We start from the raw sequence: 57,671 nt of genomic DNA on the forward strand, positions 1-57,671 counted from the left end.
AAAGATCTTCCCTCCCCCTGCATAGCAGGGGGTTTATTTTTACTGTCACACAATCAGAACAGGCCGGAAAGACAATCATCAGTCTTTCCGGCCTGTTTTTCTGAAATATTTTGTAATATAATCTGGATGAAAAAATATAAGGTGCGTGATATAATTTCTGTAATATATAACAGTTATTTTTGCTGAAATAAAAGGAAACATATCTGGGGGAAATTATGCTGAAAGTAATCATTGCAGATGATGAGCCGAAGGTAAATCTTTTGTTGCAGAAGATTGTGGACTGGGAAAAACTGGGGTACCAGATCGCGGGAACTGCCAATGACGGGGAAAGAGCACTTCAGCTTATTGAGGAAGAAAAGCCGGATGTTCTGATGACAGATATCCGGATGCCGGGAGTGGATGGAATGGAGCTCATCCGGCGGGCAAAGGAACTGCGGCCGGATCTGGTTTTTATCGTGGTAAGCGGGTACCGGCAGTTTGAGTACGCACAGACTGCGCTGAAATACGGAGTGACCGATTATCTTCTGAAACCGGTAAATGCGGAAGAACTGACGCAGCTTCTCATCCGAATCCGTGAGGAAGAGGAGAAAAAGAGACGTCTGGATAACTGGACAGCGTCTGTGGACCGGCAGCTTCGTGAAAACGAGTGGAAGAAACGGGAACAGCTGGTAGATAATCTGCGGGAATACGCACAGGAAAACAGGGAGCTGAACGGTTATGAAAGCCTGAATCAGGAATATGGCTGTGATTTTCATGAAGGCACTTATCAGGTGATCATTATAAAACCGGATATTCCTTCTGCGGAAGAACATGGGGATGCATACAGGATCATGATGAAACGGTCGCTGTCTGTAGTTCAGAAAGCGCTGGAACAGTTTGCGGATGAATCTGCGGCGGCTGTTCATGCGGAGGGGATCATGGTTGTGATCTATAAGGAAAAGTATGATCCGGTACAGCTGCGCCAGTTTCTTACACGAGTCCGCAGAGAGATTGAAAATCAGAGAGATCTTTTCTGGGGAATCATTGTCACCATGGCAATGGGTGGCGAAAAACACAGGATCCAGGAGCTTCCACAGTCCATGAAAGAAGCCGTACAGCTCTGCAAGAATCGCATCACCGGTGGAAAAGGCGGCTGGCTTTCCTGGGATGCCGGCGACAATGAGACAAGGGAAGATTATGAGATGCTTCCGGAGGAACGGAAATATTTCCAGGAGATCGGAGAATATCTGGACAGCAAAAAAATCTCCATGGAGGTTGCCAGAACAGAAGGGATCATGACAGCTCGCAGGGCATCCGGAAGTCAGATCTATGACTGCTATATGGAAATTTCCGATGCAGTCCTCACAGGAATCCGTCAGAATGAAAAACTGGATATCGACAAAATCCGAAAAGATCTGATCTATGGATTTTACAGGTGTACCACAACCTCCGAGGCGTTTGGTTTCCTGAGAGAATATATTTCCGATCTGATCGAAAACTTTGAGAAGAAAAAAGAAACAAAAGAGCAGAAACCCATCACAGAAGCCAGAAAATATATCCAGGAGCATTACCTGGAGCCTCTGAAGCTGGAAGATGTAAGTAAACACATCGGATTTAACGCTACATATTTTTCTTCGGTTTTCAAGAAGGAAACAGGGAAGAACTTTCTGGACTATGTGACAGAGCTTCGCATGAACAAGGCAAAACAGCTCCTCTGCAGTGGTGAGATGTCTGTGAATGATGTGGCAGAGGCTGTTGGCTATCAGGACCTGAAATATTTTTCCAGATTGTTCAAAAAGAATGCCGGGATCAGCCCGTCCGATTATAAGAAAATGTATCAATAGGAGGAGGCCTGTGAGAGTGCAATGAGCCGTTTTATGACATACATTCGTTTTATTAAAAAACTGAAGCAGTTTCATAAAAATCGAAATTTGGAAAATGTGCTTCGGGAGGACTGGTCGTCATGCAGAGAGCTGGAAGAATTCTGCAGGGATATCACAAGCATCACGGAGGCCGGACCGGAAATGCGTTTTCAACAGAAGCAGGCGGAGTATCTGGCACTGCAGAACCAGATCAATCCTCATTTTCTTTATAATACCCTGGAAGCCATACGTGCGGATGCCCTGATCGCAGGTGTGGATCAGATTGCAGATACCACAGAAGCGCTGGCTACCTTTTTCCGTTATACCATCACGGATGTGGAACGGCTTGTGACCTTGTCTGATGAGCTGGAAAATGTGGAAGATTATTTTACCATTCAGAAATTCCGCTTCGGTGATCGGATGAATCTGGAACTGGAACTGAACGATGAGGAGCTCTTAAGCGCCAGGATGCCAAGGCTTGTGCTGCAGCCTCTTGTGGAAAATGCGGTTGCCCATGGCCTGGAAGAAAAGACAGGAGAGGGAACCGTGAAGGTGGTAGTGGAAAGCAGCCGAAATGTTCTTTATATTTATGTAAAGGATGATGGTGTAGGTATGGATACCGAACAGATGGAGAAACTCAACGAAATCTTTTCTGCGCAGAACCGTACCAGGAAACGCTTTGGAGATGGCAGGAACCGAAAGGGTGGTATTGCACTTCCCAATGTAAACAGCCGCATTAAGCTGCTGTTTGGAGAAGATTACGGACTGCATGTGTTCAGTTCGGAAGGAATGGGAACCGAGATCCGCATGCTTCTCCCGCTGATCTACGATGACGGAGAAATCAATCTGAGGTAGCGTAAATGAAAGAAGAACTTCTTAGAATTGAAAATGGCCTTCTGCCTGTAAAAAATAAAAAGATCATTCTGGATCTGGAAATTTCCAGAGGAGAATGCGTGGGAATTTTTCCGGACAGTATCTCGGACTCGGATATGATCCTGAATTTTTTTCGCGGGACTATGGATCTGAAAACGGGAAAAACATTTATCTGTGAGGAACAGGCGGACAGTATGTCCATACACAGGGAGATTTCCAACCGGGTTGCGGTTCTGGAGAGAAAAACCAATTATTCGCCGGAACTGACAGTAGGAGATTATCTTTTTTCCCTGAAAGGAAATCTTGGGATCAGGGACCGCAGGGAAATGAAGAAAAGGTTCAAAAGCCAGGAGGCTTTGGAAATGAAGGAGCTGCTGTGTGGGGAAATTGACTGGAAGGACCGCATCCGGGATCTAAGCCCCATTGATTATGGAAGGGTATTTTTGTTCCAGTCCTGGCTGTATGATGTGGATATCCTGGTTTTCAGTTTCCTGACAGAGTATCTCCGGCCTGATGATATCGAACGTTTTATGGAATACAGCGAGCTTCTTCTCCAGAGAGGAAAGGCTGTTTATATTCAGGATCAGAGTTATGAATTTCTGTTCCGCTACGCCGGAAGGATCGATATCCTGAAAAAAGGTCTGATCTGTTACCGGCTTAGTGTGGATGAGTATGAAAAAGAAAAACTGTATACAGCAGCTTCTGGTGTATGGAAAGGCGCTGTACCGGTCACGGCAGGAAAAGGAAGGATCATTCTGGAAATGGATCATATAAAATTTCATGATCAGGAAGAGGAACCTTTTTCACTGAAGGTCAGAAGCGGAGAGATCGCGGTGATCCGTGACAACGATTACAAAACAGCCAGCAGATTGGTAAACACGCTGGCCGGCAAACAGAGATGGAGAGAAGGAGAAATCCGCATTAACGGAGAAAAAGCAACCCCCGGAATTCTGAAAAATTACCTTGGAAAAAAGATCGGCATCCAGACCTCTGTTACCAGCAGAAAGGAAAGCACCCTGTTTAAAAATCTCACAGGCCTGGAAAATTTAAGCCTGGTCCTTGCACCGAAAGCAGGAAAACGCATTGTGAGAAAAAAACTGGAGCAGAATATCCTTCAGGAGAGCAGCCGGTGGTTTTCAGAAGAACAGATGCTGAAAAAAACAGGTGAGTGGTCCCAGAAGGATTACCTGATCCTTTCTTATCTGAAGTGGTATATGCTGAATCCGGGAATCCTGATCTGTTTTTTTCCTTTTAACGGACTGGAATATTATCTGTATGACCAGGTTGTGGAAATGATGCTGATGTGCCTTGGAAAAAGCATGGGAATCCTTCTTCTCACCGGAGAAGCAGGCGGGATTTCCAGCAGATGTAACAACAAAGAGTTCTTAAATCGCCTGCGTATTGTGTGAAAAATATAAAAATCCAAAAATCATCCCCCCTGATATGAAAAATGTCGGTTGGAAAGTGAGCATAAATTGTTTAATATATGCTCATAAACAAACCAAAACATTATCAGGAGGGATTTTTAATTCCCCTGTATGGTTATTAAGCGAGGAAAAAGGAGAGGAAGGGAGAAAATCTATGGAATATGTTCTTGAGCTGAAAAACATCTATAAGTCATTTCCGGGTGTGAAGGTTCTCGAGGATGTTACCCTTCAGGTCAGACCAGGTGAGGTACACGCCCTGATGGGTGAAAATGGTGCCGGTAAATCCACACTGATGAAGATTCTAATGGGAATTTACAAGGCAGACCAGGGAAGTATCTTTCTGGAAGGTAAAGAAACTGTCATACACGGGCCGAAGGATGCCATGAGCAAAGGAATTTCCATGATCCATCAGGAGCTGAACACAGTGCTGGACATGGAAGTGGCAGAGAATGTTTTTGTTGGAAGAGAGCTTCTTAAAAAAGGATTTGAGAAGCTGAAGATCGTGGATATCGCCAGAATGAGAGAGGAGACCGGCAAATATTTCCGGGAAATGAATATCGATATTGATCCCCGGGCAAAGATGCGTACCTTAAGTGTAGCGGAAATGCAGCTGGTAGAGATTGTAAAGGCAATCTCACTGAATTCCAGGATCATTGTTATGGACGAGCCTACATCCGCCATCACAGAGAAAGAAGCAACTGTACTTTTTGCACAGATCGAAAGACTGAAAAAACAGGGTGTTGCCATTATCTATATTTCTCATAAGATGGATGAGATCTTCCGGATCTCAGATACCATCACAGTTTTAAGAGATGGTCAGTGGATTGGAACCAAACCGGCAAAAGAGCTGGATAACGATATGTTGATCAAGATGATGGTAGGTCGTGAGCTGACTGACATCTATCCAAAGGATCCGGTAGAGATCGGAGATGTGATTCTGGAAGTAAAAAATCTTTCCAGAGGAAAGAAAGTACGCGATGCAAGTTTTTCACTGAGAAAGGGAGAAGTTCTTGGAATTGCAGGTCTGGTGGGAGCCGGCCGGAGCGAGCTGGTGGAGACGATCTTTGGATTATATCCGAAAACCGGCGGACAGATTTTCCTTCATGGAAAAGAAGTACATATAAAAAGTGCGGCAGATGCCATTAAAAACAAAATGGCCCTGATCACAGAAGACAGAAAGCAGACAGGACTGAACCTGATCGTTTCTGTAAAAGAAAATATCGCTTCTGTATCCATTGGAAAACTTTCCAATCACGGAATTGTAAATGATAAGAAGATCAATGAAGTATCTGAGAAATATATCAAAGAGCTGAAGATCAAAACTCCTGACGGAAACGCCATTGTAGGAAACTTAAGTGGTGGTAATCAGCAGAAGGTAGTACTTGCCAAGTGGCTTCTGGATGAGCCGGATATCATAATCTTTGATGAACCAACCAGAGGAATTGATATCGGAGCAAAAAGAGATATTTACCTTCTGATCAACAATCTGGCAAAAGAAGGAAAAGCGGTGATCGTAATATCTTCAGAGATGGCAGAGGTTATGGGAATCTGTGACAGGATCCTGGTCATGGCAGAAGGAAGGATCAACGGCGAGGTCCGGAGAGAGGAGTTTTCTCAGGAAGTGATCATGGGATATGCCTCTAATATAACAGGAGGGAAACAGGAATGAAAGCAGCAGTGACTACAAAGAAAAAGATAAATTTTAAAGAATTTGGTATTTTTATAGCGTTTTTTGCACTGGTAATCGTATTGATGATCATTTCACCGGATGCATTCGCAAAACCACGAAACCTGATCAACATTATCAAGCAGGCATCGGTTAACGGCATTCTTTCCTGTGGAATGATGTTCGTGATAATTTCCGGAGGAATCGACCTGTCAGCTGGTTCTACCATTGCTTTTGCAGGTGTTGCAGCTGCCTATTGTGCACAGAATCCGGACGGAGGGATCCTTGTTCCGATCCTGGCAGCTCTGGCAGCAGGCGCTGTGGTAGGTCTGATCAACGGTTTTGGTGTTGCATACCTGAATCTTCCGCCATTTGTCATCACACTGGCAACTATGACGGGAATCCGGGGCCTGGCACTGATCTTAAGTAACGGTTCTCCGGTTTACGGACTGAACAAACCGTTTGAGCACATGACAAGCTTTTTCCTTTTCGGAAAGATCCCGCTTCTGGCAGTTTACTTTATACTGATCGTTCTTTTCTGCGGATTCATTCTTACAAAAACGGTTTTCGGAAGAAGAGTATATGCGATCGGTGGAAGTGAGACAACCGCAAAGGTTTCCGGAATCAATGTAAAACGTTATAAACTGGCTGTTTATACTATCTGCGGTGTACTTGCAGGTATTGCCGGACTTCTGGTTGCATCCAGAACCGTTCAGGGTTCTCCGACAGCCGGTGAGGGATATGAGATGGATGCCATCGCAGCTGTTGTTATCGGTGGAATCAGTATGTCAGGCGGTGCCGGAAAATGGTACGGAACCATCATTGGTGCTCTGTTCCTGGCAGTTATCGGAAACGGACTTGATATCCTGGGTGTATCATCCAACTATCAGAAGATCATCAAAGGTGTGATCATTGCAGTTGCCGTATATGTAGACTTACGAGGCAAAGCAAAACAGGAATAAAAAATAATAATGTAAATATTAAAAACTAAATGTATAACGGAGGGAAAAGGTATGTTTAAAAAATTACTCGTAGCAGGACTGGGGCTGGCAATGACAGTATCCATGATGACAGGATGCTCTTTGGTATCCGACGGAAGCTCTTCTTCTGACACAAAGACAGAGGAGAGTGCGGCAGCAGACAGCTCTGAGGACAGTTCCGAGGCAGACAGCACAGCAGATGCTTCCAAAGAGGAATCCGAGGATGCAGGAAGCGGAGATCTTATCGAAAAGAAAATGGCTCTTTTTATGACACATATGTCAAATGAGTTTACCGTTACTCTTTCCAATGCAGCAAAGGATGAGGCTGCAGAGAGAGGCTATGCGCTGAATATCTACGATGCAAATCAGGATGCACAGAATCAGGCAGATCAGATCGAGCAGGCTATCACCCTTGGCGTGGAAGGTATCATCATCGAGCCGGTATCTGTTGACGGTGTCGTACCATCTGTTAAAGCTGCAAAAGAGGCAGGCGTTAATGTCGTTATCGTAAACCAGAGAATCAGTGATCCGGAAGCTGCTGACTGCTATGTAGGTGCAGATGCGGCAACCACAGGTTCCAAGCTCATGGAAGAGGTTATGAAGGACATCGGCGGAAAAGGTAATGTAGCTCTTCTCCTTGGACCTATGGGTTCTGACGGACAGGTTGGACGTTCTGAAGGTTTTGACCAGGTACTTGCAGATTACCCGGATGTAACCGTAGCATTCCAGGATACTGCAGAGTGGCAGACAGAGCCGGCACTTACCATTGTTGAGAACTGGCTGAACGCAGGAAAAGAGATCAGCGCAGTAGTTGCACAGAATGACAGTATGGCTGTAGGTGCTGCAAAAGCCATCGCAGATGCACAGAAGACAGGTGAGATCAAAGTATATGGAATCGATGCTACATCTGAAGGACTTCAGGCAGTTCTGGATGGAAAGCTTCAGGGAACCATGGCACAGGGTACTTCTGACCAGGGTAAATTTGCAGCAGATGCATGCGCAGACCTTCTGGATGGCAAGGAAGTTGATTCCGAGACGATCGTAGATAACGTATACTACACAGCAGACAATGCTCAGGAAGCATTGGATGCCATTGCAAAATAAGTAAAACAGAGATATGCGAAATATATGAAAACGGGCGGAAGGCGGGAAGGTAAATTTCCCGCCTTCTGTTTTAACTGAGAAATTGGGAGGGTTTTAACATGAAAATTGCATTTGATGTAGATGTTCTGGCAAAACAGATGGATATCAACCGTATGGTCCACCAGGTTGCTGACTGGGGTTACAAATATATTGAACAGTCTCCGCACCCCAGGATCAATCCTTTTTACAAGCATCCGCTTTTTTCGAAGGAATGTGAAATGGAATACCGGGATGCGCTGCGTGAGACCGGCGTGGAGATTTCTTCCTTCATCTGTGTCTACCGCTGGTCCGGCCCTACAGAGGAGGAGCGTCAGTTTGCAGTTGCCAATTGGAAAAAAATGATCGAGATCGCAGTAAACATGGGAGTTCCTGTGATCAATACCGAGCTTTCCGGTGATCCGAACCAGGCAGAGATCTGCAACGGTATGTGGTTCCGTTCCATGGAAGAACTTCTTCCGATCATTGAAAAAGAAGGCCTTCGTGTGGAGATCCAGTCTCATCCCTATGATTTCTGTGAGCTGAATAATGAAACCTGCGATATGGTAAAATCCTTCCGTTCCAAAAATCTGGGTTACGTATATTCTTCCCCTCACGGATTTTTCTACGATCAGGGAAAGGGTGATGTGGAAAGCATGCTGAAATATGCAGGCGATGAACTGACCCATGTGCTTTTTGCAGATACCTTTAATCAGACTATGGACTGCCGCTACATTCTGAATCCGCCGTCACTGAACGGAAGGGGAAAAGCAGATGTGACGGTGCACCAGCATCTGGCCATGGGCGAGGGAGATGTTGATTTTGACGGTATCTTCCGTACCTTAAGAGAAATGGATTTTGCAAAGAAGCAGCTTGCACCGGATGCCCCGAAGGTGGGTGGTGACAATATCGCCTGTGTATCCATGTTCGGCTTCCCCGAGAAGATGAACAAGCAGGCTCCGGAGGCGAGAGAAAGGATCGAAAAAGAACTGCTGAAGTAAACTGAATATTCTTGCATAAGCTGTCGCATTAATGTGCTACAGCTTATTTTTTTGAAAAATACCGATAAAAATGTGGACAAAACCAAAAATAATGGTTAATATATACACATGCCTAAAAAACAAAATATGAAAATTATGCGAAATATATAATATAAACCCGGCGTTGATAAAAAATATATAGATATATTTACAAATCAACATCACGGATATCAATACCTGAGGAAGTGGGAAAACAACGGGAGGAAGAGGATATGTTGAAATTTTTTAAAGGAAAAGATAAAGGAAATTTAATTTATGCACCCTGTAAGGGTAGAGTGGTTCCCCTTGCAGAGGTTCCGGACCCTGTCTTTGCGGATAAGGTACTGGGTGACGGTTTTGCAGTGATCCCGGCAGACGGCAGGATATATGCTCCGGCAGACGGTGAAGTGGCAATGGTATTTGATACTCTTCATGCAGTTACGCTGACAAGCACTCAGGGAGCGGAAATACTGATACATATCGGACTGGATACAGTCACACTTAAGGGCGAACCCTTTAAAGCGCACGTTGCAGCAGGTGACAAGGTTAAAAAGGGTGATCTTCTGATAGAGGCTGATCTGGACAAAATCGAGAAAGCCGGTTTAAATACAATTATCCCGGTTCTGATCTGCAACACAGATGATTACGGAAAGATAAGCCTCCAGAAGGAGGGGGATGTTTCGGCGGATGAAGCCATCCTCAAGCTTTCATGATCATCTTCATGCAGCTGACAGGCTTATAACAGCCCGGAGATAGTAGTAATTTTCGGGGTGTTATAACCGGAGTGATCCGGTCAAATATATTTATTTTAAGGGAGGGGAAATATATGAAATTTCTTCAAAAACTGGGAAAAGCGTTAATGCTTCCAGTGGCAGTACTGCCGATCTGTGGTATCCTTATGGGTATCGGATACTGGTTATGTCCGGCAACCATGCAGGGTGGAGACATTCACGGCGCAGCCAATCTGATCGGTCTGTTTCTGGTTAAGGCAGGCGGAGCGCTGATCGACAACATGGCGATCCTTTTTGCTATCGGTGTTGGTGTCGGTATGTCAGAAAAGAATGACGGAACCGGCGGAATTGCTGCACTTGCATCCTGGCTGATGCTCACAACACTTCTTTCTACAGGATTTGTTACAACTATCATTCCATCAATCGCTGACAGTGCAACAAAAACTCTTGCATTTGACAAAATTGCGAATCCTTTTATCGGAATCCTTGCCGGTATCATCGGATCTACATGCTATAACAAATTCAAGAGCACCAAGCTTCCTGACTGGCTGTCATTCTTCAGTGGCAAGCGTTGCGTAGCGATCATCGCAGGAGTGGTTTCCATTGTCGTATCTGTTGTATTACTGTTTGTATGGCCATTGCTTTTCAGTGCACTTGTAGCATTAGGAAAAGCGGTTGCAGGTATGGATGTTGTTGGTGCAGGTATCTATGCATTCCTGAACCGTCTGCTGATCCCTACCGGATTACATCACGCACTGAACAATGTATTCTGGTTTGATACCATCGGACTTGGCGATCTTCAGCACTTCTGGGCAGGTGAAACCTCTGCAGATGTATCCTGGAGCCTTGGAATGTACATGTCCGGATTCTTCCCATGTATGATGTTTGGTATTCCTGGTGCAGCACTTGCAATGGTTAAATGTGCGAAACCTGCAAAGAAAAAAATCGCGATCGGTCTTGTTGCATCTGCAGCAATCTGTGCATTTATCTGTGGTGTAACTGAGCCGTTCGAGTTTGGATTTATGTTCCTTGCTCCTGGCCTCTATGTGATCTATGCATTACTTTACGGTATCTTTACCATGATCACAGTTGCTCTTGGATTCCGTGCAGGCTTCAGCTTCTCCGCTGGTGCGATGGATTTACTTTTCTCATCCTCACTTCCGGCAGCACAGAAGACATGGCTCATCCTTCCTCTTGGAATTGCAGCATTCATCGTATTCTATGTTGTATTCCTTTTTGCCATCAAGAAATTTGATCTGAAGACTCCGGGAAGAGAAGACGATGACGATCTTGAGGCAGAGAAGAATATCGAGCTTGCAAATGATGATTATACTGCTATTGCCGCAAAAATCCTTGAAGGCTGTGGCGGAAAAGAGAACATCACAAGCATTGATAACTGCATCACAAGACTGAGACTTGAGGTTAAGGATATTACAGCTGTAAATGATAAAGTGATCAAATCTGCAGGTGTTGCAGGCGTGATCAAACCTGGAAAAACTTCTGTACAGGTTATCATCGGAACCAAGGTTCAGTTTGTTGCAGATGCATTTTCTGAGCTTTGTAAATAATGGCTTTTTTGGAGTCAGGTATTTGTTAAAATAATTATGGGGCAGCAGCAGAATTGTGAAAACGGTTCTGCTGCTGCTTTTTTGTATACCTTATATTGACCGATACTTTCAAAAAGCGTACAATGTTACTTCGATAAAAAGCAATAGGTCATTGCGTTTACGATTGCAATATTTCTACAGGGGGAATGAAGTTAATGAAATCCTGCGTATTTCACAAAAAATATCTTTTAGCCGGCATATATATTATTTTTGTTCTGTTTACCTGCTGTAATTCCCGATTTTATCATACACCGCTGGCAAAAATATGTTCTGTAACAGAAAAACAGACTCTGAGCAGAGAAGGAACCAGGGGATCAAAAGAATATTACTATACTCAGAAGATTACAGCACGGATATTAAACGGTTCGCATAAAGGGGAAAAAATAACGGTCTCTAATGAATATACATCTTCTCAGATTCAGACTAAGAAATATCATAAAGGAGACACCGTTCTTTTAAGCGGTTCAAAGGAAAGCCCCGGAAAAACGATACGTTCTGTAAAAAGGGATGGATATCTGGCCTTATTGGCAGGAGGATTATTTTTTCTTCTGATCTGCATTACAGGAAAGCAGGGATTTTACACGATAATATCACTGATACTGAATACGGTCATATTTGCGTATGGATTTCAGGCTTTTACAGAGGGGAAAAATATTTTAAATATCTGTAATGTCATCGCAGTTCTTTTTTCACTGACTACATTGATCTGCTTAAATGGAATTCACAGAAAAACATTTTCCTCAGTTCTTTCGACACTGTGTGTTCTGTTTCTGATCATGGCATTGTTTGAATTTTCTATTTATATGTACGGAGATCTGGATTATTCCAATCTGGAATACCTTGGAAGTACAGGCAATTCTGCGGATATATTCTGGGCAGATATTATGCTGACAGGACTTGGTGCAATTATGGATGTGACGGTGACGATCAGCGCAGCAGTAGGAGAAATCGTGCGGAAAAATCCATCGGTTTCTCTGAGAAGACTGATACATTCCGGTCGTGAAATCGGATATGATATTATGGGAACCATGATAAATGTACTGTTGTTTGTTCTGGCAAGTGGCATGATTCCCATGTTCATACTTAAGATGAATAATGATGTAAGCTTTATAACGATCGTGAGATATCACATTCCATATGATATCTGTCGTTTTCTGATAGAAAGTATTGGAATTGTACTGGCAATACCGGTATCTGTTTTTATTGCTTCAGTGATTATGAAAATACCATCACGGAAAAGGGGTGTCAGAGAATGATCATTTTTCTTGCATTGATTTTAATTTTTCTGGTGATCTTGATTGGCGGAGAGCGTGGAGCCATGTCAATTATGACACTGGCAGGAAATATTGTAATTTTGTTTTTTTCAATTATGCTGATGTCTGCCGGATTCCCTGTACTGCTCCTGATATTGGTGGCAGGAGCAGGTGTCTGCTATAATTCTCTGTTTTATCAAAATGGAAATAATCCAAAGACGCGGGCGGCTTTTCTGGCTACACTGCTGGTAATGTTACTTTTGTTTATTCCGATTTATATTATCACATGGAGATCAGGAAGCTACGGGTTAAATGAGCTGCAGATTTCGGAAGACGATTTTATGTATTATTACAGTACGGATCTTCATATCAACATGCTTCATGTAGGAATATTTGTAACTGTTTTCAGTACTCTTGGAGCTGTTATCGATACGGCATTATCCGTAACCTCCTCTGTATATGAAGTCTGGACCCATAAAAACAGTCTGACAGCGAAGGAGCTTACAGCTTCCGGCTATCAGGTCGGAAAAGAAATCATAGGTACAACAGTAAATACACTGCTGTTTGCTTATCTTGGGGGAACTATTCTGTTATTTTCATACATTCAGACACAGCAATATACCCTGGAAATTATTCTTAATTCCCAGTTCCTTTTTCAGGATGTTGCGGTTATGTTATTTGGTGCGGTGGCATGTCTTATTACCGTCCCGGTGTCGATCAGATGCATCATCCGGCAGATTCACCGTACTGGTCCAGAAGAAAAACAGTCAGATCTGTGAAGAAGAATTTTCTTTTTCTTCACAGTCCTGACAGATTCCATGAAGCGTAAAGCAGTGTCAGATTTGTCGTAAATGTCATAAATTTGTGGTCAAAAAATGATGAGAAATGGAGAGTGCTAATTAAATATTGTGAGCGAAGTAAGGCGTGAGTCATAAAATATGGCTTGCGTCTTTTTCTTTGCCAGAAAGGAAGTTATAAGTTTGAAGGAGTAAATGTATGGACAACATGTAAAAGGAGCCAGTAAAACAACTCCAGGCTTTGCTGTTATGGATTATGAATAGAACACACATTCACCGAATGTTAGTTATCTGTTTTATTACAACACATCACAGATGCATAGAACATTCCATCCTCTGTTTTAAAGTGGCAGACACCATTGTAATGTGCGGCAATGTTTTTGACCGATTGTGTGCCGAGCCCGAGTCCCTTATGCTTCGTTGAAACAAGCTTGTCATCATTTGTACATTTGAGTGTTCCTGAGAAGGTATTGTCCACCGTAATACAAAGCGAACTGCCGGTCAGGTTGGCACGAATCAAGATTTTCCGGTCATTGCCAGACTCATTTTTGCAGGATTCCAGTGCGTTTTCAATCAGATTGCCGAATATAACAGAAATATCGGTATCTGAAACGAAGATATCATTCGGAATCTTAACTTTAACAAAATAATTAATACAGTTATCCTTAGCTTGCTGAGCAAAGTAGAGCAATACAGCGTTTGCGGCAGTATTTTCGCAAAAACGGACAAGAGAGTTATCCGGAAGGCTTTTGCTGTACTCATTAAGGTAATCATGCAGCACATCAAGTTTTCCTTCCGTCAGGTATTCTTGTATGAGAGCGATATGATGACGCACATCATGCTTTGCACGGCGGGCGTCAGTGATTTTTTCCTGCAGATTCTTATATTGCATTGCCTGCATTATAAGCTGATGGTTCTTCTCACGTAATTCCAGAGATTTGTTTTGCTCCAGAATCAATCGTGCGACCACATAGTAAATCAAAAATGCTCCTATGTTGATGGCAAAAAGAAAGAGAGTGTTTTTCGGTTGAAGTGCCATTTCCAAGCTGGAATGGGAAGAATTCCCATAGAGCAGATAGCACCATATCAAATAGAAGGTTGCAGGGATTAGCCATAAATACCGCCATTCCAAACCGGACGATTCGCTTTTTACAGCCGGTACGATGACCATTTTCATATATAAAAGAACAGGAACAGAAAGACATATTTCCACAGCAAAGAACATCAGAGAGGATGACCAACGGTAATCCTGCGTTGCCAGGACTGGAAAGAAAAATCCTTCCAGACATTTAGCGGAAACAACGGTTAGATTTGCAAGGTTGGAAATCGTCAGCAGGGTAAAAAGAGTCTTACCAAAAAGATTTTTGACAGCCATAAAATAGAAGGTTAAATGTGAAGAAAGTGTGAAATTAGCACTCACCTCTTGACAGTGCTAATAATGCGTGTTATAGTACATACAGAACAAAGGAAGAGAGAAAAAAGAAATCTTCCGGAGAAAGTTCTTACAGAATTAGCAGATGTTTTCAGAAACAGTAAATTAAAAACGCCTGCGCAGCACGCAGCGAATATAGATCAGGAGGAATGAGTTATGTTAATGCCAAGTATTTTCGGAGAAGATTTATTTGATGATTTTATGGGATATCCGACAGGCCGTCAGGCAGCTGCCAATGCTTATCCTCAGGTGAAGGATATGATGAAGACAGATATCCGTGATGTAGATGGCAATTATGAACTGGAGATCGATCTTCCGGGATTTAAGAAAGAGGATGTGAAGATCCAGCTGAAAAATGGTTATCTGAACATTCAGGCAACCAGAGAAGAGAAGAAGGACGAGAAGGATGATAAAGGTAAATATGTTCGCAGAGAACGTTATACAGGAACCTGCAACAGAAGCTTTTATGTAGGCTCGAGCATTAAGCATGAAGATATCCATGCGAAATATGAGAACGGAATCCTTCATGTAACCTTCCCGAAGGAAGAGACCAAGAAAGAAGCAGAAGAGAAGAAATTTGTTTCTATTGATTGATCAGCATTTATTGTGAAGCCCCGGTACTGGATTGCAAGCTCCGGGTGATGGGATATAGCATAATAACAATATCCGGAACAACCCAAACGGATATTGCAAATATTAAAGCTCCAAATTGCACATTGCATTTGTTTATATAAATGAATATAACCCCCTTTTTTCCACCCCTCTGCCAATGCCTGGCAGAGGGGTTCTTTACGTTTCAGCCTGAAGTACAGAGGTGAATTCTGATTACTGTTTACTGGTAATATTCCGCGAGGTGTTTTGTGTGAGCGAAGGTCACAGAAAACCCGAGACATACCGCGCGAATTTATGCGATCAGCATAAATTCTGTGCATCGCGAAGCGTGTTGCTGAGAACGGAGTGAACAGTAACGAATTCTGATTAACTTTACACTCTTTCCTCACTCTGTTATACTTGGAACAGGTAAACAGCGGAAATTCGGCAATACTATAAAATTGGGGAAAGAGTTTTTACAGAGGTGAACATATGGGAGATAGAATCAAGGTTATTATGGACTGTGATCCGGGAATCGATGACGGCATTGCGCTGGCGTATGCGGCGGCGCATCAGGATGAACTGGAGCTTCTTGCAATAACAACATTTGCAGGAAACGCTACCATTGATAAAGTAACGAAGAATGCACTGGAACTGGTAGATTTTTACGGATTGAATGTTCCTGTAGCAAAAGGTCAGGAACGTCCTCTTGTAAGAGAAGCGCTCCATGCAGAAGAATTTCACGGAGAGACAGGCCTTGGCCACTGTGTCCTGCCGGAGACAAAAACAGAAATCGCATCCGACAATGCGGTGCTTTTTATCCGTGACATTCTGAATGGTCTTCCGGAAGGCGAACAGGTAACGATGATCGAGACAGCACCAATGACCAATCTTGCACTGCTTCTGAGGATTTTTCCGGAGGTGAAGGATAAGATCCGCAGGATCGTATTTATGGGCGGCGCGGCAAAGGGCGGAAACATCACACCGGCAGCGGAATTCAATATTTACGCAGACCCGGAAGCGGCGAAGATCGTATTTACTTCCGGAGTTCCACTGGTGATGTGTGGACTGGATGCCACCCTGAAATGCAATCTCACCAGAAACCAGATCATGAAATTATGCCAGTCCGGTGATCCGATTGCAAAAGCCTGCGGCGATATGGCCGGTTATGTACTTGGAAATCCCACCAAATACCGTTGCGTGGCAAGTATTCATGATGCGGTACCATTTATGTATCTTCTTCATCCGGAGCTTTTTAAGACGGAAAAAGCGCTCCTGGATGTAGACTGTTCCGATGGTGCCGGACGAGGTGCCACATTATGCGATTTCCGCTGGTGGTTACACGAAGAAGACGAAATGAAAGATATAATCCTGACAGATGCAGACACCGGAAGTTTTCAGCAGGAACTGTTTGAATCAATTTATTCCGTGTCCGAACGCAGAAGCACGAAATAACCAAGAGCAGGTCATGAAGCAGCGTGAACGCACTGCCTGCTCTCCATAAATATATCTGTGCACACTGTCAGATAAGAGGACAGAAAAAATCATGAACTACATTGTATTTGACCTGGAATGGAACCAGAATCCGGACGGGAGAAAACATCCGGACAGCAGGCTCCCGTTTGAGATCATAGAGATCGGGGCAGTAAAATTAAACGAAAAAAGAGAGATCATTGATACATTTCAGTGCCTGATTAAGCCCAAAGTGTACCACTGGATTCACGACAGCATCCATGAAGTGATCCATGTGGATTATCATGAGCTTGAAAAAGGAATCCCTTTTCCAAAAGCCATCCGCAGATTCTTGGACTGGTGTGGAGAGGAATATCGTTTTTTTACCTGGGGAAATCAGGATGTGATGGAGCTTCAGCGGAATATGAAATATTATAATCTTCTGAAGCTGATCCCGGGGCCGGTACACTATTACGATGTGCAGAAGCTTTTCAGCATAAAATTCGAAGACGGGATTGCCAGACGTTCTCTGGAATATGCCATTGATTATCTGAAACTTCCGAAGAACCGGGATTTTCACCGGGCTCTGGCAGATGCCAGCTATACGGCAAGAATCCTTCTGGAAATTGACGAGGCCTGCATGATCCGCCATCCATCCCTGGATGTATATCAGAACCCAAAGTCAAAAGAGAAAGAAATTTATATTTCCTACACAGATCATGACAAGTTTGTATCCAGGGAATTTGTATCAAAGGAGCGCCTGATGAAGGACCGTACCATGGTAAGCACGGTGTGTCCCATCTGCAGATGCCCCGCCAAGCGGAAAATCCGCTGGTTCAGCACCAACAATTCCAAGGTATATTACAGCCTTGCCCTCTGTCACGAGCATGGACCCGTTGCAGGGAAGATCAGAATTCGAAAAACCGATGAGGGAAAATATTTCGGGGTAAAAACCCTGAGAGCAGAAGATACAGAAGCGGCGGATGAAATCCGTGAAAAGCACGAATCTCTCCGCCGTAAGAAACTTTTAAGAAGAGGTCTGGAGGAGAAGGTCTGATACGACATTTCGTTCGTATTGCATTCCCCATCCAACCATCTGTTTCTGGTAATAATATTTGCTTTTCAGACGCAGCGGGCCGGCAGCATTCTGGAGAACGGCCTGGCGTTTGGTAAGCTGTGATCTTTTTGTACCTTTTGGTACAGTCACATAAACATTTGTCTGGTAATAAAACGGATAGGTGTTTCCGTTATTCTTAAGAATATATTTATCACATGGGAGTACCTTAAACGGGACTGGTTCCATGGAAACTTTCATATCCATTTTTTCAAAATTTTCAAAACCATAATTAAAAAGTGAAGCGGTATCACTGTATGCATTTGCTGCGGAAGTAGAATTCAGAATTACGGCTACCAGTGTCATGTTTCCACGTTTGCAGTAGGTGACCAGAGTATTTCCGGATGCATCGGTGTAGCCAGTTTTTCCACCGAGGACTCCCTCATAATAATATTCACCGTTTTTCATCATCTTATGGTGATTGAGAAGCTGCCTTGCTTCCGCAAATTTATTGGTGGCCGGGATTTCATAATACCTTCTGGTGCAGTATCGGCGGAAAAGCGGATTCAGCCAGGCGGATTTTGCAATTTTGGCCATATCGGAAGCTGTGGTGTAATGGGTTTCATCCGGAAGACCGTTTGGATTGTTAAAGTGCGTATTCTTGCAGCCAAACAGTTTGGCACGCCAGTTCATAAGTTCGGTGAATTTTTTTACAGAGCCGGAAACTTCTTCTGCAACAGCCACAGACATCTCATTTGCGGACTGGAGCATAACTGCCATCAGCGCCTGATCTCTGGTAAATACCTCACCTGGAGCAGCGTAAATGCTGGAGTCACCGGCAGATACACTGGTGGATGCATTCTCGGAAACAGTAATTTTTGTCTTGACGTTCAGATTTTCGCAGGCCAGAAGCGTTGTCATGATTTTTGTAATACTGGCAGGATAAAGCTGTGTATCCCCGTTTTTGGAATAAAGGACCGCTTCTGTATTTACATCCATGAGAACTGCAGCCTGGGCTTCCACATTTGGGCCTTTAGGCCATCCGTCAATGGAATCAGTGTCTGCCGCCTGTGAATAGTAACTGGAATGTGCCGGTGCGGCCTGAGTCACCTGACCGGACTGGCTGTCAGGAACTGGTGTGGCAGTGACAATCGGATCACCATATTCATCGTATCCATAGGCAGCCGCAGCACAGGGAGCAGCGCCTGTGAGCAGGATCCCTATGCCGAGAATGCCTGCAAAGATCCGACGCAGGGATCGTTTTTTCATATTTTTCATAATAAGATACCTTTCAGTGATAAATCCGGGCGAGAAGGTTATTGTTCATTTGAGAATCAGTAACCGAAAAAATTCCTGCCCGTTTTGTGATGGGTTTCAGTATTTCATTGATTATAGCATTGTATTAATGAAAAGCTGTATTTTTGCCCTGAAGATTCTGTAGTAGTATACCACTTTCCTCCCGGAAAAACCACTTGCAGTCTGTGAAAATTCCATTAAGATGAAATGAACATACATATAATAAGAGAAAATCCCTTAAAAACACTTGACATATGGATTTTCCCCAACCTATAATAGACAGCGTATATAGAAAAAAGCTGTGATGGAGACAGTAGGCCATATGGAAAGCTTGCAGCGAACCGGGGATGGTGGGAGCCCGGGGCGAGTAAATATGACGGAATATCACTCCTGAGCTTCAGTTCCGAAGTTGACCGGTAGCAGCCGGGAAGAATATCTGATATACAGATGATCATTAAGTAAGAACTGACGGATTTCCTCCGTTACAGGGAACATATATCGGCAGATACAAAGAATTGTCCGCCATGAACAGACATGGAACAACAGCCCGCGCCATAACACAGAGCATAAGAACACAGCAGAAGACGCAGGGATCCGGACACAGGCCCGTATAATGTAACAGGTGGTACAGCGAATCAGACTTCGTCCTTTTACAGGATGGGGTCTTTTTTTATAAGTGCCCGAAGCATTGGCACGAACAGGTATCTGTGAAGAAACAATCCGCTGTGGCCTTACAGATGAGGTAGCAGCCAGTAATCAGACACAGGAGGTAAATATTGTGTATCGTAAAGTTGACACGAATCTGAATTTTGTTGACCGTGAAAAAGAAGTCGAGAAATTCTGGAAAGACAACAAGATTTTCGAAAAGAGTATGGACAGCCGTAAAGAGGGCGAGACATACACATTCTATGACGGACCGCCTACCGCAAATGGTAAGCCACATATCGGACACGTTCTGACACGAGTTATCAAGGATATGATCCCGAGATACCGTACAATGAAGGGGTACATGGTTCCGAGAAAAGCAGGATGGGATACTCACGGACTTCCGGTTGAGCTTGAGGTTGAGAAGAAGCTTGGCCTTGACGGCAAGGAGCAGATCGAGGAGTACGGAATGGAGCCGTTCATTCAGCAGTGTAAGGAGAGCGTATGGAAATACAAGGGAATGTGGGAGGATTTCTCATCTACCGTTGGTTTCTGGGCTGACATGGAGCATCCGTATGTAACATACGACAACAATTTCATCGAGTCCGAGTGGTGGGCGCTGAAAGAGATCTGGGAAAAAGGTCTCCTTTATAAAGGCTTTAAGATCGTTCCTTACTGCCCACGCTGTGGAACTCCGCTTTCCGCACAGGAGGTTTCTCAGGGCTACAAGACTGTTAAAGAGCGCTCTGCGATCGTACGTTTCAAGGTTGTTGGTGAGGACGCATACTTCCTGGCATGGACAACAACACCGTGGACACTTCCGTCCAACGTTGCACTTTGTGTAAACCCGGATGAGATCTACTGCAAGGTAAAAGCAGCAGACGGCTACACCTACTACATGGCAGAGGCACTTCTGGACAAGGTTCTCGGCAAGCTTGCAAAGGATGATGAGCCTGCATATGAGATCCTTGAGAAATATAAAGGAACAGACCTTGAGCGCAGGGAATACGAGCCGCTTTTTGCATGCGCAGGAGAGGCAGCAGCAAAACAGCGCAAAAAAGCTCATTTCGTAACCTGTGACAACTACGTTACCATGAGTGATGGTACCGGTATCGTTCATATCGCACCTGCATTTGGTGAGGATGACAGCCGTGTCGGACGTGAGTATGACCTTCCGTTCGTACAGTTCGTAGACGGACAGGGTAACATGACCAAAGAGACACCATACGCTGGTGTATTCGTAAAGAAAGCGGACCCGATGGTCCTTACTGACCTTGACAAAGAGGGCAAGCTTTTTGATGCGCCGAAATTCGAGCATGATTATCCGCACTGCTGGAGATGTGACACACCGCTTATCTACTATGCACGTGAGTCCTGGTTCATCAAGATGACTGCAGTAAAGGATGATCTGATCCGCAACAACAATACAATCAACTGGATCCCGGAGAGCATCGGTAAAGGACGTTTCGGTGACTGGCTTGAGAACGTTCAGGACTGGGGTATTTCCAGAAACCGTTACTGGGGAACACCACTGAACATCTGGCAGTGTGAGTGCGGACATATGGAATCCGTGGGAAGCCGCCAGGATCTCTATGAGAAGAGTGGTGACGAGCGTGCGAAGACTATCGAGCTTCACCGCCCATACATTGATGATATCACCATGAAGTGCCCGGACTGCGGAAAGACCATGCACCGTGTACCGGAGGTAATCGACTGCTGGTTCGATTCAGGAGCAATGCCTTTTGCACAGCATCATTATCCATTTGAGAATAAAGACCTGTTTGAGCAGCAGTTCCCGGCAGACTTCATCTCCGAGGCTGTTGACCAGACAAGAGGATGGTTCTACTCACTTCTTGCTGAGTCCACACTGCTTTTCAACAAGGCTCCGTATAAGAATGTAATCGTTCTGGGACATGTACAGGATGAGAACGGACAGAAGATGAGTAAGTCCAAGGGAAATGCCGTAGATCCGTTTGATGCACTGAACAAATATGGTGCAGATGCTATCCGCTGGTATTTCTACATCAACAGTGCTCCATGGCTTCCGAACCGTTTCCACGGCAAGGCAGTTGTAGAGGGACAGAGAAAGTTCATGAGCACTCTGTGGAACACCTACGCATTCTTCGTACTGTATGCGAACATTGACAATTTTGACGCAACTAAATATACTTTAGATTACGATAAGCTTCCGGTTATGGATAAATGGCTGCTCAGCAAGCTGAATACCATGGTGAAGACTGTCGATGAGGATCTTGGTTCCTACAAGATTCCGGAGGCTGCAAGAGCGCTTCAGGAATTTGTTGACGATATGAGTAACTGGTATGTAAGAAGAAGCCGTGAGCGTTTCTGGGCAAAGGGCATGGAGCAGGATAAGATCAATGCTTACATGACACTTTACACAGCACTGGTAACTGTTGCCAAGGCTGCAGCTCCGATGATCCCGTTCATGACTGAGGATATCTACCAGAACCTTGTTCGCAGCATTGACGCAGACGCTCCGGAGAGTATCCATCTCTGTGATTACCCGGAGGTAAACGAGGCATGGATCGACAAGGATCTTGAGGCAAACATGGAAGAGCTTCTTGAGATCGTTGTTCTCGGACGTGCATGCAGAAATACCGCAAACATCAAGAACCGTCAGCCGATCGGAACCATGTATGTAAAAGCTGAGAAAGCTATGGATAAATTCTACACAGATATCATCGCAGATGAGCTTAACGTAAAAGAAGTGAAATTCGCAGATGATGTAGAGTCCTTCATTTCCTACAGTTTCAAGCCGCAGCTCCGTACAGTAGGACCGAAATACGGCAAGCTTCTGAACGGCATCCGTACCGCACTCTCCGAGATCGACGGAACCGCAGCAATGAAAGAGCTGAGAGATAATGGTGTTCTCGTTCTTGACATTGCCGGAAACAGAGTCGAGCTTGCAGAGGAAGACTTATTGATCGAAACAGCCCAGAGCGAGGGCTATGTGACAGAGACAGACGGTGAAACATCCGTTGTCCTTGATACAAACCTTACACCTGAACTGATCCAGGAGGGCTTTGTCCGCGAGATCATCAGCAAGGTTCAGACCATGCGTAAAGAGGCTGGTTTCGAAGTCATGGACAAGATTATTGTCTATGCAAAAGATAACGATAAGATCATGGATATCATGAAAGCAAACCAGGATGAGATCAAACGAGAAGTACTGGCAGAAAACATTGTTCTGGGAGAAGCAGAGGGTTACACCAAAGAATGGAACATCAACAAAGAGGCTGTAACACTGGGAGTATCCAAAGTACAGGAGGAAAACTAATGATTGACAAGCAGTTTGAGAAAGAGGAGTTCAAAAAAAGCGTAAAAGAAAACGTAAAATTCCTTTATCGAAAAACACTGGAAGAGGCTACACAGGAGCAGATCTTTCAGGCTGTAAGCTACACAGTAAAAGATGTGATCATTGATAACTGGCTTAAGAGCCAGAAGGCGTATGAAAAACAGGACCCGAAGATCGTATATTATATGTCCATGGAGTTCCTTATGGGCCGTGCCCTTGGAAACAACCTGATCAACCTTGGCGCATATGGCGAGGTTAAGGAAGCTCTTGAGGAGCTTGGACTTGACATTAACTGCATCGAAGACCAGGAGCCGGATCCGGCTCTTGGAAACGGTGGACTTGGAAGACTGGCAGCATGCTTCCTGGATTCTCTTGCAACTCTGAACTACTGTGCATACGGATGCGGAATCCGTTACCGTTATGGTATGTTCAAGCAGGAAGTACGCGATGGTTATCAGGTAGAGGTACCGGATAACTGGCTGAAGAACGGCTATCCTTTCGAACTCCGTCGTCCGGAGTATGCAAAAGAAGTTCATTTCGGCGGATATGTACGCGTTGAGTGGGATCCGGTGAAGAACGAGAATAAATTCATCCATGAAGGATATCAGGCAGTTAAGGCTGTTCCTTACGATATGCCGATCACAGGTTATAACAACGATGTTGTAAATACACTTCGTATCTGGGATGCAGAGCCGATCGTAGACTTCAACCTTGACTCTTTCGACAAGGGTGATTATCACAACGCAGTAGAGCAGGAGAACCTTGCACGTACTATCGTAGAGGTGCTTTATCCGAATGATAACCATATGGCAGGTAAAGAGCTTCGTCTGAAACAGCAGTACTTCTTCGTATCTGCCAGCCTTCAGGCAGCGATTGCCAAATATAAGAAAACACACGATGACATCACAAAGCTTCATGAGAAGGTTGTATTCCAGATGAACGATACTCATCCGACTGTAGCAGTTGCAGAGCTGATGCGTCTTCTTATGGATCAGGAAGGTCTTGGCTGGGATCAGGCATGGGATATCACAACAAAATGCTGTGCTTACACCAACCACACCATCATGTCCGAGGCACTTGAGAAATGGCCGATCGAGCTGTTCTCCAGACTGCTTCCGCGTGTATACCAGATCATCGAGGAGATCAACCGTCGTTTCATTCTTGAGATCCAGCAGAAATATCCTGGAAACTTCGAGAAGATCAAGAAGATGGCGATCATCTATGACGGACAGGTTAAGATGGCTCACCTTGCGATCGTTGCAGGCTACTCTGTAAACGGTGTTGCACGCCTTCATACCGAGATCCTCAAGAATCAGGAGCTGAAGGATTTCTATGAGATGATGCCTGAGAAGTTCAACAACAAAACAAACGGTATCACACAGAGACGTTTCCTTGCTCATGGAAACCCGCTTCTGGCTGACTGGGTAACAGACAAGATCGGACCGGACTGGATCACAGATCTTTCCCAGCTTTCCAAGCTTAAAGTTTACGCAGACGATGAGAAGGCTCTTCAGGAGTTCATGACCATCAAGTTCAAGAACAAAGAGCGTCTTGCAAAATATATCCTGGAGCACAATGGTGTTGAGGTTGACCCGCACTCCATCTTCGATATCCAGGTTAAGAGACTTCATGAGTACAAACGTCAGCTTCTCAATATCCTGCATGTGATCTATCTGTACAACCAGATCAAGGCACATCCGGAGATGGATTTCTATCCGAGAACATTTATCTTTGGTGCAAAGGCTTCCGCAGCTTATGCACGTGCAAAGAAGATCATCAAGCTGATCAACTGTGTGGCAGATGTTGTAAACAATGATGCTTCCATCAACGGCAAGCTGAAGGTTGTATTCATCGAGAACTACCGTGTATCCAACGCTGAGATCATTTTTGCGGCAGCAGATGTTTCCGAGCAGATCTCCACAGCAAGTAAAGAGGCTTCCGGTACAGGTAACATGAAATTCATGCTGAACGGTGCTCCGACACTGGGAACTATGGATGGTGCCAACGTTGAGATCGTACAGGAGGTTGGCGAGGAGAATGCATTTATCTTCGGTATGAGCTCCGACCAGATCATCAACTATGAGAATAACGGCGGTTATGATCCGGACTTCATTTACAATACAGATCCTGAGATCCGTCAGGTACTGATGCAGCTGATCAATGGAACCTTCTCCAGCGATACAGAGATGTTCCGTGACATCTACAATTCACTTCTCGACAAACGCAACATGCCGAGACCTGACCAGTATTTCATCCTTGGCGACTTCCGTTCCTATGCAGAGGCACAGAAGCGTGTTGAGGAAGCATATAAGGATGAGAAACGCTGGGCTAAGATGGCACTTCTCAATACAGCATGCAGCGGTAAGTTCACATCCGACAGAACTATCCAGGAGTATGTAGATGATATCTGGCATCTGGATAAGGTTGTTGTGAAAGAGAACTAAAGATATATAAAGTAATCTGCAAAGTATTACCATAAAATAAATTTCCACACAAAAACAGGGCTCGTCGGAAGTGGCGACGGCCCTGTTTTTTGTGTGAAAATTATGCCGGATTGATGACGATCCGGTTCCGCCTGGCCAGTGCAATGGCGATATGGCAGCCTTCCGCGATGGCGCAGGCTTTATCGGCAAAGCTGATGATCCAGGCTTCCCTGTTGCGTGGAAGAGGTCCCAGAGGGAACATATGTGAGAGTATCGCATCCAGCTCTTTGTCTGTGACATCAAAGTGTGCGGCACTGTTGTCTGCGGCAGCCTTCGGGTGATAAAACGCCTGATGCTCACCGGTCGGTGTCTCCGCCCTGAAGTCATAGGGACAGAAATCGTGGAGAAGTCCTGCCCTTGCGGCGGCTTTCTCGTCACATCCCAGCTTCCTGGCAATGAACCAGGAGAGGTAAGAAACATTGATACTGTGCATGAGCCGTGTGGTCCACTGGTGGTGGGTGTACAGGCTCAGCTTCAGGAACTCTCTGTTACAGAGGATGTTCTTCACAAGCGCATGATATTCCTGTGAGACCTCATCCGACACCGTGATATCCATCGGCAATCACCTTCTTTCTTTTGTTTATAATTTCATTATGACGATTATGGAGAAAAATGCAATAAAGTTTATATTTTTTTTATAAATTAGTTGAGACAAATTTTTTCAGAATGGAATCTTCTGTTTTTCATCTGTTTTCCATGACCGGAGATATGGTATAGTAATGAACAGAATTGGTGTCAGTGAAAATATTATGAAAAGACGGAGGAGAGAGAACGAATATGAAACCAGAAAAACTGATTGAAGTACTTTCTGTTGCAGAACGATTAAAAGATGCAGTGCGTCATTGCTATACATCCGGAGGCAGGCGGGAGAGTGTTGCGGAGCATTCCTGGAGAATTTCTCTGATGGCATATTTTGTCAGCGACGAGTTTCCGGAGGCAGATCTTCTGAAGATCATGAAAATGTGTCTGATCCATGATATGGGAGAAGCTTTTACCGGGGATATCCCAGCTTTTGAAAAAACAGTAAAAGATTCAGAAAAAGAAGCCGATGTGCTGGGTGAATGGGTGAAAACTCTGCCGGAACCATTTGATAAAGAGATGGCAGAACTGTATCAGGAAATGGAAGCACAGCAGACTCTGGAATCCAGAATCTACAAAGCTTTGGACAAACTGGAAACGCTGATCCAGCACAATGAATCCGACATCAAAACCTGGATCCCACTGGAATATAACCTGCAGATGACCTACGGAAATGAACAGGTGAAATTCTCAGATTATCTGACGGAGCTTCGGGAGCAGGTAAGAGCAGATAGTGTGCGGAAGATTGAAAAATCTGTACACTAATTTGCACATCTCCATCAGAAACATTAAAAAAGAGGGAACCATTTTACGTGGTTCCCTCTTGTAAAAATTCCGATTTTATGCGGATTTCTTATTTACCGAAATATCTCTTAAGCAGACCAGCGAATGCTTTGCCGTGTCTTGCCTCGTCCTTAGCCATCTCATGTACTGTGTCATGGATTGCGTCAAGGTCAGCTGCTTTCGCACGTTTTGCAAGGTCGAATTTACCTGCTGTAGCGCCGTTTTCAGCCTCTACACGCATCTGAAGGTTCTTCTCTGTGCTGTCTGTTACAACCTCACCAAGGAGCTCTGCGAATTTAGCTGCATGCTCTGCTTCCTCGTAAGCTGCTTTCTCATAGTACATACCAACTTCCGGATATCCTTCTCTGTGAGCAACTCTAGCCATTGCAAGATACATACCAACCTCGGAGCACTCGCCCTCGAAGTTCGCTCTCAGGTCTGCAAGGATGTCCTCGCTGACGCCTTTAGCTACACCTACAACATGCTCAGCTGCCCATGAGAGCTCGCCTTCCTGTTTCTGGAATTTAGAAGCTGGTGCTTTACATACTGGACAGGCTTCCGGTGCCTGCTCGCCTTCATAAACATATCCACATACTGTACATACCCATTTAGCCATAGTAATGATCTCCTTTTCTTTTTTGAAATATATTGTTTGTTTTTGTTTCTTTTAAATTAATAATAGTAATTATTACTATTTTATGATATCATGTGATCTTTATTTTGTCAAGCTTGTTTTTCTTCTTTTTTCAGGCATTCCTTGCAGATTCCATAGAAGCTTGCATCTACGTCAAAGACTTTTCCGTGGATAAATTCTGCAGCTGCCTGTTCAAGAATTCCGTTAAGGCTGTCTGACTGCATATCGATCACCCGGTTGCATCTGGTACACATGAAATGTGAGTGTGGTGCGACCCTTCCATCGTAGCGATCCGCGCTTCCGAAATTGGTCAGCTTCCGGATCTCACCGATGTCACTGAGAAGAGAAAGATTACGGTAGACAGTTCCGAGACTGATGTTCGGGTAGATCTGTCGAAGATTCTCGTATACTGTATCTGCCGTTGGATGATCTGTTCTGGATCTCAGAAATTCCTTGATGGATTCTCGCTGACGGCTGTATTTAAGTGCTGCCATAATGTTTCCTCCTATCAGTAATAGTAATTATTACTGATATTATAATACATGATAGAGGGAAGTTTGTCAAGAGGTTTGGATATGATTATCCTGAAATATTTTCATTTTATGAGTTGGATGTAAATGAGTATTTTTACGCTGCAGGTGTAGGAGATATTTGCAACCCTGCAGAGGACTTACTTGATTCAGTTAAATGGTGAGAACTGGCAGTCGGATGTCTGACAGAGTGTTTGTTATAAGGAATATTGTGCCCTTAATGATAGGATTTTATCAGTAAAAATTCTCGGTGAAAATTTATAAAAATAAGTTGACAGAGACTAACTTTAGTAGTATATTTACAATAGTTAGAGAAATCTAACTAATATGTAAAGGAGAATGCAAATGACTTGTGAAAAATTTGAATCTGTCATGGGTTATCATTGTTCCCCTGTATTAATGGGAATGAAACCAGCGAATCTTGTTTCCTTTTCCAAGGAAAAAATGCCGGAGCTGCCGGAGATCATTTCGGATTATGAGGAGAGTCTTGAACGGGAAGGTATCCGTATGGAGATCATCTGTGGATGCAGGAAGCATTATCTTCTTCTGGTGTACCGGCCGGATATGCTGCAGGAATATCTTAAGCAGGATGAAGCCAGGAAACTTTTGCTTCAGGATGGGTATAATATAGATAGTTCTTTGGATGAGATGATCGCCCGTTTGAAGGAGAGATTTTTTCATAAGACGGAGTTTCCTCATGAGATCGGACTTTTCCTGGGTTATCCCATTGAAGACGTGAAGGGCTTCCGGAAGTTCGGAGGCAGTGGCTGCAAGATGTGTGGTTACTGGAAGGTTTATGATGATGTGGAGCAGGCTCGCAGGATTTTTGACAGCTACGATAAGTGCCGGGAGTTTACTGCGGCGCAGATTCGTGCGGGGTATTCGATTTTGCAGGTTGTTGGTATGAAGCATCTCTGTACATCTCAGATGTGCGTATAATATAAAGTTTAAAAACAGGAGGTTTTTAAGATGAGCAAGGTAGGAATTATTTACTGGTCTTCTACAGGTAACACAGAGGCTATGGCGCAGGCTGTTGAGGAAGGTGCAAAAGCAGCTGGTGCGGATGTTGAGATCATGGAAGTTGCAGATGCAGATGTAGATAAAGCTCTCTCTTATGATGTTTTGGCACTTGGTTGTCCGGCAATGGGAGATGAGGAGCTTGAGGATGGTGAGTTCGAGCCATTCTTCTCTGATCTGGAAGGCAAACTTTCCGGTAAGAAAGTTGCGCTTTTCGGTTCCTATGACTGGGGCGACGGAGAGTGGATGAGAACCTGGTGCGGCAGAGCAAAAGACGCAGGCGCAGAGCTTGTTGATGATGAAGGACTCATTGTAAACAACACACCTGATGATGAAGGACTTGCAGCTTGCCGTGAACTTGGCGGAAAACTTGCATAAGATCTATTAGATTTCAAATAAATAAAAACTGAGCAGAGCATTGGATTTTCAAACACAAACACCATCCGGACAGAAGGGATAGATATCTTTTTTGTCCGGGTGGTGTTTTATTTTGAGCGAAAATATCTGCTTATTACTTTGAGAAAATATAGAAGAAATGAATATTAAGACAAAAAATCCTTGTTGATTTTAATATTTACGTGTCCTAAAATAGATAAAAATGAAATAAAGCAGGAAAGTGAGGGATGCCGGATGACGCGGGAGGAAGCGGAACAGTATTTATATTATGCGATGACAATTGGTGAACAGCTTCTTTGCTGCGGAGCAGAGGTTGGACGTGTGGAAGATACCATACGGCGGATCTGCCTGGCATATGGAGCCACCCGGGCAGATGTTTTTTCTATCACATCCAGTATTGTGACGACTATTTATGGAGAGGATTTCGGTATTTGCACCCAGACGCGGCGTGTGCCGGGAATGTCCAATGATCTGGGACGGCTGGATGACCTGAACCAGCTTTCCAGATACATCTGTGAGTATCGGCCGAAGCCGGAGGAGATCCAGAAGGGGCTGGAAAAGATCCGGGATAAACAAGGATATTCTTTTAAAACGCAGATTTTGATCTATGCTGTAATTTCAGGTTCTTTTTCTGTGTTTTTCGGAGGAGATGTCAACGATATGATCGCTTCTGCGCTGATTGGTATCGCCCTGAAGCTGTTTGAGGCTTTTGTAAAAAAAGGTGCATTAAACTCGCTACTGACAGTGCTTCTTTGCTGCGGAGCCGGCGGAGTACTTTCCAATCTTACAGTTCTGATCGGGCTTGGACATCATGCGGATCTGATCAGTATCGGAAATATCATGCTTCTGATACCGGGAATTGCATTTACCAATTCATTGCGTGATATGTTTTCAGGAGATACCATTACAGGTTTGATCCGATGTATGGAGGCACTTTTGCTGGCACTGGTCGTGGGCCTTGGTTTTACGGTGGCGAATCTGTTGTTTTAACCGAATCAGGGAAGTTCTCTTGAAGGTTACGAAAAGCAATAAGCAGTGAATGAGGAGTTCACATACTGCATCAATTGCGGAGTAGCGAAATGCAGCAGATAATGGGAGCATTTGATAGTAGTTATGATTTATTCAGGAGGAAAATATGCGGGAAATCATACAGCTGGTCGTATCCTTCACAGGATCCCTCGGCTTTGCGGCATTATTTAATATCCATGGAAAAAAACTCTGGTTTGCGGCATTGGGTGGATGTCTGTCCTGGGCTGTATATCTGGCAGTAGAGTTCATAACGCCAAGTCCGTATGTGTGCGGTTTCTGGTCAACAGTAGCTATTACTTTGTATGCAGAATGTATGGCAAGAATTCATAAAACGCCGGTAACTGTATTTCTGGTTTCTGCGACAATTCCGTTGATTCCGGGAGCAGCACTTTACCGGACAATGAACTGGATGTTGATGAAGGACTGGGCAAAATTCCAGAAAGACGGAATCTATACGATCCTTTTTGCGGTGAGCATGGCAGCAGGAATGACGCTGACAACCATTGCGTTCCGGATGGCGTGGCGGTGGATGTACAGGCAGAGGAGAATGTAATACAGTATCGAAATTCCCCGTTTACAAACCATCGGAAATGTGTTACGATTTTCCCATATGGAAAACTCATGGAAGAAGAGAGTACATGTGTACACCGTACTACAGGGAAATCCCCGGAGGACTTTTTAGATGCAGGCTGTGACGCAGTTGCGGTCATAGATCTGCGGCAGAGTGAATGGTAAAGGTTCACTTTATGCAGGAGTTCCGAGACTGAGAGGGATGTGCAGGCACAGATGGAAGATGGCTTCGGAGAGGCATTGCTGAACCGGTTTAAACGCGATAAGCGAAGTGCGAATGTCCGATTTAACGGACACCGGCAGGCAGTGACAGGACCGCCTGTTATAGCGGAAGGGTATAGAGCTTGCTGTACCTGATGAGGTTTTTGCCGCGAGGCAGGAGCGAAAAGAAGTGGTAACACGGGTAATAACTCGTCTTCTCATATCATTATGGTATGAGAAGACGTTTTTTTATGTCGCTGAGAATTACTTGGTAATCTTCCAATGTCCCCGGACAGGAAATTTCCTGTTTTGACGGAATATATTTTCAGTCCGTTATGAGTAAGTACACAATTTATTTTTATATTTATGGAGGAAAGAAAAGATGGAAAAGCAGAGATATTATATCAGCACTGCCATTGCGTACACATCCGGTAAACCGCATATCGGAAATACCTATGAGGTCGTTCTTGCGGATGCGATCGCACGTTTTAAAAGACAGCAGGGTTATGACGTATATTTTCAGACAGGTACTGATGAGCATGGCCAGAAGATCGAGCTGAAGGCTGAGGAAGCTGGTGTTACACCAAAGGAATTCGTAGATAACGTTTCCGGTGAGATCAAACGCATCTGGGATCTGATGAACACATCCTATGATAAATTCATCCGTACAACAGATAAAGACCATGAAGAGCAGGTCAAAAAAATCTTCAAAAAAATGTATGCAAAGGGAGATATCTACAAGGGTCATTATGAAGGAATGTACTGTACACCATGTGAGTCCTTCTTCACAGAGTCCCAGCTTGTAGACGGCAAATGTCCGGATTGCGGACGTCCATGCGTACCTGCCAAGGAAGAGGCATATTTCTTCAAAATGAGTAAATATGCAGATAAGCTTATTGACTACATCAACACACATCCGGATTTCATCCAGCCGGAGTCCCGTAAAAACGAGATGATGAACAACTTCCTTCTTCCGGGACTTCAGGATCTCTGTGTATCCAGAACATCCTTTAAATGGGGAATCCCGGTAGATTTCGATCCGAAGCACGTTGTATATGTATGGCTGGATGCCCTGACAAACTATATCACAGGTATCGGCTATGACTGCGACGGAAACAGCAGCGATAAATTCAACAAATACTGGCCGGCAGATCTTCACCTGATCGGAAAAGATATCATTCGTTTCCATACCATTTACTGGCCGATCTTCCTGATGTCTCTGGATCTTCCGCTTCCGAAACAGGTATTCGGACATCCATGGCTGCTTCAGGGCGATGGAAAAATGAGTAAATCCAAAGGAAATGTAATCTATGCAGATGAGCTGGTTGAGTTCTTCGGTGTAGATGCTGTCCGTTATTTTGTACTCCATGAAATGCCATTTGAGAATGACGGTGTGATTACATGGGAGCTGATGGTTGAGAGACTGAATTCCGACCTTGCAAACACACTTGGAAATCTTGTAAACCGTACAATTTCCATGTCTAACAAATATTTTAACGGAGTCGTTGAGAATAAGAATGTTACTGAGCCGGTTGATGAGGATCTTAAGAGCTTCATCCTTCAGGTTCCGAAGAACGTTTCCGCAAAAATGGACAAGCTTCGTGTGGCAGATGCTATCACAGAGGTATTCTCTCTGTTTAAACGCTGCAACAAATATATCGACGAGACAATGCCATGGGCACTTGCAAAGGATGAGACAAAGCAGGATCGTCTTGCAACCGTTCTCTACAACCTGGTTGAGGGAATCTGCATCGGCGCATCTCTTCTGAAATCCTTTATGCCGCGTACAACAGAGCGTATTCTTGTACAGCTCAACGCAAACGAGAGAACTCTTGAGAAGATGGAGCAGTTTGGTCTTTATCCTTCAGGAAACCGCGTAACCGACAAACCGGAGATCCTTTTTGCGAGACTTGACCTGAAAGAGGTTCTTGAGAAGGTTGAGAAGCTTCATCCGAAGAAAGAAGAGCCGAAAGAAGAGCCGAAGGAAGAGGTAGAAGAGGAGAAAACAGAGAATGTGATCGATATCGAGGCAAAGCCGGAGATCACTTTCGATGATTTTGAGAAGCTGCAGTTCCAGGTTGGTGAGATCATCGCCTGTGAGGAGGTTAAGAAATCCAGAAAACTTCTCTGCTCTCAGGTTAAGATCGGAAGCCAGGTTCGTCAGATCGTATCCGGAATCAAGGCTCATTATTCCGCAGAGGAAATGGTGGGCAAAAAGGTTATGGTCGTTACAAACCTGAAGCCTGCCAAGCTTGCCGGAATCCTCAGCGAGGGTATGATCCTCTGTGCAGAGGATGCAGACGGAAATCTTTCCCTGATGGTACCGGAGAAAGAGATGCCTGCAGGCGCTGAGATCTGCTAAGTATAGACAGATATGGAATTGAATCATTTTGATAAAAACGGCAATGCTGTTATGGTGGATGTGTCCGACAAACCGGTCACTCACCGTACGGCAACAGCCACGGGTTCCATTCAGGTAAGCCCGGAGATCATGGCCGCGGTAAAAAGCGGAAATGTGAAAAAGGGTGATGTACTTGGTGTGGCCCGTGTGGCAGGTATCATGGGTGTGAAGCGTACTTCTGAGCTAATCCCCATGTGCCATCCACTTCCCATCCAGAAGTGTTCTGTGGATTTTGAGACCGATGAGGATGCGGGAGTGATCCGTGTATTCTGCACGGTAAAAACAGAGGGAAAAACAGGCGTGGAGATGGAGGCGCTGACAGGTGTTCAGGTGGCGCTTCTTACCATTTATGATATGTGCAAGGCAATTGACAAGCATATGGTCATGTCTGATATCCATCTGGAAGAAAAAACAGGAGGCAAAAGCGGAGATTTTCGTTTTGAGGAAAAATAATGATAGACAGGTGCGGAAGAAATATTGATTATCTCAGGATTTCCGTAACTGACAGATGTAATTTGAGGTGTATTTATTGTATGCCGGAGGAGGGAGTGCAACATGTGGAGCGCTCCCTCATTTTGCAGGAAGAGGAAATTTTGAGGATCTGCCGGGTGATGGCAGAGCTGGGTATCCGGAAGATCAAGCTGACCGGCGGGGAACCGCTTGTACGGCCGCGGATGCCTCAGCTGGTGGAAAAACTGAAAAATATGCCGGGGATCGAGAAGGTGACTCTGACTACAAATGGTGTGCTTCTGAAAGATCAGATGAGTGATTTTGCCCGGGCGGGGCTGGACGGATTGAATATCAGCCTGGATACGCTGGATGAGGCCTGCAGCAGGAGGATCACGCGGCGGGATGAACTGGGGCGGACGCTGGAAGGGATTTCGGAGGCAATGAAGTATCCGGAGATTTCACTGAAGATCAATTGTGTGCCTCTTGGGATCCCGGAGCAGGATCTTTGCCGGGTGGCGCTTTTTGCCAGGGATCACAGGGTGCATGTGCGGTTTATTGAGATGATGCCCATTGGGATGGGAAAAGAATTTCATGGGGTGTCGGAGGAGGAACTGCTTCGGATCCTTGGGGAAAAGCTTCCGCGGTTTTCGCCGTATGTTGGGGAGCCCCTTGGGAATGGACCGTGTCATTATTATGATGTGGATGGTTTTTCCGGAAAGATCGGGTTTATCAGCGCGGTGAGCCATAAGTTCTGTGGGGAGTGTAACCGGATCCGGCTGACTTCTCAGGGCTTTTTGAAGACTTGTCTGCAGTATGCGGCGGGAAGGGATCTTCGGGAGGTGATCCGCAGTGGTGGTTCGGATGAGGTGCTGAAGGCTGTGATCCTGGAGGCTTTGGCGGAGAAACCGGACGGGCATGTTTTTGGCGGAGGTCTGGAGAGACAGAAGGATGATAAGACGGAGAAGCTTTGTATGGCTCAGATCGGAGGTTGAGTGATGAAGAGAGTTGCTGTGATCACTTCTAGTGATAAGGGGTACAGAGGAGAGCGGGAGGATCTTAGTGGTCCTGCTGTGAAGGAGATTATGGAGGCGGCCGGGTATGAGGTTGTTTCTGTGGATGTTTTGCCGGATGACCGTGGGATGCTTGGGAGCCGGATGGCTGAGATCGCAGATCTGGGGCTTGCGGAGCTGATCCTGACTACGGGTGGTACCGGGTTTTCTCAGAGGGATGTGACACCGGAGGCTACAGAGGATGTGATCGAGCGGCGTGTGCCGGGGATTCCGGAGGCGATGCGGGCGTTTAGTCTGACGATCACGAAGCGGGCGATGCTGAGCCGGGCTACGGCCGGGATCCGGAAGGGGACGTTGATCGTTAACCTGCCGGGGAGTCCTAAGGCTGTCAGGGAGTGCCTGGAGGTTATTATTGAGGCGTTGGGGCATGGGATTGAGATTTTGACCGGCGATGCTGGAGAATGCGGACGGTAGTGTGTGGTGTATACTTAGACTAACGAACGGACGCCCAACGGAGGCAGGGCCAGTACGGTGACACGCTGCGCGGCCTGTTCGGCTGCGTCGCTGGTTTGCTGCCATTCGCGCCAACTCGCCTGTGGCTCAAACAGGGCGCTCGGTGGCAGCAGCTATACTCGCCTCTCGACGGCCGCTCCGCTAACGTCACCGCACTGGCCCTGCCTCCGTTGGGCTGGTTGTTGAATGTGGTAGGTTTTATGATTAAAATTCATCTCCAGCGATTCATAATTCCTGAGGCTTGAGAGTTACATGTGGTAGGTTTTGGAAATCAATATTGCTGGTGTGATATAGGAATAAATTTGGTAATGATGTGTGATTAATAGGAGTTTGCTATGGGAAAAGTACTTGCGGTTTGTATCAGTGAGAAGAAAGGAACACAGAAGAAGAATGTTGGGTCTGCGGTTTTTGTGGAGGACTGGGGGCTTGAGGGGGATGCTCATGCCGGAAAGTGGCACCGGCAGGTGAGTCTTCTTTCCGGTGAAAAGATCGATGCGTTTCGTGCGAAGGGCGCAGAGGTCGAGGATGGTGCTTTTGGTGAGAATCTGGTTGTGGAAGGGATTGATTTTGCAAAGCTTCCGGTTGGCACCAGATTTCGCTGTGGTGAGGTTGTGCTGGAGCTGACTCAGATCGGAAAAGAGTGCCACAATGGCTGTGCTATTTTTCAGAAGATGGGTGAGTGCATCATGCCCCGGGAAGGTGTGTTTACAAGAGTGCTGAAAGGTGGAAAAGTTTCCGTCGGTGACGAGATGACTGTGGATAAAGCTATGATTTTTGATACTCATGCACATTATGATGATGAGGCTTTTGATGAGGATCGTTTTGCCATGCTGGATAGTATGCAGGAGAGCGGGATCGGGCATATTGTGGATGTATGTGCTTCTGTGGGACATTTTGACCGGGTTTATGATCTGGTTGAGAAGTATCCTTTTGTTTATGGCGCAGTGGGTGTTCATCCGGATGATGCGGATAAGGTGGATGCAGCTGTGCTGGATGAGATCCGCAGATATTGCGACATGAAAAAAACGGTAGCCGTAGGTGAGATCGGCCTGGATTATTACTGGCATAAGGAGAAGGAGGAGCATCTTCTCCAGCAGAAGGTATTCCGCCAGCAGATGGACATCGCCCGTGAGAAAAAGCTCCCATTTATGATCCACAGCCGTGACGCAGCAGAGGATACGCTGAATATTGTGAAAGAATATATGCAGGATGGGATGTATGGCGGAGTTATCCATTGTTTTTCCTATAGTAAGGAGATTGCAAGGGAGTATCTGAATATGGGACTTTATCTTGGAATCGGCGGAGTGGTTACTTTTAAGAATTCTCGGAAGCTGAAGGAAGTGGCAGAGTATGCACCGTTGAATCAGATCCTGCTTGAAACCGACTGCCCCTACATGGCACCTGTGCCGAACCGTGGAAAGAAAAACAGCTCCCTGTATCTGCCGGAGGTTGTGAAGACCATTGCGGAGATTAAGGGAATCAGCTGCGAGGAGGTTGTGGCTGTGACGGAGAGTAATGCGTTGAAGGTGTTGGGGTTGGTTTGAGAATAAAAATATTGAAAATACACAAAGAGACTTCTCAAAAGATAAAAGATATTTTATAATTGATAATATAAATGTGAATTTATTACTTTTCAAGGTTTGAATATCATACGATAAGCGCAGATGAGGCGCTTCATTTTTGAATTTGAGGTTTGAGAATGATGTAAAAACGTATAGTATTCAAACTTGCGTTCGGGAGACCCCTCTTTTTCCTCTGTTTGAGAATGATGTAAAAACGTATAGTATTCAAACGATTTAGTAATGGTACCCAGACATTCCATTGTTTGAGAATGATGTAAAAACGTATAGTATTCAAACAGGCATGGTTGATGTCGGTGCCGGTGTAGTTTGAGAATGATGTAAAAACGTATAGTATTCAAACCAGCCATGAGCAGGAACGATTGATAACAGTGTTTGAGAATGATGTAAAAACGTATAGTATTCAAACGCAACACCTCCGTTGCCAAGCACAGATAGAGTTTGAGAATGATGTAAAAACGTATAGTATTCAAACTAATAGGAGTAGTGTTATGTACATTTTAGGGCAATTATTAGTATATGGATTAATATTATTTGTGATTTATTTAATATTGAGTTAAGGGGAATTAGTTTGAGTATTGATAGATTCGGGATATAAGTTTAGTGTTTTAAATGCAAGAGTAGGATTTGAAAGAAGAGAATGTATAAAATAAAGAAGAAGCCGCTGTATGGCAGATGAAGAGTCATTTGTCATATGGTGGCTTTTTGAATGATCAGAGTTTTGAGGGTTTGTCGAACTAATTGAGGGTCAGTCGAGAGAGATTGGTCCTTTTTGCTTTAATAAGCCTAAAAAAAGTTTGTTTTGACGGCAAAGAAATCAATGATGCATGTTCATATGTGACCGTTTTTATATGAAAATATATGTTACAATAGATGTGTTCTTTTAATTTTGCCAAATAAAAAAGGAGGTGACAAACATGAAACTCAGAGAAAAATTAAAAATAATAGCACAGGAGGAGATTCCATAAATGGAATATTTTGAAATTTTTGGTATCATAGTATATGAAAAGAGAGTTGCAAGGAAAATGAGTCGGAAAGATCTTGCCGTGGCAACGGGATACTCCGAGACGCAGATAGGACGTTTGGAGAGAGGAAAAATAAAGAATCCGGCTTATAAGATGATTGCTGAAATTGAAGATACTTTTCACATAAATATGAATCAAGAAATTGAAAATTTTCAAAGAAATAAAAAGAATAATAAAATGGAAATATTAGAAATTAACAAGAAATGATTTTAAAATAAATAAAAGGTGCGGTGAGTAAAGATCAATAAGGTCTGAAAGCCGCGACGTGAAAATATTGAGACCAAAGGTCAATTTGTTTTTAGAGAAAACTGTACTATATTTGAGAATGATGTTTTTTGATAATTTGATTATCTCTGACAAATCGATTGACAAAATTGAAAGAACCTTGTATAGTATTAATATACTATATGTTTTACGTCATAAGTTCAAATAACGATTTATCGAACACGTCATTGAAGAAATGACCCACAGTGTGTGGAAGCAGAGCTATCGGTTTTCCGGTAGCTCTTTTGTTTTATAAAAATATAAGAAATAAGTGAAAAATATTCAGAATCAATAAAAATATGATACAATTAAACAAAAAACTTAACAAGGAGACAACTATGGAGAAGGATTATTATTTGGGATTAGATATGGGAAGTGCATCTGTTGGTTGGGCAGTTACGGATGATCAATACCATATTTTGCGTGCACATGGAAAAGCTTTGTGGGGAACCAGGCTGTTTGAGTCTGCAAATACAGCTGAAGATCGAAGAATCAATCGTACAGCTCGAAGAAGATTAAAAAGAAGAAATCAGAGAATTGAATGGCTTCAGGAAATTTTTGCAGAAGAAATTGCTGAGAAAGATTCGGGATTTTTCAGACGAATGAAAGAAAGCCGATACTGGGCAGAAGATAAAAGAGATGAAAACGGGAATTGTCCGGAAATGCCGTATTTATTATTTATAGATAAAGAGTTTACGGATAAAGAATATCATGAAAAATTTCCGACAATCTATCATTTGAGAAAATATCTAATGACTACAGAAGAAACACCGGATATTCGACTGGTTTATCTGGCATTTCATCATATGATGAAACATAGAGGACATTTTCTGTTAAATGGGAGTATTGAAGAGATAAGAGAATTCAGAACGACGTTTGATCAGTTTCTTGAAGTGGTAAGAAACGAAGAAATGGGATTTGACGGAGAAATTACGGAAGAAACTTATCATGATATAGAAAAAATATTGAAAAATGTTAACTTAACAAGGTCGGCTAAAAAAACAACACTTATTAAATTGCTTAAGGTTACACGTGTAAAAGAAAAGGAGCTGTTGGCTCTGATATCAGGATGTACCGTAAAGTTAAGCAATATTTTTAACGATAAATCTTTGGATGAAACGGAAAGACCGAAAATCTCCTTTGCGGATGCAGGTTTTGATGATTATGAGGTTGAGTTAAAAAATAATCTGAATGAGAGATATTATATTATTGAAAGCGCAAAAGCTGTATACGACTGGGCAGCACTTGCAGATATTCTGAATAAATATTCTTCTATTTCGGAAGCAAAAGTCGCTTTATATGAAAAACATCATAAAGACTTACAGCATTTAAAAAAAATAGTGAAAGAAGATATTTCAATAGAAGCATACAAAGAGATATTTACAGACACAAGTGGAAAATATAAAAATTATTGTGCGTATATAGGAACTGTAAATATAAACGGAAAAAAGAAGGACTTTGAAGGAAAAAAATGCACGAAGGAAGATTTTTATGCATATCTGAAAAAGAGTGTAATTGAACGTATAAATGATTCTGAGAAAACAGATTGGTTGAAGAAAGAATTAGAAACCGGAAATTTTTTGCCGAAGCAATCAACAGGAGCAAATAGTGTCATTCCTTACCAGATACACTTATATGAGTTGAATGCAATTATAACTAATTTGCAGGAACGGATTCCGTTGTTGAAAAGAGAAGGAGATAAAATTCGCCAGATTTTCACCTTCAGAGTGCCTTATTATGTAGGACCTCTAAATGGAATTTCGATAGATGGAAAAAAGACAAATTGGGTAAAAAGAAAAGAAGGAAAAATTTATCCGTGGAACTTTACTGATATTGTGGATGAGGAGGTCAGTGCGGAAAGATTTATCCGCCGGATGACAAATAAATGCACATATCTTATTCATGAAGATGTGCTTCCGAAGTATTCACTTTTATATAGTAAATTTGAAGTGTTAAATGAGCTTAATAATGTCCGTCTGAATGGCGAATTATTATCAGTAGAATTAAAACAGAAAATATATGAAGAAGTATTTCAGAGATATCGGAAAGTTACTCAAAAAAAGTTTAAGAGATATTTACTGATAGAAGGAAAAATCGATGAAAATACAGTTATCACAGGAATCGATGGAGATTTTAAAGGTTCACTGACTGCTTATCATGACTTTAAAGAAAAACTGACAGATGTGCATTTGAGTGAAAGAGAAAAAGAAGAAATCATTTTAAATGTTACATTGTTTGGTGATGCACGTTCATTGTTAAGAAAACGAATTGGAAAAATATGTCCACAGCTGACAGATAAGCAAAGAGAAAGTTTAAGTAATTTATCATATCGAGGATGGGGAAGGTTATCAAAAAAATTTTTAAATGGAATTGCAATTTCGGTACAAGGAGAGGAAGAGTGGACGATTATAAAAACACTCTGGGGAACTCAGGATAATCTTTCTCAGTTACTGAGCGCTAAATATACATTTAGAAATGAGGTAGAAAAAGAGAATGGACAATTAGACAATAAAGAAATTTCATATGAGACAATAAAAGAATTGAATATTTCTCCGTCTGTAAAACGCCAGGTATGGCAAGCACTGTTGATTGTAAAAGAAATCTGCAAAATACAGAAAACGTTGCCAAAGAGAGTTTTTGTGGAAGTGGCAAGGGAAAAAACGAATAGTGGAAGAACAGAATCCAGAAAAAAGAGACTACTGGATCTTTACAAATACTGTAGTAAATATGAAAAAGAACTGTATGATGAAAATCTGCAGAGTAAACTGGAAAAATGTCAGGAAGCTGATTTAAGAAGTGACAGGTTATTTTTGTATTATACACAAATGGGAAGATGTATGTATACTGGACTGCCGATAGATTTGGATGAATTGTGGAATAATCAAAAATATGATATAGATCATATTTATCCCCAGTCGAAAACTATGGATGATAGTATTGACAATCGTGTGCTTGTAAAAAGAATTCTGAATTTGGAAAAGACGGACGTGTATCCAATTCAGGCTGACATCCGGGAAAAATGTAGGGGATTTTGGAAAGCATTAAAAAATGCCGGATTTATTTCAGAGGAGAAATATAAACGTCTGACACGTGCTACAGAATTTGAGCCAGCAGAGCTGGCAGGCTTTATTTCCAGACAGCTGGTAGAAAACCGACAGACGACAAAGGTTGTAGCCAGTATATTGAAACAGGCTATGCCGGATACAGAAATCGTCTATGTGAAGGCTCGAACAGTTTCTGAATTTCGACATAAATTTAATTTTATTAAGGTAAGAGATATGAATGATCTACATCATGCCAAAGATGCTTATCTTAATATAGTTGTTGGAAATACTTATCTGGTAAAATTTACAAAAAGCCCGGTGAATTTTATTGAAAATCATTCAAACAGAAGCTATAACCTTAAGAAACTGTTTACGTATGGCGAAGTAGAAAGAAATGGAGAAATTGCCTGGATTTCCGGAGAGAATGGTACGATTGGAACTGTCCGGAACATTATGAAAAAGAATAATATTCTGGTTACACGCAGAGTCCATGAGGCTACAGGTGGATTGTTCGATCAGCAGCTCATGAAGAAAGGAAAAGGACAAGTGCCGGTTAAGGGCAGTGATGAGAGACTGTGTGATATTGAGAAATATGGCGGATATAATAAAGAAGCGGGTGCTTACTTTGTATTAGTAGAATCGGATGAAAAGAAAGGAAAGAAAAAGAGAACAATTGAATACGTGCCCATTCGGCTGAAAAAGCAGTTGGAAAATAACAGGGAAGCATTGGAAAATTATCTTCAAGAGCAAAGGAAATTAATTAATCCGATAGTGTTACTTGATAAAATTAAAATAGATTCTTTGTTCCAGGTTGGTGGATTTTTTATGTGGTTATCAGGTAGAACAGGTAATCAGTTACTTTTTAAATGTGCAAATCAATTGATACTTTCAACAGAAGATGAAGCAACTTTAAAGAAAGTAGTTAAATTTGTGAATCGAAGAAAAGAAAATAAAGAAATTAAGATTTACGAATCGGATAAATTGAATGAAGAGATGTTAGGACAATTGTATAATACTTTTTTGTACAAGCTGCAGAATTCAGTTTATGGTAATAGATTAGGAGAGCAGGCAAAAACGTTATCTTCTAAAAAAGAGAAGTTTGATGAACTGCAGATAGAAGAGAAATGTGTTGTACTTTATGAAATTTTACATATGTTTCAGTGTCAAAGTGTAGCGTCAGACTTGAAGCTAATTGAAGGCCCCGGAAAAGCGGGAATTTTAGTATTAAACAGTAATATAACAAAATGTAAAAATGTTTGCGTGATCAATCAGTCACCAACAGGTATTTACGAGAAGGTGATTGATCTGCAGAAATTATGAGTTGGCGGATTGTTGTTATTTCCAAACGTGCAAAACTGGATTATCAGTTAGGATATATGGTAGTACGTAATGAGGAAGTGACAAAAATTTATCTGGGAGAGATATCGACGGTTTTGATTGAATCCACAGCAGTGTCAATTACCACCAGTTTATTGGCCGAACTGACAAAAAAGAAGATTAAGGTGATTTTCTGTGATGAAAAAAGAAATCCGTCTTCAGAACTGATTGGATATTATGGAAGCCATGATACCAGTAATAAAGTTCGTAAGCAGATTCAATGGAATTGTAGTATTAAAGATGCAGTATGGACAGAAATTGTAACAGAAAAAATACGAAAGCAAAAAGAACTGTTGGAATATCTGGGAAAGGAGGAATCGGGAGTACTGCAGTCGTATTTAAATGAGATTTGTTGGAAGGATGAGACGAATAGAGAAGGACATGCAGCAAAAGTATATTTTAATGCACTATTTGGACTTTCATTTACCAGAACAGAAGATAGTTTAGTGAATGCGGCATTAAATTATGGATATAGTATTATTCTATCTGCTTTTACAAGGGAAATTGTTGCAGGAGGCTATATCACACAGTTGGGATTGTTCCATGATAATATGTTTAATCAGTTTAATTTTGCTTCAGATCTGATGGAACCATTTCGCATTTTGGTTGACCGTGAGGTGGTAAATATGTCTATGACGGAATTTGCTCAGGATGAAAAAATGCGCCTTGTGGATATCTTAAATCAGGAAGTTGTGATAGATGGAAAAAAGCAATATGTAAATAATGCGATAAAAATTTACTGTAAAAGCGTGTTTGATGCATTAAATGAGAATGACAGTGCTTTGATCCGATTTTACAAATTTGAGTTATAGATTTATGAGAGTATTGGTATTTTTTGACCTTCCGGTGGTTACGTCAGAACAACGACGGGAATACACTAAATTTCGAAAATTTTTACTTAAAAATGGATTTTTGATGTTACAGGAATCTGTGTATTGCAAAATTGCACTAAATGGGACTGTGGTAAAGAGTATTGTAGACAGCGTTCATAAAAATAGTCCACCGGAAGGTTTGGTTCAATTATTGTCTGTAACAGAGAAGCAGTATTCAAAAATGGATTTGATAGTTGGGGAAGTAAAGTCAGAGGTTTTGGATAGTGATGAAAGGTTGGTGATTTTATGAAACTTGCCTATGTGGATATGGAGAACGTGATAGAATTGGATTATAGAAAAGCAACAGAGTGGATCATTGAATCACCAGCTCTTTTTCAGAAATATGTACATCTTCTGAATTTACAGGCAGAAGGCGAAGAGGGTGGATTCGTTTTATCAGATGATGATATAATTCTTGATATTTCAAAATATGTGGAAATAGTTGTGAGTCCCTTTGCCTTAGACTTTGAAGATCGCAGGATTCAGAAAAAATTGTATTTACAGCTTCAGAAAACAGCATATGGAGAAGAGATGTTCATAGATACGCAGAAGCTGAATGCTGATTTACAAAGTTATATTTTTCGTCTGGAAAGTATTTGTGGGTATGATATTGAAATAGACACAGCTATGGATGTTCAACAGTTGTTTAAGGCATTGGGAGTAAAGATGGAAGGAGGAGAGTATGATTTTTCTGAAAAGCTTGCACAGTATATGAAACTTATGTCAGAGCTAATGGGAAAGAAAGTGCTTGTTTTTATAAATATAAGATCTTATCTTGAAAATGAACAGATTCAGGAATTGATAAAAAATGCTGTATATAATGAAATTTCATTATTATTTATTGAAAATATACAAAGAGACTTTTCAGAAATGAAAAAATATTATATAATTGACAAAGATGGATGTGAAGTCTATTGATTAAAATAGGTTGAATACTATAATGTATGTGCGTGTGAGGCACTTCATTTTTGAATTTGAGGTTTGAGAATGATGTAAAAACGTATAGTATTCAAACGATTGAAACTGCAGTGAAAATCCACACGGTGTTTGAGAATGATGTAAAAACGTATAGTATTCAAACTGGCATCACTGCGGATCCTGCCTTGATTCGTTTGAGAATGATGTAAAAACGTATAGTATTCAAACACCGTCATGTACGGCACACAGGATATCACGGTTTGAGAATGATGTAAAAACGTATAGTATTCAAACAATGTATCAACTACGGTATCCCTCGCATTAGTTTGAGAATGATGTAAAAACGTATAGTATTCAAACTGCAGTAACCAGAATTGTTGAATTGCAGCAGTTTGAGAATGATGTAAAAACGTATAGTATTCAAACGAGGTGTCACGAGTACGAAGCGCGAGTTATCGTTTGAGAATGATGTAAAAACGTATAGTATTCAAACAAAAAAGAGGCCCTGTATGTTGTGAGAATGTGATCCTTACAGAAAAATATGCAGGTAAAAAAATGCCTGACAGAAATGTCTGTCAGGCACCGGAAGCATAAAACAGGGGATCCGGAAATCCAGGATTGTATTGTACAGCTTTTACAGTGATTTCAGCACTTTAACAAGCCGTGAATTATCCTCCGGCATCATAATACAGAATCGTACAAATTCCCCGTCCAGGCACTGGAAGGAAGAACAGTCACGGATCATCATGCCTTGTCTGATGCAGGCTTCAAATACGTCATAGGAGGTCAGTCCGTTTTTCAGGATCCGGAGCAGGATAAAGTTTGCATAGGCGGGATAGATTTTGTAGGTATCTGTATCCTTCAGCTCCCGGATCATCCGGTCGCGTTCGGAAAGGATCAGATTTCTGGTTTCTTTAATATAATCTTCATCCTGCAGCATGATCTCTCCTGCAAAGGCACCAAGGCTGTTAAGTGACCATGGTGTCTGTTTTTCGCGCATTTTTGCAAGAAAGTCCATATTTCCGGTGATGCCGTAGCCCAGGCGCATTCCGGGAGCAGCGAAGAATTTGGATACGCCGCGGAGTACCATGAGATTGGTGAATTCCCGTGTCAGCGGAACTGCGGTGATGGCGTTGATATCCGGGGCAAATTCCACATAAGTTTCGTCGATCATCACGAAGATATTTTTTTCTGCACAGAAACCGATAAGTCTGCGAAGCTCTTCCTGGGTGATGGCAGAGGAGGTCGGATTGTTGGGGTTGCAGAGGATGAGAAAATCATAGTCCTGCTCCAGCTTCCGGCAGAGATCCGGAATGTCCGGCTCGAAATCATTGCTTTCCTGAAGGTGGTAGTATTCCTGGGTACTTCCGGAGAAAGAGAGCTCTCTGGAGTATTCAGAATAGGTAGGTCCAAGGATCAGAGTATGCTTCGGGGCACGCTCCTGGATCAGAAGGGAGATCAGCTCACTGGAGCCGTTTCCCGGAAGGATGAAATCAGCGGGAATATTGCAGTAGCTGGAAATCGTATTCCGAAGGGATGTGTATTCTCTGTCCGGGTAGGAGGAAAGGATATCCACGTGTTCTGCAATGGCTCTGCCGGCTTTTGGGGAAAGTCCCAGAGGATTGACATTTGCACCGAATTTGACGATGTTTTCTTTTTTCAGATTGTAGTAGCTGCAGATCTTTTCTATATCACTTCCGTGAAAAACGGGTTTGGTATCCATTTTTGTCACCTCACATTTTTGTTTTTTTCGTAAAAAATTTATATCCAGTATACACCAGAATCCGGGACAAAAAAAGACGGGATAAAAAGTTTCTGTATTTTTTTCGAATAGGATATTACTGAAAATTGCTTTCTGGAAATGTATGGGAATATTTGATACAATGAGCAGGTAGCGAATGCGGATTGTGAATATCCATGCTGTTTGTCAATGTGGATCGTGAATATCCACATTTTTTCCGGGGAGGGTAAATCCTCAGTGAGAAACAGCAGGAAAGGAAACAGAAAATATGAATACAGAAGAGAAAAAGATCGCAGTGATCGGAATTGGTGGTGTTGGTGGTTACATAGCCGGGCTGCTGGCGAAGGCGTATCCGCATGTGACGATGGTTGCACGTGGCGCCAGGGCAGAGAGCATCCGGAAAAAAGGCCTGGTGCTCCACAGTGATTATAAGGGTGAGATCGTGGCAAAGCCAGAGCGGGTAGTTCCAATTCAGGATATGGGACAGCAGGATTATATTTTTATCTGTGTAAAAAATTATTCTTTGGCTGAGGTGTGCGAAAGTATCCGGGACATGGTCACGGATGACACAGTGATCATTCCTGTGATGAATGGTGTGGATCCGGGAGAAAACATCCGCCGTCTGGTTGGTAAGGGAACGGTTGTGGATTCGCTGATCTATACGGTGGCTTTTGCCAATGAGGATTTTTCCATTTCCCAGCAGGATACGTTTACGTGGCTTTGTATTGGAATAAAAGATGCGGATGAACGGCAGCAGAAGAAAGTTGCAGAAGTGGCAGGGATCCTGAAAGGTGCGGATATTGACTATAAGGATCAGGGGGATATCGAGGTGGAAATCTGGAGAAAGTATATCCTCAACTGTGCCTTTAATGTGATGACTGCTTTTTATGATAATACCATCGGGGAGCTCCGCAGAGATCCGGTGAAAGCGCAGCAGTATGAGAAGCTTGTATGGGAAGCTGCCAGTGTAGGTCAGGCCAAGGGGGTTGCGCTGACGGATGAGCACATCAATGAGGTGATCCATAAATTCCGCCATGTACATGCAGATAATGCAACCAGCTCCCTGCAGAGAGATTTTCGCATCCGGAGAAAACAGACGGAGCTGGAAACCTTCAGCGGCTATATTGTGAAAGAAGCGAAGAGACTCGGTGTTTCCATTCCGCTTTCCGAAAAAATATATCAGGGACTTATAGAAATAGCAGAAAAATTCTGACTGAAAAGGTGAGCTTTTTCTGGTGGAATCCTGTATGCTCTGGTACAATGGGGATATAAAAAATCCTGTATCGCAGGCTGAAAGGTTATCTGTGATATCGGAAGGGAGGAAAAGAGATGAAGAAAGTATTTTTGGCTGTTATTGCAGTGATCGTGGTCCTTGCCGGAGGACTTATGCTCAGTTACAACGGGCTTGCCGGAAATAAAGAAGCTGTGGAAACTGCAGAGGCTGATGTGGATACCATGCTGCAGAGACGTGCAGATCTGATCCCGAATCTCGTCAGCACGGTAAAAAGTTACACGAAGCATGAGACGGGGGTTGTTGACAGGGTTCTGGAGGCGCGGGACCAGCTGATGAATGCAGATACCGTGGAAGAGAAATCTGAGGCAGATCAGCAGATGGACAGTGCACTTTCCGGTCTGAAGGTTGTGGTGGAAAATTATCCGGAACTGAAAAGCAATACTACTTATGTGGGCCTGATGGATGAACTGTCCGGAAGCGAAAACCGGATCTCTGTAGCGAGAAAAGATTATAATGAGGCTGTGAAAGCTTATAACACAAGGCTTGTGAAATTCCCCGGGAATGTATTTGGTTCTATGCTTGGCTTTGAGAAGGCGTCATATTTTGAGGCCGATGATTCAGCAGCAGATACGCTGGATGTAGGGGATATGCTGGCAGAGTGATAAGATCAGACCATTGTTCTGATGAAATGAAAGAACGGATAGAGGGAGAATATCCTATGAAAAAATGGATCGGACGGATGGCTGTGCTACTGGCTTTTGTATTGACGCTGTCCGGAAGTACGCTGGCAGCTTTCGGGAAGATCCCGTCTGCCACAAAAGAATTCTATGTTAATGATTATGCAGGGGTTTTCAGCGATACCTGGAAGGAAGAGCTTTGCAAGGCTGGTGAGCAGCTGTATGAGGATACCACAGCGCAGCTGGTTGTCCTTACCGTGGATACCACCGATGGGGAAGACATCAGTGATTATGCAGTGGAAACCGGCCGCAAATGGGGAATTGGTTCAAAGAAGAAAAATAATGGTGTCCTGATCGTCCTTTCGGTTTCGGACCGTAAAGTCTGGGTATCTGTCGGCTACGGTCTTGAGGGAAAGCTGCCTGATTCAAAGACCGGACGACTTCTGGATGAATATGCAGTTCCTTCCTATAAAGACAATCAGTTTGAAAAAGGTACCGTGGAGCTTTATTATGCACTGCTAAATGAGATCCGTGAGGAATACGGCTTGGAGAAGATAACAGCTCCCAGGTATGAGAAGGTGCAGCAGGATGTGGACGACGATGAGGATGAGGGAACTGTCTGGGAGATCGCACTGGGGCTTGTAATGATCGTTTTGCTCATGGTGGGCGCATATCTGCTGTGCGTGATGCTGCCTGTATTTCTTATCGTAACTATGGTTCTGGTTCTGAAGGGTCTGATAATGAAATTGTCGGGAAAGGATACCGCAGACTACTGGAAAAAGAATTTCAGCCGTATGAGTGTACTGCACCGGCTCTTTAATTCCCTGTTTCCGCTGAGTTGGCTCCTGGGAAGAGGGGGAAAAAGCAGCGGCGGAAGTTCCGGTAATGACGATGACAGGGATGATGATTATGACAGCTACGACAGCGGAAGCTCCGGAGACGGAGGAAGCTTCGGCGGTGGCGGTGCAGGCAGGGATTTCTAGTGGTGTCGGCAGGAATCGCCGGTTCTCTTGTATAGCACAGGCGGAGCTTTCTAATGCTCTTGACAAAATTTCTCAACTTTGCTACAATGACGAAAATTAATTCCGTGAGGGAGTAATTCGCGTGTAGACGTGGTTTGTCAACATACTGGTGCATGCACCTGGCAAATCTTAAAGAATGAGACTCATGTATATTTTATTTCTGTTACAGAGATAGAGTATACGTGGGTCTTTTTTTATGGCTCCAGAGCGGATGAATATGCAAAGGAGAAGAAAAATGCTGTTATTTATGAAAGTGCTTTTTACCCAGTTTATTGCGGAAATGGGTGACAAAACACAGCTGATGCTGGTGGCAATGACTTCCAGGTTCAAGCTGAAGGATATTTTGCTTGGAACCGGTGTTGCTGTCCTGGTGCTCAACGGACTGGCAGTGCTTGCAGGAGGTATTATCAGTACCGTGGTCCCTACCTGGCTGATCCGTCTGATCGCAGGTGCAGCGTTCCTGTTTTTTGCGGTGACAACGCTGAAGGGTGACGATGATGAGGAAGAGAATGTTAAGGATCGTAAGATCAAATTTGCACCGCTGTCTGTATTCTGTACATTTTTTGTTGCGGAGTTGGGGGATAAGACACAGCTTACCGCAATTACATTTGGTGCCAATGAGGGACTGAGTTCAGCGGTTGTGGTATGGCTTGCCTGTTCACTGGGACTTTTTGCAGCGGATGTGATCGGACTTCTGATCGGATATCTTCTGAAAAGCAAGGCACCGGAGGGAATCCTCAATATAGTTGCATTTGTTATTTTTTCCATCTTTGGAATCCTGACGCTGAGACAGGGATTTGGCCTTCTGCTCGGGGCGGGCTCTTCTATGATCCTTCCGCTTACCGTAGCGGTTACGGTTGTGTTTGTGATCGTCTGTCTTGTGCTTTATAAGCAGGCGAAAAAGAATTAAATTATTATAAGGAGCTTTGCATAGAATAGGGCTCATACCTGAAAAAGCCTCCGCATACACTGTAAAAAAGCGTCTTCGGGGGCTTGGCAGTGAAGGATTATATTGAAGAACGTGCAGTTGAGATCGCAGGATATATTGTTGAAACAAAGGCTACGGTGCGGCAGGCAGCTAAGAAATTCGGGATCAGTAAGAGTACGGTACATATAGAAGTAACAAAATAGAACGGTTCGTTTGGGCAATATATTAAACAAAATCAAGGAGGAACGAACCATGAAGGAACTGAAACCAAGAATTACAGAGAATGGCATCGAATATGTGCTTGTCGGGGACTATTACATCCCGGATTTGAAGTTGCCGGAGGAAAACCGACCTATCGGTAAGTACGGACAGATGCATAGGGAGTATCTGAAAGAGCAGTGCTACGGTAGATATTCCAGTTTACTGCTGACCGGAAAACTTTGGAGCTATCTGGAGGATTTGGACGAACAAGCGGAGGAACGGTTTACGTGTATTGTTGATCAGATGAAAGCGGCTGAGGGAGTGACGGAGGAATTGAAGCGGAAAGATGCTATGCTTTGGGTACAACGGTGTAATAATATTAGAAACAGAGCAGAAGAAATTGTACTGAATGAAATGGTTTATATTTAGTATGGAGCAGTCAGCCGAAAGGCTGGCTGTTTTTCTTTTCCTAGCGACAGAAAATGATTGACAATGCTATAAGACTGTGGTAGTCTGAAAACAAGAACAGACTACTGTAGTCTTATAGGAGGCGAAACAAGTGACAGAGGAAAATATCAAACTTTTTGATTCGGAATTAAAGGTAATGGATGTTCTGTGGAAGGATGGTGACGTGCCAGCGAAATATGTTGCAGATACTTTAAACAGAGAAGTCGGCTGGAATAAAAACACAACGTATACATTGATTAAGCGGTGTATCAATAAAGGCGCGATTGAACGAACGGAACCGGGATTTATGTGCCATGCGCTTATAGCAAAAGAACAGGTACAGGATCTGGAAACAGATGAACTTATTGATAAGATATATGATGGATCTGTTGACAAGTTGTTTGCGGCACTTCTTGGCAGAAAAAAACTTTCTATGGAGCAGATTAAGAACCTGAAGCAGATCGTCAGTGAATTGGAATGAGGTGATGTATATGAGCCTGCTGCAAATGAGTTTTCTGGGAACGGTTATTATTTTACTTATTGTGGTATTAAGGGCTGTGCTTATCAACAGATTACCGAAGAAAACATTTTTGATTTTATGGTGGATTGCATTAATACGGTTATTAGTTCCATTTTCCATAAAATCAGTCACAAGTATTTATTCTCTGTTGCAGAGTATTTATTCTGATATAAACCCAGTGAGAACGGCGCAAACGACAACATTTTTACCCATTCATGGGAATATGCCTGAGATAGCAAATGGATTATCAGAGGCTATGGTACAGAGAACAGAATCCATTTCGATTTTGAGTGTAATATGGCTGGCAGGTCTGTTACTTTGTTTTGGATTTTTTGCGGTTTCCTATATAAAATGCTATCGGGAATTTCGATTTTCGCTGCCTGTTGAAAATGATATTTTGGAAGCATGGAAGGAAAAACATCCACTAAAAAGGAGTCTATCCATCCGGCAGACAGAAACCATAGCTGCACCACTTTCTTATGGTGTGATTCGCCCAGTTATTTTAATGCCAAAAAATACAGAATGGAAAAATATTTATCAGCTTCGTTATGTGTTGGAACATGAATATGTGCATATCAGACGGCTTGATATGCTTACAAAGCTGATAATGATTGCTGCAGTATGCATTCATTGGTTTAATCCGCTTGTGTGGGTAATGTATATTCTTTTTAACAGAGATTTGGAATTATCCTGTGACGAAACCGTAGTCCGCAGATTTGGAATGGATATAAAGTCGGTATATGCAACTGCTTTAATATCTATGGAAGAAAAAAAGAGCGGACTGACACCATTATGTAACAGTTTCAGTAAAAATGCGATTGAAGAAAGGATAAGAGCAATTATGAAGATAAAGAAGACATCTAAGTTTGCAGTAATGATAAGTGCAGTATTGGTAATTGGCGTGACAGGTGGATTTGCAACTTCCGCATCATCCTTGGAGAAAAATACAGAGACAGCGCAGGAAAACGGTGAAACAACAGTTGCTTTAAACGAAGTGAATATCCGGGAAGATGAACCACTTTCAAGTTCGGATGTGGAATGGTGGACAGCAGAAGAGTATGCGAAATGGCTGGACGAGGAAAAAGAAGTTCTGCAGTCTATGATTGGTGAAAAAGCTTATACAGGCGGCGACGGATGGTTTGTATGGACACAGGAAAAGGTAGATGAGACGATTGCACTTTATGAGGATAATCTTCAAAAAATAAAAGATGGGATGAAGTTGTCGAAATCATCTGATGATGCAGTGGGAATTACAATGGCATATTCTCCGGAAAATATAGAATATGCGAAGCAGGAAGCAGAAACGGTCACCGAAAATAAAGACAGTAATGAAAATGTATTCAGCGAAGAACAGCTTTCTGAATATGCAAAAGCGGGAATAACTTACCAGAAAGAAACAGGATTTCTGATGTATGATGGAAAGACCATTGGATATTTCCGGGATGAGTTTAAGCCGGGTACTTATACAATAAGTTCCAAACGTGGAGGTACGCTTCGAGTTGAAGTGCAAAGGGAAAACTATGGCACCATCACAGACGTAAAGGCAGAACCGTTATCAGATGATTTTTGGTCAGAACCGGCGGCATTGGTTGAAAGTTCCGGCGGAGAAGCTGTAACTGCAGATGAAATGAAAGGATCTGTTTTTGAAGAAGGAGGAAGTGAGAACATAGCGGCTGATGACATGGGCGAATATAGCAGTGAAGAGGGAAAAGGTCTTAATATTGCTGTTCCACAGGAGTATGCTGATTATGGAGTATCCTGTGATGCTCAAGGAAACTGGGTTTATAATGGTAAGATTATAGCAGATTTATATGATGAGGGAAGGGGAATCTTTTCTAACAGCAACGGCACTATGTACATTGAAGTAACGAGAGACAAAAGTGGAAAGATTAGCAGCTTTCAAAAAGTAAGCAAAAATAGAATGCAGGAATTATTTACTGAATTTAATCCGGAAACGGAAACATTTGCGGAATATAATTCAGAGGCGAAGCATTAAGTTAGTGCTAAATGAAACGAGGATGATTAAGTGGGAAAAATATTGCTGGTATCATTCGAGGGAGATGAGGAAGAGTTGGTAAATTCTGTTATTTCCGTGTTAGATTCCGGCAGAGAAAAATTCCTTTTTCAGGAAATACAACTTCAATCGAAAATAAGGCATAAGGGTATAGCGATTGATTTGAAACGGAGGGAAGTTGTTCGTGATAATAGAAAAATAGAATTAACTTACACTGAGTTTGAAATCCTGCAGTTATTAGCACAAAATCCAGGAAGGGTATTTAGTAAGGAGCAGATTTATGATGTAGTCTGGAAAGAAGCCTATTCTGGCGATTACAATATTGTCATGAGTCATATCAGCCATATTCGTGAGAAGATAGAAGATGATCCGGGCAACCCGGTATATATTCAAACCGTCTGGGGTGTAGGATACAAGTTTAATGAGAGGGCAGGCAGCGAGTAAATTCGCTGCCTTTCCTTTACAGGGATGGATTCAGATTTCGCTGAGTTTCAAGATAATATTGCTCTGCTGATACAGCCAGTCCGTGAATTCCGTTGGCTTGGTTGTTCCTGCCTTTACAGCTTTCTTACGCCGCAGAGCTTCTTTCTTAAAAAGGTCAAACGCAGTTTTCATTTCTTCCAGACGTTCAATCGGAAAATCAGCAGTTTTTTTGGATTTATTGATTTTATTACGCCAATTCTGGCATTCATTTTTATAAAGCAAATCATAGTTATTTTCTCTGGCTCGTTCATCAAATTCCCTTTTATTTTGAAGTGCCTGTGCTTTACGGCACTTATCACTGCATAGTTCATAACGCTGGTTTTTTGCCAGAAAATATTTTCCACAGACTTTGCACTGACGGAAACAAAGGCCCCAGTCATTCAGCCGATTCAAGTAATAAGTGATAAGCGGATAAAAAGAGCTGTAGGCAGCTACGCATTCTGTTCTGCGCCTATTATCCGGAAACCAAAGTTCAAGTCGAGTGATTTCAGCAGGAGTGTTGCGGAAATAAAGACTGCCAGTATGAAAACGTTCTGGTTTTCCGGTATCAGAATTAAAATTCATGACATTTTCTGTTTGGAATGCCTGAGTCAAAATTTGGATTTTTTCTATAAAACGATCACAGGCAGTATTACGGTCACGATATTCCCTTGTAACAAGATATTCATTCCAAATACGGAATGTAGCATACATTCTCACCGGATCACCGGTGAGATATTTTTTTGCCAGAAAATCACCAGCAGTCTGTTCCAGTGCAGGCTGTTTCCAACGGTTAGTGTGCAATGCATCACGTAGGGGAGCAAGTCCATATATATTCCAGTTCTTTTCTTTATCATATTCAAAATCTATCAGAAAACGTCCTAGAGGACGTGTTATATCATATATGACATCGTTATCTTTATTTCCGTCCAGTCGAAAACGGATTTGCTGTTCTGTTCCGATTAAAATTCGCTCCTTCATTTTGCCCCTGTCCAGTGCCAGAACGAAGAGGATGCGGTCATAGCAAGGCTCTTGCCTTATAAATTGATAAGCCATTTCTATTTACTCCTGCTTTATATGGTAATTTTAAAAACTATAATATTAGTTGCATTTATGGTATCGCGGAAATATTGAAAAGTAAAGATAAGATTGATATGATGCGGATGCGTGGTAATTTTGTACTATGCAGTATGTTTTGACAACTTTATAATCGTCTAACCTGAGATAAACCGCCATGACCTTCGATAAAAGAAGCGAGCGCATCCGAATGGATGACGTGTTGTATGCCTTGACAGCAGTATGACTTAGGAAACAGGAAAGATAAAACGGCAACGAGAAGCTAAAAAAAAGAAATCAAAAATGGAGGAACAACATGAGTGAAAATAAGAGATTAAACAATTATGATGAACTGCCTCTTGTACTGGATGTGGCTGATATTCAGCGGATTATGGGGATTTCCAGAGTAACGGCTTATGAACTGGTTCATACACCCGGTTTTCCGGCATTTCGAAGCGGCAGATTAATTAAGGTTAGTAAAATTGCTTTTTTCGAATGGATGGCAAAGGGGAATGGAAGGGTGCCGGAGAATAGTAACTAAATCTGGAGCAGAGCGGAGAGCGAAGTCTTTTGTGCAGGTTAAGGGCGGCAGCCATTGCCCAGTGAGTTGATGCGTGCGTCTACTCGTACTGGGTATTACCTGACGCAAATTCACGCAGGTTTGCAGCTTCGCTGCCTTATTTAATTTGGAAAAACGTGAAAAAGGAGGGCAAGAAAATTATTGAAAGCAACAAGACACAATGGACGCTCCGGAAAAAATGGCACTTACAATCCAAGGCATAATGATCGCCGTTTCAACTTGGAAAACAGTGAACATATTGATGTTGGAAGAGTCAGAGAAAATATTTACTGGGACTGTTACCGTGGCTATACCACAATGCAGAGCAGAGAAGATGATGATTCTCAGGATATCAGTTTTGAGGAAATTGAATGTACTTTTTATCAGGAACATTATGGAAAGTATATAGAAGCGCAGAATGAAAGAAATGCAAGAACCCGTCATACAGAGCGTAACCGATCTGTGGAAGATTTACTAAAGAACAATAAAACCTGTCCAGAGGAAACTATTTTTCAAATAGGAACAGTAGAAGAATCTGTTTCCTATGAAATATTACTTGCGGTCGTACAGGACTTTACAAAGCAGTTCACAAATCGGTTCGGTTCTCATGTCCATATTCTGGACTGGGCACTGCATTTGGACGAAGGAACGCCGCACATTCATGAACGTCATGTTTTTGATTGTGAGAATAAGTACGGGGAAATCTGTCCCCAGCAGGAAAAAGCACTGGAAGAATTAGGGATTGCACTTCCAAAACCGGATAAACCTAAAGGCCGCAATAATAATCGAAAGCAGACTTTTGATGCTATTTGCCGGACAATGCTTTTTGATATAACTCGAAAATACGGGTTGCATCTGGAAGAAGAACCGTCTTATGGAGGGCGAGATTATCTTGAAAAGCAGGATTATATCCTGTTTAAGCAAAAGGAACAGATGAAAAACCAGACAGAAATACTGGATACACTTACTCTGAAAATTGAAGAAGTAGAAGCTTTGATCGATGAAGTTTCAGATATTGCTTACGACAAAGCTGTGGAGGTTGTGACGGATGAGGTCAGAGTGGAAACCCATAAAGAAGACATTCGTCTGGTAGAACAGTCAAAGGCGTGGGTGCTTTCCCCTGAGCGCAAGGCTTCCCAAAAAGAAAGAACTTATGCTGTAAGTCGATTGGACGGAGTAATTACCAAAATTACAAAAGCTATGCAGACAGCAGTTAAAACAATCCAGACCACGCTGATAAAACCGGAAGTCAAAAAGGTGAATACCGAACAGATTAAGAAAAAAGCCAGAAGTTCCATTCTGGATAGGCTGGCAAAAGCAAAAATTACTGCGGAACAGGAGAACCGAGAGCGATGGGAACACGAAGGAAGAACTAAATTGGGAAGGAACGATATGGAGTTGTGATGTAAAGAAAAGAGGAAAAGGATGAATATATTTGAAGCAGTTAAACAGTCTGTGACTACCCGGCAGGCTGCAGAAAGCTATGGAATACGGGTAAACAAGAATGGAATGGCGGTCTGTCCATTTCACCGTGACAAGAATCCAAGCATGAAAGTGGACAGGCGTTTTCATTGTTTCGGATGTCAGGCAGATGGGGATGTGATTGATTTTACGGCACACTTGTACAATTTAAAACCAAAAGAGGCGGCAGAGAAATTGGCAAGAGATTTTTCTATACATTATGAGAACATGGGGCACAGCCCGCCACAGAGAAAACAAATCAAACGACAGCTAACACAGGAACAGAGGTATCTGCAGGCAGAAAATAGATATTTCCGTGCACTGGCAGATTACCTGCATTTGTTGAAACAGTGGAAAGAAGAGTGTGCTCCGAAACAGGTGGAAGATGTCTGGCATCCGCTGTTTATGGAGGCATTGGAAAAAATATCAGAAACAGAGTACCTGTTGGATACATTATTATCAGGCACATTAGAAGAACGAGTTGCCGTAGTGGTGGCTCATGGGAAGGAGGTGACAGCGATTGAACAGAGAATTTCAGACTTTATCACCACAGACACGACAGGAATTGTGCGAA

Annotated in this window: 50 protein-coding genes, 1 pseudogene and 2 CRISPR repeat arrays (1 of these 53 running past the window's edge); of the genes and pseudogenes, 44 read left to right on the plus strand and 7 right to left on the minus strand. The window is 43.0% G+C overall.

Annotated elements, in window-relative coordinates; genetic code table 11:
- The 12 genes from DWW77_RS18190 to DWW77_RS14035 form a co-directional block, all read left to right on the plus strand.
- Positions 1-186, plus strand: a 186-nt coding sequence (locus DWW77_RS18190; RefSeq protein WP_207664958.1) for a hypothetical protein, incomplete at its 5' end; no start/stop codon positions are given.
- Between the two features lie 29 nt (positions 187-215).
- A complete protein-coding gene (locus tag DWW77_RS13985) occupies positions 216-1,823 on the plus strand; it encodes a response regulator transcription factor (protein WP_118608934.1) in 1,608 nt (535 codons plus the stop codon).
- A gap of 21 nt (positions 1,824-1,844) precedes the next feature.
- Positions 1,845-2,696: a sensor histidine kinase gene (locus DWW77_RS13990; protein ID WP_118608935.1), complete on the plus strand. Its 852-nt coding sequence runs from the start codon at positions 1,845-1,847 to the stop codon at positions 2,694-2,696.
- Positions 2,697-2,701: 5 nt separating this feature from the next.
- Positions 2,702-4,123, plus strand: a complete 1,422-nt coding sequence (locus DWW77_RS13995; protein ID WP_118608936.1) for a sugar ABC transporter ATP-binding protein — start codon at positions 2,702-2,704, stop codon at positions 4,121-4,123.
- Positions 4,124-4,295: 172 nt separating this feature from the next.
- Positions 4,296-5,810, plus strand: coding sequence for a sugar ABC transporter ATP-binding protein (locus tag DWW77_RS14000; protein WP_118608937.1), 1,515 nt, complete (start codon positions 4,296-4,298; stop codon positions 5,808-5,810).
- Complete coding sequence (locus DWW77_RS14005) at positions 5,807-6,769, plus strand: ABC transporter permease (RefSeq protein ID WP_118608938.1); 963 nt, start codon at positions 5,807-5,809, stop codon at positions 6,767-6,769. Before DWW77_RS14000 ends, DWW77_RS14005 begins: the two co-directional genes overlap by 4 nt.
- A 51-nt stretch (positions 6,770-6,820) precedes the next feature.
- Complete coding sequence (locus DWW77_RS14010; RefSeq protein ID WP_286188023.1) at positions 6,821-7,891, plus strand: sugar ABC transporter substrate-binding protein; 1,071 nt, start codon at positions 6,821-6,823, stop codon at positions 7,889-7,891.
- A 98-nt stretch (positions 7,892-7,989) separates the two neighbouring features.
- On the plus strand, positions 7,990-8,907 hold the full coding sequence (locus DWW77_RS14015) for a sugar phosphate isomerase/epimerase family protein (protein WP_118608939.1): 918 nt from the start codon (positions 7,990-7,992) through the stop codon (positions 8,905-8,907).
- Between the two features lie 251 nt (positions 8,908-9,158).
- Entirely contained in the window at positions 9,159-9,638 is a 480-nt protein-coding gene (locus DWW77_RS14020; RefSeq protein ID WP_118608940.1) for a PTS sugar transporter subunit IIA, read from the plus strand.
- A gap of 113 nt (positions 9,639-9,751) precedes the next feature.
- Positions 9,752-11,224, plus strand: coding sequence for a PTS transporter subunit EIIC (locus tag DWW77_RS14025; protein ID WP_118608941.1), 1,473 nt, complete (start codon positions 9,752-9,754; stop codon positions 11,222-11,224).
- Between the two features lie 185 nt (positions 11,225-11,409).
- Positions 11,410-12,519: a YibE/F family protein gene (locus tag DWW77_RS14030; RefSeq protein ID WP_353616944.1), complete on the plus strand. Its 1,110-nt coding sequence runs from the start codon at positions 11,410-11,412 to the stop codon at positions 12,517-12,519.
- Entirely contained in the window at positions 12,516-13,295 is a 780-nt protein-coding gene (locus DWW77_RS14035) for a YibE/F family protein (protein ID WP_118608942.1), read from the plus strand. The genes DWW77_RS14030 and DWW77_RS14035 overlap by 4 nt, the downstream gene beginning before the upstream one ends.
- A gap of 301 nt (positions 13,296-13,596) precedes the next feature.
- Here DWW77_RS14035 and DWW77_RS14040 read toward each other — a convergent pair whose 3' ends face one another.
- Entirely contained in the window at positions 13,597-14,733 is a 1,137-nt protein-coding gene (locus DWW77_RS14040; protein WP_147419595.1) for a sensor histidine kinase, read from the minus strand.
- 168 nt (positions 14,734-14,901) lie between these two features.
- Between DWW77_RS14040 and DWW77_RS14045 the strand changes: the two genes are divergently transcribed.
- From DWW77_RS14045 to DWW77_RS14055, 3 genes are all read left to right on the plus strand, one after another.
- Positions 14,902-15,339, plus strand: a complete 438-nt coding sequence (locus DWW77_RS14045) for an Hsp20/alpha crystallin family protein (protein WP_015526401.1) — start codon at positions 14,902-14,904, stop codon at positions 15,337-15,339.
- Positions 15,340-15,828: 489 nt separating this feature from the next.
- Positions 15,829-16,791: a nucleoside hydrolase gene (locus DWW77_RS14050; protein ID WP_118608944.1), complete on the plus strand. Its 963-nt coding sequence runs from the start codon at positions 15,829-15,831 to the stop codon at positions 16,789-16,791.
- A gap of 91 nt (positions 16,792-16,882) precedes the next feature.
- Entirely contained in the window at positions 16,883-17,845 is a 963-nt protein-coding gene (locus DWW77_RS14055; RefSeq protein ID WP_118608945.1) for a 3'-5' exonuclease, read from the plus strand.
- On the opposite strand, the gene DWW77_RS14060 is transcribed toward DWW77_RS14055, so the two are convergent.
- Positions 17,816-19,120, minus strand: coding sequence for a D-alanyl-D-alanine carboxypeptidase family protein (locus DWW77_RS14060; protein ID WP_118608946.1), 1,305 nt, complete (start codon positions 19,118-19,120; stop codon positions 17,816-17,818). The two genes, DWW77_RS14055 and DWW77_RS14060, sit on opposite strands and share 30 nt — an antisense overlap.
- 796 nt (positions 19,121-19,916) lie before the next feature.
- Here DWW77_RS14060 and ileS point away from each other — a divergent pair.
- Complete coding sequence (ileS, locus tag DWW77_RS14065) at positions 19,917-23,081, plus strand: isoleucine--tRNA ligase (protein WP_118608981.1); 3,165 nt, start codon at positions 19,917-19,919, stop codon at positions 23,079-23,081.
- Between the two features lie 2 nt (positions 23,082-23,083).
- Positions 23,084-25,543, plus strand: a complete 2,460-nt coding sequence (locus DWW77_RS14070; RefSeq protein ID WP_353616946.1) for a glycogen/starch/alpha-glucan phosphorylase — start codon at positions 23,084-23,086, stop codon at positions 25,541-25,543.
- 100 nt (positions 25,544-25,643) lie between these two features.
- Here the strand turns inward: DWW77_RS14070 and DWW77_RS14075 are convergent, their stop codons facing one another.
- On the minus strand, positions 25,644-26,138 hold the full coding sequence (locus tag DWW77_RS14075; protein ID WP_022426570.1) for an HD domain-containing protein: 495 nt from the start codon (positions 26,136-26,138) through the stop codon (positions 25,644-25,646).
- Positions 26,139-26,359: 221 nt separating this feature from the next.
- On the opposite strand from DWW77_RS14075, the gene DWW77_RS14080 reads away from it, so the two are divergent.
- Positions 26,360-26,926, plus strand: a complete 567-nt coding sequence (locus DWW77_RS14080) for an HD domain-containing protein (protein WP_022426571.1) — start codon at positions 26,360-26,362, stop codon at positions 26,924-26,926.
- 88 nt (positions 26,927-27,014) lie between these two features.
- Here DWW77_RS14080 and DWW77_RS14085 read toward each other — a convergent pair whose 3' ends face one another.
- Together DWW77_RS14085 and DWW77_RS14090 are read right to left on the minus strand one after the other, a co-directional pair.
- On the minus strand, positions 27,015-27,560 hold the full coding sequence (locus DWW77_RS14085; RefSeq protein WP_015526390.1) for an NADH peroxidase: 546 nt from the start codon (positions 27,558-27,560) through the stop codon (positions 27,015-27,017).
- 107 nt (positions 27,561-27,667) lie between these two features.
- Positions 27,668-28,072: a Fur family transcriptional regulator gene (locus DWW77_RS14090; protein WP_015526389.1), complete on the minus strand. Its 405-nt coding sequence runs from the start codon at positions 28,070-28,072 to the stop codon at positions 27,668-27,670.
- 381 nt (positions 28,073-28,453) lie between these two features.
- Between DWW77_RS14090 and DWW77_RS14095 the strand changes: the two genes are divergently transcribed.
- The 14 genes from DWW77_RS14095 to csn2 all read left to right on the plus strand — a co-directional run bounded on the left by DWW77_RS14095 (position 28,454) and on the right by csn2 (position 44,775).
- Complete coding sequence (locus DWW77_RS14095; RefSeq protein WP_022426572.1) at positions 28,454-29,047, plus strand: DUF3793 family protein; 594 nt, start codon at positions 28,454-28,456, stop codon at positions 29,045-29,047.
- 30 nt (positions 29,048-29,077) lie between these two features.
- Positions 29,078-29,503 (plus strand): flavodoxin, encoded by a 426-nt coding sequence (locus DWW77_RS14100; RefSeq protein WP_021653092.1) that lies wholly within the window; start codon positions 29,078-29,080, stop codon positions 29,501-29,503.
- Positions 29,504-29,755: 252 nt separating this feature from the next.
- Positions 29,756-30,511 (plus strand): threonine/serine exporter family protein, encoded by a 756-nt coding sequence (locus DWW77_RS14105; RefSeq protein ID WP_021653091.1) that lies wholly within the window; start codon positions 29,756-29,758, stop codon positions 30,509-30,511.
- Between the two features lie 145 nt (positions 30,512-30,656).
- On the plus strand, positions 30,657-31,103 hold the full coding sequence (locus tag DWW77_RS14110) for a threonine/serine exporter family protein (RefSeq protein ID WP_021653090.1): 447 nt from the start codon (positions 30,657-30,659) through the stop codon (positions 31,101-31,103).
- Between the two features lie 600 nt (positions 31,104-31,703).
- Positions 31,704-33,683, plus strand: coding sequence for a methionine--tRNA ligase (gene metG, locus DWW77_RS14120; protein WP_022426573.1), 1,980 nt, complete (start codon positions 31,704-31,706; stop codon positions 33,681-33,683).
- Positions 33,684-33,695: 12 nt separating this feature from the next.
- Positions 33,696-34,175, plus strand: coding sequence for a cyclic pyranopterin monophosphate synthase MoaC (moaC, locus tag DWW77_RS14125; protein WP_021653088.1), 480 nt, complete (start codon positions 33,696-33,698; stop codon positions 34,173-34,175).
- Positions 34,175-35,164, plus strand: coding sequence for a GTP 3',8-cyclase MoaA (gene moaA, locus DWW77_RS14130; protein ID WP_118608948.1), 990 nt, complete (start codon positions 34,175-34,177; stop codon positions 35,162-35,164). The genes moaC and moaA overlap by 1 nt, the downstream gene beginning before the upstream one ends.
- A 3-nt stretch (positions 35,165-35,167) precedes the next feature.
- Positions 35,168-35,656 (plus strand): MogA/MoaB family molybdenum cofactor biosynthesis protein, encoded by a 489-nt coding sequence (locus DWW77_RS14135; RefSeq protein WP_015526380.1) that lies wholly within the window; start codon positions 35,168-35,170, stop codon positions 35,654-35,656.
- A 374-nt stretch (positions 35,657-36,030) separates the two neighbouring features.
- Positions 36,031-37,239, plus strand: a complete 1,209-nt coding sequence (locus tag DWW77_RS18570; RefSeq protein ID WP_118608949.1) for a TatD family hydrolase — start codon at positions 36,031-36,033, stop codon at positions 37,237-37,239.
- A 147-nt stretch (positions 37,240-37,386) separates the two neighbouring features.
- Positions 37,387-37,750: a CRISPR direct-repeat array (repeat unit 36 nt; unit sequence GTTTGAGAATGATGTAAAAACGTATAGTATTCAAAC).
- A gap of 493 nt (positions 37,751-38,243) precedes the next feature.
- Entirely contained in the window at positions 38,244-38,507 is a 264-nt protein-coding gene (locus tag DWW77_RS14145; RefSeq protein ID WP_118608950.1) for a helix-turn-helix domain-containing protein, read from the plus strand.
- Positions 38,508-38,902: 395 nt separating this feature from the next.
- Positions 38,903-42,928 (plus strand): type II CRISPR RNA-guided endonuclease Cas9, encoded by a 4,026-nt coding sequence (gene cas9 / locus DWW77_RS14150; RefSeq protein ID WP_118608951.1) that lies wholly within the window; start codon positions 38,903-38,905, stop codon positions 42,926-42,928.
- Complete coding sequence (gene cas1 / locus DWW77_RS14155; protein ID WP_118608952.1) at positions 42,925-43,797, plus strand: type II CRISPR-associated endonuclease Cas1; 873 nt, start codon at positions 42,925-42,927, stop codon at positions 43,795-43,797. The genes cas9 and cas1 overlap by 4 nt, the downstream gene beginning before the upstream one ends.
- 4 nt (positions 43,798-43,801) lie before the next feature.
- Positions 43,802-44,107 carry a CRISPR-associated endonuclease Cas2 gene (cas2, locus tag DWW77_RS14160; RefSeq protein ID WP_118608953.1) on the plus strand — a complete coding sequence of 102 codons (306 nt, stop codon included), beginning with the start codon at positions 43,802-43,804 and terminating at the stop codon, positions 44,105-44,107.
- Entirely contained in the window at positions 44,104-44,775 is a 672-nt protein-coding gene (csn2, locus tag DWW77_RS14165) for a type II-A CRISPR-associated protein Csn2 (RefSeq protein WP_118608954.1), read from the plus strand. Before cas2 ends, csn2 begins: the two co-directional genes overlap by 4 nt.
- Positions 44,776-44,836: 61 nt before the next feature.
- A CRISPR array of direct repeats spans positions 44,837-45,268; the repeat unit is 36 nt; unit sequence GTTTGAGAATGATGTAAAAACGTATAGTATTCAAAC.
- Between the two features lie 141 nt (positions 45,269-45,409).
- Here the strand turns inward: csn2 and DWW77_RS14170 are convergent.
- Positions 45,410-46,498, minus strand: coding sequence for a pyridoxal phosphate-dependent aminotransferase (locus tag DWW77_RS14170; RefSeq protein ID WP_118608955.1), 1,089 nt, complete (start codon positions 46,496-46,498; stop codon positions 45,410-45,412).
- A 286-nt stretch (positions 46,499-46,784) separates the two neighbouring features.
- Here DWW77_RS14170 and DWW77_RS14175 point away from each other — a divergent pair, with 286 nt between their 5' ends.
- The 9 genes and pseudogenes from DWW77_RS14175 (at position 46,785) to DWW77_RS14215 (ending at position 54,003) form a co-directional block, all read left to right on the plus strand.
- Positions 46,785-47,729: a ketopantoate reductase family protein gene (locus DWW77_RS14175; RefSeq protein WP_114002714.1), complete on the plus strand. Its 945-nt coding sequence runs from the start codon at positions 46,785-46,787 to the stop codon at positions 47,727-47,729.
- Positions 47,730-47,845: 116 nt separating this feature from the next.
- A complete protein-coding gene (locus DWW77_RS14180; RefSeq protein WP_118608956.1) occupies positions 47,846-48,412 on the plus strand; it encodes a LemA family protein in 567 nt (188 codons plus the stop codon).
- A gap of 56 nt (positions 48,413-48,468) precedes the next feature.
- Positions 48,469-49,410, plus strand: coding sequence for a TPM domain-containing protein (locus DWW77_RS14185; protein ID WP_173775537.1), 942 nt, complete (start codon positions 48,469-48,471; stop codon positions 49,408-49,410).
- A 274-nt stretch (positions 49,411-49,684) separates the two neighbouring features.
- On the plus strand, positions 49,685-50,359 hold the full coding sequence (locus tag DWW77_RS14190) for a TMEM165/GDT1 family protein (protein ID WP_118608958.1): 675 nt from the start codon (positions 49,685-49,687) through the stop codon (positions 50,357-50,359).
- An 89-nt stretch (positions 50,360-50,448) separates the two neighbouring features.
- Positions 50,449-50,577 (plus strand): annotated as a pseudogene (locus tag DWW77_RS14195) (sporulation transcriptional regulator SpoIIID); the annotation flags it as partial.
- Positions 50,578-50,629: 52 nt separating this feature from the next.
- Complete coding sequence (locus DWW77_RS14200) at positions 50,630-51,007, plus strand: TnpV protein (RefSeq protein ID WP_015541713.1); 378 nt, start codon at positions 50,630-50,632, stop codon at positions 51,005-51,007.
- A gap of 130 nt (positions 51,008-51,137) precedes the next feature.
- Positions 51,138-51,506 carry a BlaI/MecI/CopY family transcriptional regulator gene (locus tag DWW77_RS14205; protein WP_008707144.1) on the plus strand — a complete coding sequence of 123 codons (369 nt, stop codon included), beginning with the start codon at positions 51,138-51,140 and terminating at the stop codon, positions 51,504-51,506.
- A gap of 25 nt (positions 51,507-51,531) precedes the next feature.
- Positions 51,532-53,541: a M56 family metallopeptidase gene (locus DWW77_RS14210; RefSeq protein ID WP_118137637.1), complete on the plus strand. Its 2,010-nt coding sequence runs from the start codon at positions 51,532-51,534 to the stop codon at positions 53,539-53,541.
- A gap of 30 nt (positions 53,542-53,571) precedes the next feature.
- The gene (locus tag DWW77_RS14215) at positions 53,572-54,003 is read left to right on the plus strand and encodes a winged helix-turn-helix domain-containing protein (RefSeq protein ID WP_022388636.1); all 432 of its coding nucleotides are present in this window, start codon (positions 53,572-53,574) and stop codon (positions 54,001-54,003) included.
- 30 nt (positions 54,004-54,033) lie between these two features.
- On the opposite strand, the gene DWW77_RS14220 is transcribed toward DWW77_RS14215, so the two are convergent.
- A complete protein-coding gene (locus DWW77_RS14220) occupies positions 54,034-55,077 on the minus strand; it encodes a DUF6076 domain-containing protein (RefSeq protein WP_022388635.1) in 1,044 nt (347 codons plus the stop codon).
- Positions 55,078-55,393: 316 nt separating this feature from the next.
- Between DWW77_RS14220 and DWW77_RS14225 the strand changes: the two genes are divergently transcribed.
- The 3 genes from DWW77_RS14225 to DWW77_RS14235 form a co-directional block, all read left to right on the plus strand.
- Positions 55,394-55,618: a helix-turn-helix domain-containing protein gene (locus DWW77_RS14225; protein WP_008707138.1), complete on the plus strand. Its 225-nt coding sequence runs from the start codon at positions 55,394-55,396 to the stop codon at positions 55,616-55,618.
- 180 nt (positions 55,619-55,798) lie between these two features.
- Positions 55,799-57,040 (plus strand): plasmid recombination protein, encoded by a 1,242-nt coding sequence (locus DWW77_RS14230; protein ID WP_118608960.1) that lies wholly within the window; start codon positions 55,799-55,801, stop codon positions 57,038-57,040.
- A gap of 21 nt (positions 57,041-57,061) precedes the next feature.
- Positions 57,062-57,671, plus strand: the 5' portion of a protein-coding gene (locus DWW77_RS14235; protein WP_008707134.1) for a CHC2 zinc finger domain-containing protein. 95 nt of this gene lie beyond the right edge of the window; 610 of the gene's 705 nt are visible here — the first part of the coding sequence; its start codon is at positions 57,062-57,064; its stop codon lies beyond the right edge, outside the window.

Source organism: Ruminococcus sp. AF17-12 (assembly GCF_003479245.1).
Lineage (GTDB): Bacteria > Bacillota > Clostridia > Lachnospirales > Lachnospiraceae > Blautia_A > Blautia_A fusiformis.

What these genes read in the sequence shown, in the direction of transcription:
- DWW77_RS13985 (WP_118608934.1), top strand. Translation starts at nt 216, where the DNA reads ATGCTGAAAGTAATCATTGCAGATGATGAGCCGAAGGTAAATCTTTTG.
- DWW77_RS13990 (WP_118608935.1), top strand. Translation starts at nt 1,845, where the DNA reads ATGAGCCGTTTTATGACATACATTCGTTTTATTAAAAAACTGAAGCAG.
- DWW77_RS13995 (WP_118608936.1), top strand. Translation starts at nt 2,702, where the DNA reads ATGAAAGAAGAACTTCTTAGAATTGAAAATGGCCTTCTGCCTGTAAAA.
- DWW77_RS14000 (WP_118608937.1), top strand. Translation starts at nt 4,296, where the DNA reads ATGGAATATGTTCTTGAGCTGAAAAACATCTATAAGTCATTTCCGGGT.
- DWW77_RS14005 (WP_118608938.1), top strand. Translation starts at nt 5,807, where the DNA reads ATGAAAGCAGCAGTGACTACAAAGAAAAAGATAAATTTTAAAGAATTT.
- DWW77_RS14010 (WP_286188023.1), top strand. Translation starts at nt 6,821, where the DNA reads ATGTTTAAAAAATTACTCGTAGCAGGACTGGGGCTGGCAATGACAGTA.
- DWW77_RS14015 (WP_118608939.1), top strand. Translation starts at nt 7,990, where the DNA reads ATGAAAATTGCATTTGATGTAGATGTTCTGGCAAAACAGATGGATATC.
- DWW77_RS14020 (WP_118608940.1), top strand. Translation starts at nt 9,159, where the DNA reads ATGTTGAAATTTTTTAAAGGAAAAGATAAAGGAAATTTAATTTATGCA.
- DWW77_RS14025 (WP_118608941.1), top strand. Translation starts at nt 9,752, where the DNA reads ATGAAATTTCTTCAAAAACTGGGAAAAGCGTTAATGCTTCCAGTGGCA.
- DWW77_RS14030 (WP_353616944.1), top strand. Translation starts at nt 11,410, where the DNA reads ATGAAGTTAATGAAATCCTGCGTATTTCACAAAAAATATCTTTTAGCC.
- DWW77_RS14035 (WP_118608942.1), top strand. Translation starts at nt 12,516, where the DNA reads ATGATCATTTTTCTTGCATTGATTTTAATTTTTCTGGTGATCTTGATT.
- DWW77_RS14045 (WP_015526401.1), top strand. Translation starts at nt 14,902, where the DNA reads ATGTTAATGCCAAGTATTTTCGGAGAAGATTTATTTGATGATTTTATG.
- DWW77_RS14050 (WP_118608944.1), top strand. Translation starts at nt 15,829, where the DNA reads ATGGGAGATAGAATCAAGGTTATTATGGACTGTGATCCGGGAATCGAT.
- DWW77_RS14055 (WP_118608945.1), top strand. Translation starts at nt 16,883, where the DNA reads ATGAACTACATTGTATTTGACCTGGAATGGAACCAGAATCCGGACGGG.
- DWW77_RS14060 (WP_118608946.1), bottom strand. Translation starts at nt 19,120, where the DNA reads ATGAAAAATATGAAAAAACGATCCCTGCGTCGGATCTTTGCAGGCATT.
- DWW77_RS14075 (WP_022426570.1), bottom strand. Translation starts at nt 26,138, where the DNA reads ATGGATATCACGGTGTCGGATGAGGTCTCACAGGAATATCATGCGCTT.
- DWW77_RS14080 (WP_022426571.1), top strand. Translation starts at nt 26,360, where the DNA reads ATGAAACCAGAAAAACTGATTGAAGTACTTTCTGTTGCAGAACGATTA.
- DWW77_RS14085 (WP_015526390.1), bottom strand. Translation starts at nt 27,560, where the DNA reads ATGGCTAAATGGGTATGTACAGTATGTGGATATGTTTATGAAGGCGAG.
- DWW77_RS14090 (WP_015526389.1), bottom strand. Translation starts at nt 28,072, where the DNA reads ATGGCAGCACTTAAATACAGCCGTCAGCGAGAATCCATCAAGGAATTT.
- DWW77_RS14095 (WP_022426572.1), top strand. Translation starts at nt 28,454, where the DNA reads ATGACTTGTGAAAAATTTGAATCTGTCATGGGTTATCATTGTTCCCCT.
- DWW77_RS14100 (WP_021653092.1), top strand. Translation starts at nt 29,078, where the DNA reads ATGAGCAAGGTAGGAATTATTTACTGGTCTTCTACAGGTAACACAGAG.
- DWW77_RS14105 (WP_021653091.1), top strand. Translation starts at nt 29,756, where the DNA reads ATGACGCGGGAGGAAGCGGAACAGTATTTATATTATGCGATGACAATT.
- DWW77_RS14110 (WP_021653090.1), top strand. Translation starts at nt 30,657, where the DNA reads ATGCGGGAAATCATACAGCTGGTCGTATCCTTCACAGGATCCCTCGGC.
- metG (WP_022426573.1), top strand. Translation starts at nt 31,704, where the DNA reads ATGGAAAAGCAGAGATATTATATCAGCACTGCCATTGCGTACACATCC.
- moaC (WP_021653088.1), top strand. Translation starts at nt 33,696, where the DNA reads ATGGAATTGAATCATTTTGATAAAAACGGCAATGCTGTTATGGTGGAT.
- moaA (WP_118608948.1), top strand. Translation starts at nt 34,175, where the DNA reads ATGATAGACAGGTGCGGAAGAAATATTGATTATCTCAGGATTTCCGTA.
- DWW77_RS14135 (WP_015526380.1), top strand. Translation starts at nt 35,168, where the DNA reads ATGAAGAGAGTTGCTGTGATCACTTCTAGTGATAAGGGGTACAGAGGA.
- DWW77_RS18570 (WP_118608949.1), top strand. Translation starts at nt 36,031, where the DNA reads ATGGGAAAAGTACTTGCGGTTTGTATCAGTGAGAAGAAAGGAACACAG.
- DWW77_RS14145 (WP_118608950.1), top strand. Translation starts at nt 38,244, where the DNA reads ATGGAATATTTTGAAATTTTTGGTATCATAGTATATGAAAAGAGAGTT.
- cas9 (WP_118608951.1), top strand. Translation starts at nt 38,903, where the DNA reads ATGGAGAAGGATTATTATTTGGGATTAGATATGGGAAGTGCATCTGTT.
- cas1 (WP_118608952.1), top strand. Translation starts at nt 42,925, where the DNA reads ATGAGTTGGCGGATTGTTGTTATTTCCAAACGTGCAAAACTGGATTAT.
- cas2 (WP_118608953.1), top strand. Translation starts at nt 43,802, where the DNA reads ATGAGAGTATTGGTATTTTTTGACCTTCCGGTGGTTACGTCAGAACAA.
- csn2 (WP_118608954.1), top strand. Translation starts at nt 44,104, where the DNA reads ATGAAACTTGCCTATGTGGATATGGAGAACGTGATAGAATTGGATTAT.
- DWW77_RS14170 (WP_118608955.1), bottom strand. Translation starts at nt 46,498, where the DNA reads ATGGATACCAAACCCGTTTTTCACGGAAGTGATATAGAAAAGATCTGC.
- DWW77_RS14175 (WP_114002714.1), top strand. Translation starts at nt 46,785, where the DNA reads ATGAATACAGAAGAGAAAAAGATCGCAGTGATCGGAATTGGTGGTGTT.
- DWW77_RS14180 (WP_118608956.1), top strand. Translation starts at nt 47,846, where the DNA reads ATGAAGAAAGTATTTTTGGCTGTTATTGCAGTGATCGTGGTCCTTGCC.
- DWW77_RS14185 (WP_173775537.1), top strand. Translation starts at nt 48,469, where the DNA reads ATGAAAAAATGGATCGGACGGATGGCTGTGCTACTGGCTTTTGTATTG.
- DWW77_RS14190 (WP_118608958.1), top strand. Translation starts at nt 49,685, where the DNA reads ATGCTGTTATTTATGAAAGTGCTTTTTACCCAGTTTATTGCGGAAATG.
- DWW77_RS14200 (WP_015541713.1), top strand. Translation starts at nt 50,630, where the DNA reads ATGAAGGAACTGAAACCAAGAATTACAGAGAATGGCATCGAATATGTG.
- DWW77_RS14210 (WP_118137637.1), top strand. Translation starts at nt 51,532, where the DNA reads ATGAGTTTTCTGGGAACGGTTATTATTTTACTTATTGTGGTATTAAGG.
- DWW77_RS14220 (WP_022388635.1), bottom strand. Translation starts at nt 55,077, where the DNA reads ATGGCTTATCAATTTATAAGGCAAGAGCCTTGCTATGACCGCATCCTC.
- DWW77_RS14225 (WP_008707138.1), top strand. Translation starts at nt 55,394, where the DNA reads ATGAGTGAAAATAAGAGATTAAACAATTATGATGAACTGCCTCTTGTA.